Source organism: Collinsella aerofaciens (assembly GCF_015555045.1).
Classification (GTDB): Bacteria; Actinomycetota; Coriobacteriia; order Coriobacteriales; family Coriobacteriaceae; genus Collinsella; species Collinsella aerofaciens_W.
On record NZ_JADNJQ010000004.1, the window covers coordinates 1 to 57,671 of the forward strand.

Here is a 57,671-nt window from a genome sequence, read left to right on the forward strand (position 1 = left end):
GCGGTGTCCCCTCCCTTTCAAGAAAGGGAAGAGGCGGGGCATGCCCCGCCTCTTACACCACATCTCTGCGCGCTACCGACGAAATGGCGATGAATACACGATTTTAATCCAACTGTTAGTCCTTATAATGGACACATGTTGCGTAACTTAAGCAAATGCTATCTTTTTATATGTTGCAAGCAAAGTAACAGTACTCATTTTTGCCATTTTTTGACCACGGACCTTGAAATAAGGGGTCCTTAGAGCTCGAATCCCATGCACTGGGCCCAAACAAAAACGGTCCCCCTTCGAGGACCGTTTCCAATTCAGTGGTGGGCGATGAGGGATGTCCGCGTGCGGCTGGCGCCGCCCGCGCCCCGCTTCGTCGCTCCGCTCCTCGCGTGCTGCGCTGGAAAACGCTTCGCGTTTCCTCAGCTCCGCACCCTGGCGGGTTCGAATCCCATGCGCCGGGCCCAAACAAAAACGGTCCCCTTTCGAGGACCGTTTCCAATTCAATGGTGGGCGATGAGGGATTCGAACCCCCAGCCTTGTGCGTGTAAAGCACCTGCGCTAACCGTTGCGCCAATCGCCCGTGCGGAGAGAGTATAGCAAAACAATCGCCTCATTCACCTCATATCCATTAAAGGTAACTGGCACGTGTCGCAGCGGAGCTGATTCAGTTGAGATTGCCTGAACATTCCGCCCCTCTTTACGCCCTCGGGTATACTCAAAAGCTACTGATTCGATTTGATGCCCAGCAACAGCAGAGGGGATAGCATATGTGCGGTTTTGTCGGTTTTGTCGGTGGGACGGATAACCAATCCGAGGTGCTCACCAAGATGATGGACCGCATCGTCCATCGCGGTCCCGACATGGGCGGTCAGTTTATCGACGGCCGCGTTGCCCTCGGCTTCCGCCGCCTGTCGATCCTCGACCTGACCGAGGCTGGCGCCCAACCCATGGCTAACGAGGACGGTAGCGTCGTTATCGTCTTTAACGGCGAGATCTACAACTTCCAAGAACTCCGTTCCGAGCTCGAAGCCAAGGGCTACAAGTTCCATTGCGGCGCCGACACCGAGAGCCTCCTGCACGGCTACGAGGAGTGGGGCGAGGCCGTCCTCGATCGCCTGCGCGGTATGTACGCCTTCGTCATCTGGGACAAAAAGAAGAACAAGCTTTTTGGCGCCCGCGACATCTTTGGCATCAAGCCGCTTTACTACTATCCCATGGCCGATGCGGGCGACGGCGCTCCGGGCGTGCTCTTTGGTTCCGAGATCAAGAGCTTCCTGGACTACCCGCACTTCCACAAGGCGGTCAACAAAAAGGCCCTGCGTCCGTACATGACGCTGCAGTATTCGGCAACCGAGGAGACCTTCTTCGAGGGTGTCTACAAGCTGCCGCCGGCGCACTACTTTACCGTCGATATCCCGACCGGCAAGATGAACATCGAGCGTTACTGGGATTGCGATTACTCTGCCGTCGAGAAGCCGTTCGAAGAGTATGTCGATGAGCTGGACGAGGTCGTGCACGAGAGCGTCGAGGCCCATCGCATCGCCGACGTCAAGGTCGCGTCGTTCCTCTCCGGTGGCGTCGACTCCAGCTACATCGCCGCTTGCCTCATGCCCGACAAGACCTTCTCGGTGGGCTTTGACTACAAGAACTTCAACGAGACCAACTACGCCAAGGAGCTTTCCGATAAGCTCGGCGTCGAGAACGTTCGCAAGATGATTACCGCCGACGAGTTCTTCGGTGCACTCGAGGACATCCAGTATCACATGGACGAGCCGCAGTCCAACCTGTCTTCCGTGCCGCTGTGGTTCTTGGCCGAGATGGCCCGCAAGGATGTTACCGTCGTGCTTTCGGGCGAAGGCGCCGACGAACTCTTTGGCGGCTACGCCTACTACGAGGATACGGTCCCGGTGCGCAAGTACAAAAAGATGGTGCCGCTGCCCATCCGTCGCGCGCTCGGTAACCTGGCGCTGCATATGCCGTACTTCAAGGGACATAACTTCCTGGTCAAGGGTGCCGAGATCCCCGAGAAGTCGTTCCTGGGACAGGCTCTGGTATGGCCGGAGCGCGAGGTCGACGGCGTGCTCAAGCCCGAGTACAACACCGGCGACGGCGCCTTCGAGCTTGCCGCTCCCATCTATGCGCGCGTGAAGGGTCAGCCCGAGCTGGTCAAGAAACAGTACCTGGACATGAACATGTGGCTCCCGGGCGACATTCTGCTCAAGGCCGACAAGATGTGCATGGCGCACTCGCTGGAGCTGCGCGTGCCCTTCCTGGACCGCAAAGTCATGGAGTTCGCCGAGCACATTCCCGATCGCTACCGCATCAATGAGAACGGCAACAAACAGGTACTCCGCCACGCTGCCAACAAGTCGCTGCCCGATGAGTGGGCCACCCGTCCCAAGGTGGGCTTTCCGGTGCCGATTGTCTACTGGCTGCGCGAGCAAAAGTGGTACGACTATGTCAAGGAGTACTTCACCGCGCCGTGGGCAAGCGAGTTCTTCGATACCGACGAGCTCATGCATCTGCTCGACCTGCACTTTGCGGGCAAGGGCGATTTCCAGCGCAAGATCTATACGCCGCTCGTGTTCCTGGTGTGGTACAAGCGCTTCTTTATCGACGAGGGCCAGCCTTCTGTTCAGGCTGCCTAGTCTCGGCTTACGAACGCCTGCGCGTAACGGCTCCTCCGGGAGCCGTTTTTGCGTGGGTGCGTTTCAGTTACTATAAAAACCGTCCCTGCCAAATGGCTGAGAAAGGTGAAAGATGCACCATTCGGATTCCGCGACCGTAACCACGGTCGATACGCTTGCCAAGCTGCTCGATGTGTGCGGCGAGCTGCGCGCATCAGAGCAGGTTGACGAGCGTGCCGTGACCGGCTGCTCGTTTGATTCGCGCGCGGTCTCGGCAGGTGACGTGTTCTTTTGCAAAGGTGCTGCCTTTAAGCCCGCGTTTTTGCGCATGGCGCTCGATGCGGGCGCCGTCGCATTTGTGTGCGAGGAGTCGCTGGTCGAGTCTCTGGAGCCGCTGGCGCAGGAGAGCGGTGCTGCGATGCTGGTTGTTGATAGTGTTCGCACGGCCATGGCCCTGTTGCCGCCAGAGGTCTACGACCGTCCCGACCACGACGTCAAGATCGTGGGCATCACCGGCACCAAGGGAAAAACCACGGCCGCTTTTATGCTCCAGTCCATCATCAAGGCGGCGGGCGAGTCCTGCGGCATGATCGGCTCGGTGAACACCGACGATGGTATCGAGTGCTATGAGAGCACCAATACTACGCCCGAGGCCCCCGAGGTCTGGCGCCATATCGCCAACTGCCGCACGTCCGGTCGCCAGTCCATGGTCATGGAGGTCTCGAGCCAGGCGCTCAAGTACCAACGCGTCGAGAATCTGCCGTTTGACGTGGCGTGCTTCCTCAACATCGGCCGCGACCACATCTCGCCGATTGAACACCCCACGTTTGAGGATTATTTTGAGAGCAAACTCAGGATCTTTGACCAGGCAAAGACCGCCGTGGTGAATTTGGGCACCGAAGAGGTCGACCGCGTGCTGGAGGCAGCGTCGACGGCCGAGCGCTTGGTGACCGTTGGCGTCGAGCATCCCGAGGCAAGCCTGTGGGCGAGCGACGTACGCATGGTCGGCTTTAGCATCGAGTTCAACTTGCATGGCCTGTGTGCCGACGAGTCCGAGGCGGGGGAGAAGATCCTGCTGGGTATCGCGGGAGACTTCAACGTGGAGAACGCGCTGGTCGCTATCGCCGCCGCGCGCGAGATCGGCATCGGTATCGAGGCTATCAAGAAGGGCCTCTCCAAACTGCGTGTGCCGGGCCGTATGGAAGTCGTGGAGTCGAAGGACGGCCGCGTGATTTGCGTCGTCGACTACGCGCACAACCAGCTTTCGTTCCGCTCGCTTTTCTCGTCGGTCAAGCGCGCGTTTCCCGCCAGCCCGGTCATCGCAGTGTTTGGCGCTGCCGGCGGCAAGGCGCAGGAGCGCCGCGAGCAGCTTCCGCGCGAGGCCGCACCATATTCCGACCTGATGATTTTTGCCAATGAGGACCCGGCTCACGAGGACCCGATGAAGGTCTGTCGCGAGCTTGCCGAACATGTTCCCGACGATACGCCGAACAAGATCATCCTCGATCGCGAAGCCGCTGTGCATGCGGCGTTCAAGGCGGCGCGCGAGGAGTACGTCAACCCCGATGCCCCCACCATTGTTTTGCTGCTGGCAAAGGGTGACGAGGAGCTCATGCACGTGGGCGACGAATTCGTGCCCATCGAGAGCGACCTTTCGCTGGCCAATCGCCTGATCGATGTTACCCAGTTTGACTAATGAACCATGATGGCGGCGGCGCCCTGAGTACGCTGTCGCCATAAGCGTGTTCCCTCAATCAAAACATGCCGTCCAAGTCCAAACCCTTCTACGTAAACGGAGTAACCATGTCCCACAATACCCTGCCGACCGTCGCCGAGCTTTCGGGCGAGATGCGCGAGCGTCTCGCAAAGGTCAACTATGTCTTTACCGACCTGGACGCCACCATGCTTGCGCCCGGCTCGTGCGTGCTGCGCGACAACGACGGCAACCCCTCGACCAAGCTCGTCGAGGCTGTCGTGGCACTTGCCCGTGCCGGCATCCAGGTGGTCCCCACCTCGGGTCGCAACCGCACTATGATCCACGAGGATGCGCGCGTGCTCGGCCTCAACTCCTACATCGGCGAGATGGGCGGCCTGGTCATGTACAATCTCAAGGCCAACGATTGGGAGTATCTGACCGGCGATATGCCCTACGACCCCGCCTGCGGCCTCACGCCGCATCAGGTGATCGAGCAGACCGGCGTGTGCGAGAAGATTCTCGCCCGCTGGCCGCATAAGATCGAGTACCACAACGACATGTCGACTGGCTACAAGTACCGCGAGGTCACCGTCGGCATGCGCGGCGATGTGCCCGACGACGAGGTCCAGGCCATTCTTGACGAGGCCGGCTGCGGCCTGGTCTGGGCCTGCAACGGCCATCTGACCCATCTGTCCAAACCGACGACGCTCGAGCTCGAACGCGTCGAGGATGGCCGCGCGTTTAACATCAATCCCGCCGGTCTCAACAAGGGCGTTGCCATCGCACGTTTCTGCGAGCACCTGGGTATCGAGCGCGAGGAGACGCTGGCGCTCGGCGATTCCGAGTCCGACTTCTACATGGCTGACCACGTGGGCACGTTCTGCCTGGTCGAGAACGGTTTGACCAGCGCCGGCGCGCCCGAGTTCCTGGATGTTTGCGATAACGCCTACGTCACGCGCGGCAAGATTGTCGATGGCTGGGCGGCAACGGCAGAGCTGCTCGTCGCGGCCCGTTCGTAGTGCGGTCCTATCGCGCTGAGCCATATCTTTTCGAGAGAGAATCTGGTGAGGTAATGTCCGATATCGAGAATCCGGCAGGCGACACGCGCCCGATTGGCGTGTTCGATTCTGGTCTGGGCGGTCTGACGGTTGCACGCGCCATCGCAACGGCGTTGCCGCACGAGTCCGTCTACTACTTTGGCGACACCAAGCGCTGCCCCTACGGCACCCGCACCGAGGACGAGGTGCGCACATTTGCACTGCAGGCGGGCCGTTGGCTGTCGAAGCACGACGTCAAGATCATGGTCATCGCCTGCAATACGGCGACCGCTGCGGCCTTGCGCTTGGCCCAGCAGGTGCTCGACGTCCCCGTCATCGGTGTGATCGCACCGGGCGCACGCGCGGCAATCAACAGCACCCGCACGCGCCGGGTGGGCGTGCTCGCCACCAACCTCACCATTCGCTCAGGCGCTTACACGCGTGCCATTCAGGACCTGGATGCCGGCGTCGACGTATACGGCTGCCCTGCCTCGAGCTTTGTCGAGGTCGTTGAGCACGAGCTCGCCTCGGGCGCACATCTGCAAGAGCAGTGGCTCGAGAACGAGGACATCTTTGATACGCCTGCCGTACGCGCGCTGGTCGGCGCCACGGTTGAGCCGCTGTGCGACCACGGCATCGATACCGTGGTACTCGGCTGCACGCATTTTCCGCTGCTCGTGGGGCCTATTCGCCATGCGCTGGGTCCCGGAGTGCGCGTGGTGAGCTCCGCCGAGGAGACCACGCGCGAGCTGACCGATATTCTCACGCGCCGCGAGCAGCTGGCGGGCGACGCGGCCGAGCCGCAGCATCGTTTTGCAACGACGGCCGATAACATTGCTGAGTTTGCGGTGGCGGGCAGTTTTATCTTTGGCCAGCCGCTCAAAAGCATTGAGCATATCGATATCGACGAACTGAAATAGATATAAGGTCACCGACCAAAGGCTCACGTTCACCTTTTGCCGAAAGGATATTTCTATGGAGTACATGCAGGTCAATCGCGCCAACGACCGCGCCGCCGATGAGCTGCGCCCCATCAAGCTTACTCGCGGTGTCATGAAGCACGCCCACGGTTCGTGCCTGGCCGAGTTTGGCGATACGCGCGTGCTGTGCGCTGCCACCATCGAGGAGGGCGTGCCGGGCTGGCGCAAGGGCGCCAAGGCCGGTTGGGTAACGGCGGAGTATGCCATGCTGCCGGCATCGACCGGCAAGCGCTGCAAGCGCGAGCACGCCAACCGCAAGGGTCGCTCCATGGAGATTGAGCGTCTGATCGGCCGCAGCCTACGCACCGTCGTCAACATGAAGGCGCTCGGCGAGTACACCGTCACCGTCGACTGCGACGTGATTCAGGCAGACGGCGGCACGCGAACGGCGAGCATTACCGGCGCCTGGGTGGCGCTGCACGACGCCCTTGCCATGTGGGTCGAGGCGGGTAAGCTCGAGCGCATTCCGCTCACGGGCCAGGTCGCCGCGATTTCCATGGGCGTTGTCGACGGCAACACCCTGCTCGACCTGGATTATTCCGAGGACAGTCACGCCGAGGTCGACATGAACCTTGTCGCCACCGATACCGGTGAGATGATCGAGCTTCAGGGCACTGGCGAGCAGGCGCCCTTCGACCGCAAGCGCCTCAATTCCCTGCTCGATTTGGGCGACAAGGGCATTGCCGAGCTCATCGAGCTCCAGCGCCAAGTCCTCGCCTAACCTGCCAAAAAGGGACAGGTTTATTTTGGCAGGTTTTATCTGCGGAAACGCTGAACTGTAAGGCTGCTGCCGCGCGAGGGGAGGGGCTTGAGAGCCTAATTACCTTTTGTGTGGCGTTGTTATAAGAACAAGGAGGCCACTCATGGCACTTGAGAAGATCGACATCGACACCCTCGACCCGGCGGCGACCATCGTCGTGGCAACGGGCAACGCCCACAAGCTCACCGAGATCGAGGCCATTTTAGGCAAGGTTATGCCCGAGGTTCGCTTTGTGGCGCTCGGTCAGCTGGGCGATTTTGAGGACCCCGAGGAAAACGGCACGACGTTTTTGGAGAACGCCATCATCAAGGCGCAGGCTGCGGTAGAGGAGACGGGGCTCATGGCCATTGCCGACGATTCGGGTCTGGTCGTCGATGCGCTGGACGGTGAGCCCGGTGTGTATAGTGCGCGCTACGCGGGCGTTCACGGCGACGATGCCGCCAACAATGCCAAACTGCTCGTGAATCTGGAGGGCGTGGCCGACGAGGACCGCACTGCGCGCTTTATGAGTGTCGTCGCGCTCATCGACACGGACGGTTTGGTCACCTATGGTGAGGGCGCCTGCGAGGGCGTTATCGCACATGAGGGCCGCGGCGATCACGGCTTTGGCTACGACCCGCTGTTCCTGCCGGTCGACACGCCGGGCAAGACCATGGCCGAGCTGACGGCGGACGAGAAGAACGCCATCAGCCATCGATTCCATGCGCTCGAGCACCTATCCGCCAAACTGACGGGCGAGGAGTAGGCCGTGCGTGCGGTGGTGCAGCGCGTGCTCAACGCCGGCGTGACGGTCGACGGCGAGTGCGTGGGCAAAATTGGGCGCGGCTATCTGGTGCTGCTGGGCGTGGGCCACGGCGACACGCGCGCCGAGGCCGATAAGCTGTGGGGAAAGCTCCGGGGCTTGCGCATTAACGAGGACGAGAACGGCAAGACCAACCTGGCACTTGCCGATGTCGACGGCGAGGTTCTCGTGGTGTCGCAGTTCACGCTGTTTGCCGATTGCCGTCACGGCCGCCGCCCATCGTTTACGGATGCCGGCGCCCCCGATGTCGCCAACGAGCTCTACGAGTACTTCCTGACGCTCGTTCGCCAAGATGTCGAACACGTGGCGCACGGCATCTTTGGCGCCGATATGAAAGTCGATCTCGTCAACGACGGCCCATTCACCATCGTCTTGGATACCGATAGTCTGTAAGTAGTCAATTTGGGACCGGGCTTGTTTAACTACTTGCGTATGGTGGCAGCAGGGTGCTATAGTATTAGAGTTTTGTCTATCTTAGGGGTATTATCCCCTTTTTGAATTGCACCTTCTGGAGGCCCTGTTCATGGAAGAGATGGAAGTCAATCACGTCGACGACATCCACGAGAAGCTGACCGATATGGTGGGCGATCGCGTTAAGGTGAAGGCCAACATGGGCCGCACCCGCGTCGTCGAGCGCATGGGCACCATCAAGAGCGTCCATCCGGCAGTCTTTATCGTCGAGGTCGACGAGCGCCGTGGCCGCAAATCGCGTCAGTCCTACCAGTATATTGATGTTCTCACCGGCCAGGTCGAGCTGTTCGACCCCGAGAGCGGCGAGCACATTTTTACCCCGCTCGGCAATCAGCTCGAGGAGCACTAGCGGTGACCGATTGGTCCCTGACCCTTTCCGCGCCGGCAAAGATCAACCTCTATCTGGGGGTTCATACCGAGCGTGACGACCGCGGCTACCATAAGGTCGATTCCCTGATGGCAGCCGTCGGTCTTGTCGATACCGTGACGGTTACGCCGGCACAGGCGCTGACCGTTCAGACGATTCCGACGTCCGACTTTCCCATGCAAAAGAATACGGCGTATCGTGCTGCGCTCGCTATGTCCGAGCATTATGGTCGCGAAGCCAATGTCTGCATCACGATTGAGAAGCGCATCCCGCTGTGTGCCGGCCTGGGCGGTCCTTCGACGGATGCCGCGGCGGTCATTGTCGCCTTGGCAGAGAGTTGGGGTATCGACCGTGCCGATCCCGCGCTGGACAACATCGCGCGCGGCATTGGCGCCGACGTTCCCTTCTTTTTGCATGCCAGCCCTGCATTTTACGTGGGTGGGGGAGACGTGCTGGCAACCGAGTACCCCGCACTGCCCGCGACACCCGTCGTGCTGGTCAAGCCGCGCGAGGCAAGCGTTTCAACAATTGAAGCCTATCGACGTTTTGACGAGACCCCAGCGCCTGCGGACAAGCCCGGAGCGATCGCATCTGCCCTTCGCTCGGGAGACGCAGAGGCGGCCTACGCGCTCGTCCACAACAACCTGGGTGTCATTTCCGCGCAGATGGAGCCGCGGATTCAAACGGTGCTCGACTGGCTTCGTTCACAGGACGGTACCGTTGCCGTAAACGTGTGCGGTTCGGGTGCCTGCTCGTTTGCTCTCTGCGATACCGCCGCCACGGCAGTCAATCTTGCGGCAGACGCTCAACAAAACGGCTGGTGGGCTTATGCAACGGAGCTCGTTTCCGACACGGTTCGCATTGAAGCGCCAAAGAAGTAAAAATTTCTCTGGCACACGACGGAAATCTTTGTTACTATAGTCGAGCTAACGGGTTGTGGCTCAGTTTGGTAGAGCACTGCGTTCGGGACGCAGGGGTCGCTGGTTCAAATCCAGTCAACCCGACCAGAGCATGAGGAGGGACCGCTTCTTGCGGTCCCTTTTTTTAGCTATTGTTGTGATACCGCGATACCCGCGGTATACTCATTCGAGCTTGTCTCGCTGTATTGTGGAGGTCTACATGTTTGGACTGAGGGCTCCTGAGCTCATCATTATTCTCGTCGTTGTCCTGATTATCTTTGGGCCCAAGAACCTGCCGAAGCTCGGTAAGTCCCTCGGCTCTACCGTCAAGAATATCCGCGAGGGTATGGAGGGCGACGATAAGGGCGAAACCAAGCAGGCCGAGGAGGTTGTGGTCGAGGAGTCCAAGGAGGACAAGGAGATTGCAGAGCTCGAGGCTAAGCTCGCTGCTGCCAAGCAAAAGAAGGCAGAGGACAGCGACGCGGACGCAGAGTAGTCCCATCCCTTTGGGGTGAGCACCTGACCGGCTTGCCCGCAGGCTAGCCGGTCTTTTTCGTTTTTGTTGACAGTTGATCGTTACATCATAGTTGGGGAGATATCCGTATGGACGCAAGCCAGATCGTACTGACCGCTGAGGGCCGCCAGAAGCTCGTCGAGGAGCTCGCTTGGCGTGAGGGCGATTACGCCAAGGAGATCGTCGAGGACATCAAGGAAGCCCGCGCGTTCGGCGACCTTTCGGAGAACTCCGAGTACGATGCCGCCAAGGACAAGCAGGCACAGAACGCCGCTCGTATCGCCGAGATTCAGGCCATCCTCGCCAACGCTCAGATCGCTGCCAGCACGGGCGACCTAACCGTCTCCATTGGCTCGACTGTTACCCTGGTCGACCCCAACGGTGAGCTCATCGAGGTCACGCTTGTCGGTACCACCGAGACCAACTCGCTTGAGCACAAGATTTCCAACGAGTCTCCGGTCGGCCACGCCATCATCGGTCACGGCGAGGGCGACTCCGTCGAGGTCGTTACGCCTTCCGGCAAGACTCGCGTCTACACCATCGCCAAGATCGCACGCTAGACCACGGTCCCGCGTAAAGGTATGTTTTCGCTCCCTGGGACCGAATCCTGGGGAGCGTTTTAGTTTGAGGAGCTAACTTATGGCAGAGAACCAGAACGCCGCCGATCAGGCATCGACGCTCAACGACGAGCGCGCCACCCGCCTGGCCAAGCGCGCCGCCCTGTTCGAGGCGGGCCAGAACCCCTATCCCGAGCACTCTGAGCTTGAGGACTACGTCGCCGATATCGAGGCTAAGTACGCCGAGCTTGCCGATGGCGAGGACACCGAGGACGTCGTGAAGATCGCCGGCCGTGTGGTTGCCAAGCGCGGTCAGGGCAAGATTATGTTCATCGTCGTGCGCGACGCGACCGGCGAGATCCAGCTGTTCTGCCGCATCAACGATATGGACGAGGCCGCCTGGAACACGCTCAAGGCGCTCGACCTGGGCGATATCCTGGGCGTGGCCGGCGTAGTCGTGCGCACCAAGCGTGGCCAGCTTTCCGTTGCCCCCAAGAGCGCGACGCTGCTGTCCAAGGCCGTTCGCCCGCTGCCCGAGAAGTTCCACGGTCTCTCCGACAAGGAGACCCGCTATCGTCAGCGCTATGTCGACCTGATCGCCAACGACGACGTTCGCGAGACCTTCCGCAAACGCTCGCAGATCCTCTCCACGTTCCGCCGCTTTATGGAGTCCGATGGCTACATGGAGGTTGAGACTCCTATCCTGCAGACCATCCAGGGCGGAGCCACTGCCAAGCCGTTCATCACGCACTTCAACGCGCTCGATCAGGAGTGCTACCTGCGTATCGCCACCGAGCTGCACCTCAAGCGCTGCATCGTCGGCGGCTTTGAGCGCGTGTTCGAGATCGGTCGTATCTTCCGCAACGAGGGCATGGACCTTACCCACAACCCCGAGTTCACCACGATGGAGGCCTACCGTGCCTTCTCCGATCTCGAGGGCATGAAGGCACTCGCCCAGGGTGTCATTAAGGCCGCTAACAAGGCTATCGGCAACCCCGAGGTTATCGAGTACCAGGGCCAGACCATCGACCTCTCCGGCGAGTGGGCCAGCCGTCCCATGACCGACATTGTCTCCGACGTGCTCGGCAAGCCGGTCACCATCGACACGCCGGTCGAGGAGCTTGCTGCCGCCGCACGCGAGAAGGGCCTGGAGATCAAGCCCGAGTGGACCGCCGGCAAGATCATCGCCGAGATCTATGACGAGCTGGGCGAGGACACCATCGTCAACCCCACCTTCGTGTGCGATTACCCCATCGAGGTTAGCCCGCTTGCCAAGCGCTTTGAGGATGACCCGCGCCTGACCCATCGCTTTGAGCTGGTCATCGCCGGCCACGAGTACGCGAACGCGTTCTCCGAGCTCAACGACCCGGTCGACCAGGCCGAGCGCTTCGCTGCCCAGATGGCCGAGAAGGCCGGCGGCGACGACGAGGCCATGGAGTACGACGAGGATTACGTGCGCGCCCTCGAGTACGGTATGCCTCCTGCGGGCGGCATTGGCATCGGTATCGACCGCGTGGTCATGCTGCTCACCAACCAGGCTTCCATCCGCGACGTGCTGCTGTTCCCGCACATGAAGCCCGAGAAGGGTTTCCAGTCCGGTGCCGCTGCTGTCAAGGCTGCCGAGGCCGGCAACACCGCGAGCCCCTTCGTCAAGCCGCTCAAGCCCACGGTTGATTATTCCAAGATTGCCGTCGAGCCACTGTTTGAGGAGTTCGTCGACTTTGATACCTTCTCCAAGAGCGACTTCCGCGCCGTGAAGGTCAAGGCATGCGAGGCCGTCAAGAAGTCCAAGAAGCTGCTGAACTTTACGCTCGATGATGGCACCGGCACCGACCGCACCATCCTCTCCGGTATTCACGATTATTACGAGCCCGAGGACCTGGTCGGCAAGACCTTGCTTGCCATCACCAACCTGCCTCCGCGCAAGATGATGGGTATCCCCAGCTGCGGCATGCTCATCAGCGCTATCCACGAGGAGGAGGGCGAGGAGCGCCTCAACCTGATCCAGCTCGACGCTTCCATCCCTGCCGGCGCAAAGATGTACTAACTAGTTACGCGGTTCTACGAACCGCGTAACGGCTCGACGCTGCGCGGGCCGCATTTGGACAATCTGACGTTCAACTTCAAGGGCGCGACCAGAAGGTCAGCGCCCTTTCGTTTCACGTCACCTTGTCACAAATGCGACCCGCTCGCTGGCGTTGCCAATACATCGACGTTGTCGGAGTAGTCATTGGGGACGTTCTTAAACGACTAGTCGTTGGGGACGTTCTTAAACGACTACCCAATGGCTATTGCGAACATGGCTCGCATGACAGCCGTCTCTTTTATGTTTCCTTTAGCCGTCGCTGTCTAGGATGGGGGTTAGTCGATAGGAAGGGAGCACCGGGATGGACGATGCGAGCGAGCGCGCGATTGAAGAGGACATGCTCGATCAGTTCAATTACTTTGATGATGAGGACGAGGAGCTGATCGACCGTCGCGAGCCAGCGCCGCTTGATTCCTTTGATCTGGTCGATGAAGAGACTGATGAGGTTGAGGACGAATCAACGGAGTCCCCACAGTCTTCGCGCCTTAACTCGCTGCTTTCGAGAGCCCCCATGCACCACGGCGTTCGTGCCGGCGCGCTCCATATGAAAACTGACTGGCACCAGATCGTGACGGCAGGCGATGAACTTGCCGTCGATGCGCCGCTCACCGATAAATCATCCATCATCTGCCGCACCGGTATGCTTATGCTCGCGAGCGGAACGGGTGCCTGGCGCGTGCGCGATACCATGAATCGCGTCGCCGCCGTACTCGGTGTGACCATCCACGTTGACTTAAGTCTCCTATCGTTTGAGTGCACCTGCATCGAAGATGGCCACTGCTTTAACGAGGTCGTCAGCTTGCCCACAACCGGCGTCAATACCCATCGCATTTGGATGATGGAGAGCTTCTTAAAGGAAATCGAGACGTATGGGCGCCGGTTTACTGTGCACGAATACCACGAGATGCTCAAGACCGTTGAGAGTTCAAAGCCCGACTACTCTCCCTGGCAACAGGGTCTTGCGGCAGCTTGTGCTTGCGGCGCCTTCGTCTTTTTGCTCGGCGGCGGCCCTATCGAGATGGCCTGCGCATTCGTAGGCGCTGGTGTCGGTAACTTTGCTCGCTCCCATATTCTCAAGCAAGGCCTTGGTCAGTTCAGCGCGCTGACGACCGGCGTTGCGCTCGCTTGCGTTTCGTATCTGCTGGCATTGCTCGGCCTTGGCCAGGTCATACCGGGGGCAATGTCGCACCAAGAAGGCTATATCGGCGCCATGCTCTTTGTGATTCCCGGCTTTCCGCTCATTACGGCAGGCCTCGACATCGCTAAGCTCGACATGCGAAGCGGTATCGAGCGCCTTTCATATGCCGTATCGATTATTGTGATGGCGACCCTCGTAGGTTGGATGGTTGCCGAGTGTGTTGGCCTAGCGCCGGACGACTTTGCCCCACTGGGCCTTTCGCCGCTTGCCCTTACGCTCCTGCGCGTGGTGATGAGCTTCGTTGGCGTATTCGGCTTCTCGGTGATGTTCAACAGCCCGGTAAAGATGGCCGCGGCAGCTGGGCTGATCGGCGCCGTGTCCAATACCCTGCGTCTGACCCTTGTCGATGCGCCGACGATGATTCCCTTCCTGGGCCTCAGCACGGGAATGCCTCCCGAGGCAGCAGCGTTTATCGGCGCGCTGGTATCGGGGCTGCTCGCAAGCTTGGCTGAAGTCAAGCTCACCTACCCGCGCATCGCCCTCACGGTGCCTTCGATTGTCATTATGGTGCCGGGATTGTATCTCTATCGCTCTATGTATTACATGTGCACCTTCGACACGGTCAATATGCTCGGCTGGTTTGTGCGTGCAGTGCTCATCGTGGCGTTTCTGCCCGTTGGCTTGGGCGTGGCGAGAACCCTCACCGACCCCCGCTGGCGCCACACCAGCTAATTGGTGCAAGGGGGACATGTTACTTTGCACCAAATGAGTTGCGGTGAAATAGGGACTGAATTGTTGCTTAAAGGGTCAAAACAGTCCGTATTCCACCGCAACTTATGGGGTCGGGGGTTTGGTGCCCTGCATCTCCACAAACTCAACGCTTACGAAGCGCGCGCCGTTCGTGTTAGGGTAGTTCCACCACATAAGTAGTCGCAGACGCGCGTACCACGGGCGGGCGAGATGAAGTTCCAACAGCTCCATCTTGCCCGCCCGTTTTTGTTGCGTGGCGCCGCGGTACAACACAGAAAGGAATCTGCCCTTCATGCCTATCAACAAACGAGAGAGCCTGCTGTTCACCTTTATCATGTGCTTTTGCATGGTGCTCTGGATGAGCATCTACAACGTTGCCCTGCAGCACGGGGCCATCAACGGCGAGGTCGTTGCCGCTGCGTGGCTCGGCTTCCCCGTTGCCTACATTTTTGCCATGTGCTGCGACTGGTTCGTCGCCAGCCCGCTCGCCAAGGGTTTCGCCTTTAAGTACTTGGTCGCGCCGGGCAAGAGCTCGCCGCTCGCCATGACGCTCGCCGTTAGCTCCTGCATGGTCGTTCCCATGGTCATCATCATGTCGCTGTACGGTGCCTGCGAGGGTCTGACGCACATGCCCGGCGGCATCCTTGCGAACCTGTATTCCGTGCCCGCGATCTGGATGATCAACATCCCGCATAATTTTGTGATGGCGCTGCCGTGGAACCTTTTGGTAGCCGGTCCGATTTCCCACTTCGTCTTCCGTCGCGCCTTCCCTGTGGGGACGGTTTTCGAGGAGGAGTATGCCGAGCTCTTGGAGCAGGCTATGGCTCCTGAGTGCGAGTAGCTCGCTTAGGGATCTGCTGAGCGCGGGCGACTTGCTTGGTTGGAGCCCTAAGCGTGGATAGCTCTCTCGGCGACATCGCGGGCGTGAGCGGTGCGCATGACCGGAGGGCCCGTGCTGCTCCGTTGCCCGACGTGCTAGCGCGCAGAACAATCTGTTGGTGCATTCGGCGGCTGCTGAAGCGTTTCGGCAGCCGCTTTTTATACGGAGTTTAAATACAACAGTCTGTTGTATTACGTAGAGTGGTATATCTCTAGCAGGAAAAATGCGAGAGACGGAGCATTATGGCGTTGCTAGTAGGACTGGACGTAGGGTCGACGACGACCAAAGTTTACGCGATGCACGAGGATATGACCGAGGCGTGGTGGGGATATCGCCGCCACGGGGCGTGTCAGACAGCGAGCGTGCGCGCCATGCTCGGCGAGCTCGCCGAGCGCTTTCCCCATGAGTCGCTGCGCGTTGCGGTGACCGGCTCGGGTGCGCGCGATATCGCGACCGCGCTGGGCGCCTCGTACGTTCAGGAGGTGGTCGCCAACGCGCTCGCGATCAGCAGGTTCTATCCGCAGACGCGCTGCGCCATCGAGCTGGGCGGCCAAGACGCCAAGATGATCTTCTTCCGCACCAACGATAAGGGAGACATCGAGGTTGCCGACATGCGCATGAACGGCTCGTGCGCAGGCGGTACCGGTGCATTTATCGACGAGATGGCAAAGCTCATGGGGGTCGGCACCGAATCGGGCGAGTTCGAGCAGCTCGCAAGCCGGGGAACGACCGTCCACGAGGTCTCGGGCCGCTGCGGCGTGTACGCAAAGACCGATATCCAGCCGCTGCTCAACGAGGGCATTCCTACCACCGACCTGGCGCTTTCGGCGCTTCACGCGGTCGCCCGCCAAACGATCGGCGGTCTGGCCCAGGGTATCGACATCGAGCCGCCGGTAATCTTCGAGGGCGGTACGCTCGCCTACAACCCCACGCTGGTCCGCGTGTTCCGGGAGCAACTGAATCTATCGGACGATCAGGTTATCGTCCCGCGCGATCCGCAGATCATGGTCGCGCGCGGTGCCGCCCTGTCGCTGACCGACATGTTCGCATCGTCCCAACCGATCGACCTTCCCGACGCTTTTGTCCGGCTGGATAAGCTCGAGACGGTCGCGCCCGCAAGCGGGGAGGGACGTCTTGCCCAGCCCTTTTTTGCCACACCTGCCGAGCAGGCGGATTTTACGGCACGCCATGGCAAAGAGACGCCGGCAAAGGGTCCGGATGCGTATGCGCCCGGAGAGACGGTGCGTGTGGCGCTCGGTATCGATTCGGGGAGCACGACGACCAAGTTCGCCCTGGTCGATGAGGCGGGTGAGCTTGTCGATTCGTTCTACGCGTCTAATAACGGCAGACCGCTCGACGTCGCCCAACAGGGTCTTGTCAGCTTGAAGAACCGCTGGGAGACAGCGGGAGTCACGCTTGCGATCGATGCCGTGGGCACCACGGGATACGGCGAGGAGCTTTTCGCGCGCGCGTTCCACGCCGACTACCATACGGTCGAGACGGTCGCGCACGCCCGCGCCGCGTGCGCATGCGTTCCCGATGCGACCTTCGTGCTCGACATCGGCGGACAGGATATGAAGGCCATCTGGCTCAACCACGGCGTGCTGACCGATATCGTCGTCAACGAGGCGTGCTCTGCGGGCTGCGGCTCGTTCCTCGAGGGTTTTGCCAAAAACCTCGGAATAGCCGTTGAGGATATCGCGACCGAGGCATTTTCGTCCAAAGCCCCCGCCGTTCTCGGCAGCCGCTGCACGGTGTTCATGAACAGCAGCGTCGTTTCCGAGCAGCGGCGCGGTAAGGGTCCGGGCGACATCATGGCCGGTCTCTGCCGTTCGATTATCGAGAACGTGTTCACCAAGGTCATTCGCGTTTCAAATCTCAACCGTCTGGGCGACAAAGTCGTCGTCCAGGGCGGCACGTTCCGAAACGACGCGGTGCTGCGCGCATTCGAGCAGTATCTGGGCAAACCCGTCACGCGTGCGCCCCACCCGGGGCTGATGGGCGCTATCGGTATCGCCCTGCTCGCGCGCGAGGAATGCCGCAAGGGCGACGCCGGCACGTCGTTTATCGGGCTCGATGCCGTGGAGCGCTTCGAGCATCGCGAGTTCGGCGGCGTTACCTGCCGTCGGTGCAACAACCGCTGCCAGCGCGCGGTCGTGGCATTTGGCGACGGCTCGCTTTACGTCACGGGCAATCGCTGCCCGCGCGGCGGCGCCATCTCATGGGATGAGCTCGTGCGCGAGGTTCCCGCGGCGGAGGAGCTGCGTCCGCAGGGTGCTTGCGAGGCACAGGCACCCGGCACGGGGCGCGACCGGACCGCGGCTGCCCCCAATCTCTTTGTCGACCGCGAGAAGCTGCTGTTCGAGTCGTGCCCCACGGTTCCCGTCTGCGGGGGGCGCGATGTCACGATCGGCATTCCCCGTGTGCTCGAGTTCTGGGACACCATGCCGTTCTGGTCGACGTTCTTCAGCACGCTCGGCTTTAAGGTGCGCGTCTCGGGACGCAGCACCAAGGCGATGTACGAGCGCGGTCTGGCGCACGTCACATCCGACACCGTGTGCTTCCCGGCCAAGCTCGTCCACGGGCACATCCGCAATCTCGTCGACGCCGGCGTCGACCGCATCTTCATGCCCATCATCACGACGGTGCCCACCGAAAACACCGCCTCTACCAGCGAGTGGATGTGCGCCGTCGTAAAGGGATACCCCTACGTGATGCGCAATTCCGATAACCCGGAGGAGCGTTTCGGCGTTCCGTTCGATACGCCGCTGTTCCACTGGTACGACGAGGGCGACCGAAACCGCCAGCTCAAGGCGTGGTGCAAGGAGACCTTCGATATCGATGCCGACCTGGTTGCCAAGGCGACCGAGCAGGCGGACCGCGCGCAGCAGACGTTTGAGAACCAGCTGCAGCTGCGCGGCAGGCAGGTGCTCGAGAACGTGCGCGAGGACGGCGGCTACGCGGTGGTGATCGCTTCGCGCCCGTACCACAACGACCCGCTGGTCAACCACGGGCTGCCCAAGCTCTTCTCTGAGCGCGGCATCCCCGTGCTGACGCCCGATGCGGTGCCGGGGGTCTGCAACGTCGATCTTTCCAACAGCCGCATCGACATCGTGAACAACTACCATGCGCGCATGCTGTCGTGCGCGGTCATCGTCGCATCGACGCCCGAGCTCGAGCTCGTGCAGATGGGCAGCTTCGGCTGCGGCCACGATGCGTATCTCACCGACGAGATCGCGCGCATGATGGGCGAGATGGGCTCCAAGGTTCCGATGATGATCAAGCTCGATGAGAGCGACGTCGCCGGTCCCATGGGCATTCGCGTGCGTTCGTTTATCGAGTCGGTCAACCGTCGTCGCGCGGAGGAGCGTGCCGAGGGCGCCCGGGTGCACGCGGTCCATCCGCTCGACGACCCGTATAAGGTCAAGTACACCAAGCGCGACCGGCACGACAAGATCGCGCTGGTCCCCAACACCTCCCATGCGTTCTGCAGGCTCATGACCGCGGCGATGCGCAATCAGGGCGTGCGCGCCGAGGCCCTTGATATCGGGCGCGAGGATGCCATCCGCCTGGGCAAACGCTATGTGCACAACGACATCTGCTTCCCCGCGCAAATCGTGATCGGCGAGGCGCTCGCGGCACTCGAGAGCGGTAAGTACGACCCGCACGACGTCGCCGTGGTGACTGGCAAGTATATCGGCGACTGCCGCCTGACGCACTACATGCCCCTGCTGCGCCGCGCGCTCGACGACGCGGGATACGACTATGTCCCGGTGCTCACCAACGACGACGTCGATGCCCACAATGCGCATCCGGGCTTCAAGCTCGGCCTTGGCCCGAGCATCCAGATCGCCTACGGTCTTCCCATGATCGATACCCTCGAGGCCATGCTTAGGCGCATCCGTCCCTACGAGCTCGAGAAGGGCGCGGCGGACGCTGCGTTCGACCGCGCGCTCGATGAGGTTATCGAGGGCATGGAGCGCTCCGGGCTGAGAGGCCAGGCGACGGGCTTCAAACGCGCGCTTGCGATCATGGACGCCGTTCCGTACGACCGCTCGAACCCGCATCCGACCGTTCTCATCGTGGGCGAGTACCTGCTCAATTTCCATCTCGGCGCCAACCACGAGATCGAGCGCTACCTCGAGGACAACGGGCTCGAGGTCATCGAGGCGCGCATGACCGACGTGATCCGCAAGACCTATTTCTACAAGCATGCGCAGTCGCGCGAGTTCCACGTCGACCTGTCGCTGCCCGAAAAGGCCTGGTACGCCACGGCGGACAACCTGTTCGAGCTCGCGCACGACCGTTGCGACCGCCTGGGCGCGGCGAGCCCGCTCTACGAGCCGCCGACGCGCATGCCCGAGCTCGTGCGCGCGAGCGATAAGATCCTGCACCATACGTTCGATGCGGGCGAGGGCGTGCTGATTCCGGCGGAGATCCTCGAGCACGCCAAACGCGGCTGCCGCAACTTCGTGATCCTGCAGCCGTTCGGGTGTCTGCCCAACCATGTCGTGGGGCGCGGGCTCATCCATGCGCTCAAGGAGCAGTATCCCACGGCGCAGTTCCTGCCGCTCGACTACGATCCCGACGTGAGCTTCGCCAACGTGGAGAACCGTCTTCAGATGCTCATCATGAACGCCAAGGCGCAGGGGTGCGGTGAGGCGCATGGCGAGACCGCGTAAGGACGCCGATGCGCCCGATGCACGCACCCGTATCATCGAGGCGTTTTGGGAGCTCATCGAGAACAACAGCATCTTCGAGCTGTCGGTTGGCGAGGTGACCCGCGCCGCCCGGTGCAATCGCGGAACGTTTTACTACTATTTTCACGATTTCGATGAACTCGTCGCCATCGCCATAGCCCAGCTGCTGCAGGATAACGAGCTCATCACCGATGCCCTCTGGCATTTTTCGAGCGAGGGCGACCTTTCGGCGTTCGACCGGCGCGACGTCCGCTGCCTGCTGTGGCGCATCGTCATCACCATGAGGGCGGGTGCCGCCGAGCAGGTCGTGCAGGGCATCCATACGATCATCATCGACCGCGTGAGAGAGATCGTCCACCCCGACGGAGAAGAGCTCAAGGCGGATTCGAGCTTTGCGGTGGGCTTTCTGGTCTCGGGCATCATGGACTTTGTGATGGCGGTCGGCTTTGCCCGGGAGGGCGGCGAGGAGATAGACCTCGAGCAGCTGGGGGACAGCGCGTGCGCGTACCTGAGGGCGGTCGCCATGCAGACGGTGGAAACGGTCGCGCAAGTCGAGGGCGTCGATACATCCGAGCTGCTCGAACGCGTCTCCAAGGAGGCCGATGCCTATCGCGCATCGCGTGCGACGAGTCCCGACGTGGTGAAAGACGCCTAGGGTTTCTCTTGCGGGGCGCCTGTCGCGCATCGCGCGGTGAGTCCCGCGATGCGGTTATAACCTGCATTCATGTGAGCCGGGTTTATAGATATTCCTCCAGCTGTTAACATAGACAACCTGTGGGTAAAGAGACAAAAGCGCCGCCGACGGGCGGGCGTTTTGATTTCGATGAACTCATGTAAGGAAACGAGCATGTTAGATAGATTTACCGATCGAGCGCGCAAGGTCATGTCGATGGCCAAACAGGAGGCGCTCGATCTTCATTCAAATAAGGTGGGCACCGAGCACCTGCTGCTCGCGCTTGCCAAGGAGGACGAGGGCATTGCCGCCGAGGCACTGCGCTCGCTTGATATCTCCTACGACGACATCATGGACACCCTCAAGGAGGTCCAGACCACGGTTCCCGAGCCCAGTGAGGAGACCGAGGCGGCTAAGCTCGCCTTTACGCCGCTCGTCATTAGCGTTATGGAGCGTTCATTCCGCGTGGCGCGTGAGAATAACCAGACCTACGTGTCGACCGAGCACTTGCTGATCGGCATCGTCGAAGAGGGCAACGGCATGGCCATGGACATCCTCATGCGCCTGGGTGTGTCGTCCGCCTCTATCAAAAAGGCTATCGAGAAACTCACTGCCAAGGACCAGGACAAGAAGCGTCCGCTCGCCGGCGCCGGTGCCGGGCGTCCCGGTGCGGGCCTGCCGTTCTTTAGCGGCTCGGATGCCTCTCAGCAAAAGGGGAGTGGCACCGATACGCTTAAGCAGTTCGCGACCAACCTCACGCAGAAGGCGCGCGATGGCGAGCTCGACCCTGTAATTGGTCGCGAAAAGGAAGTCCAGCGTATGATGGAAATTCTTTCGCGCCGCACCAAGAACAACCCGCTCATTCTGGGCGACCCCGGCGTGGGCAAGACGGCCATCGTCGAGGGCCTGGCTCAGCAGATTGCAGCCGGCAACGTGCCCGAGAACCTCATGAACCAGAATATCTGGACGCTCGACCTGCCGGGCCTCGTGGCGGGTGCCAAGTATCGCGGCGAGTTTGAGGAGCGCCTCAAGAACGTGATCCAGGAGGCCACCGAAGCCGACGACGTCATCCTGTTTATCGACGAGATGCACACCATCATCGGTGCCGGTTCTGCTGAGGGCTCCATCGACGCGAGCTCTATGCTCAAGCCCGTGCTCGCGCGCGGTGCCTTCCAGATTATCGGCGCCACCACGGCCGAGGAATTCCGCAAGTACCTCACCAAGGACCCGGCCTTCGAGCGTCGCTTCCAGACCATTGATGTCGAGGAGCCGAGCGTCGAGGACACGGTCAAGATCCTGACCGCGCTCAAGCCGCGCTACGAGGAGCACCACCATGTGCGCTATACGCAGGGTGCTATCGAGGCCGCCGCGAACCTTTCCAACCGCTACATCCAGGATCGCTTCCTGCCCGATAAGGCCATCGACCTCATTGACGAGGCCGGTGCCCGCGCTCGCATCGCCGCGAATCGCGCGCCCGAGCCGGTGCGCGAGGCCGAGCATCGCATAGAGGAGCTCAAGGCCGCCGCGCAGGAGGCCACCGAGAGCGACGACATGAACAAGGCCGCCGAGATTACCGAGCGGCAGAAGGCCGCCGAGATTGAGCTCGCCGAGGCCAAGGCCGCCTGGACCGCCGAGCTCGACGCCAGCCCGCTCACCATCGATGTGAGTCAGATCGCCGATATCGTGTCCGTGACTTCGGGCGTACCGGTGTCCTCGCTTACCGAGAGCGAGAGCCGTCGCCTGCTGCAGGCCGAAAGCGTGCTCAAGACGCGCATCATCGGTCAGGACGAGGCTGTCGAGGCAGTTGCCAAGGCCGTACGCCGCAGCCGCTCGCCGCTCAAGGATCCGCGTCGCCCCGGCGGCAGCTTTATCTTCCTGGGTCCCACCGGCACGGGCAAGACCGAGCTCGCCAAGACACTCGCCGAGTACCTCTTTGGCAGCAAGGATGCGCTCATCAGCTTCGACATGTCCGAGTTCGGTAGCGAGTTCGAGGTCTCCAAGCTCATCGGTAGCCCTCCGGGTTACGTCGGTCACGACGAGGGCGGCCAGCTCACCAAGGCCGTTCGTCGTCACCCGTACTCGGTCGTGCTGTTCGACGAGATCGAGAAGGCGCACCCCGATATCTTCAACATCTTGCTGCAGGTGCTGGAGGAGGGCCGCCTGACCGATAGCCAGGGCAAGACGGTCGACTTCCGCAACACCGTGATCATCATGACGTCCAACGTGGGCGCCCGCGAGATTGCGCAGGATGCGAGCGTAGGCTTTGGCACCACCGGCGAGCAGGGTCTCACCTCGAGCGAGATCCGCGGCCGCGCGATGGGCGAACTCAAGCGCCTGTTCCGCCCCGAGCTGCTCAACCGTATCGATGACATCGTGGTGTTCCAGAAGCTCTCGGGTGAGAATCTCACCAAGATCGCGCACCTGCTGGTGGACGACCTGCGTCAGCGTTTGATTGCCAACGGCATGAACATCAAGCTCACCGATGCGGCCTATGACAAGATCGTGGCCGAGGGCACCGACCTCACCAACGGTGCGCGTCCGCTGCGCCGTGCCATCCAAAAGCTCATCGAGGACCCGCTGTCCGAGGAGCTTCTGGCCGGCGAGTGGGGCGAGGGCGATACCGTCCTGTGCGACGTGGCCGATGGCAAGTTTGTCTTTAGCCACGGCACGGGCGAGATCCCGGCACCGCGTCCGGCGGGCACGCTCGGTGGCGATACCGCCCCGGCGGCACCGCACACCGGCAACGCCGCGCCCGTGAGCGGCGGCGTGACCTCGGGCCCCGGCGGCATGATGCAAGCCGGTTCCGGCGCGCTGTAGGGTGTGGCGACAATTTGATCTGTGCAATCGAGGCGCTCTGGCAAGGGCGCCTCGATTTGTAGAGCTGCGAAGTTGTGACCGTTACGCTATGCGGTCCACCGTTAGCCGATGATGCGAGAGCGCTCGGCGTTTTCGACTGGTTTATGCACGTAAAGTCTGGGAATATACAAGGCGCATGTCTTATTGTCTAACCAGTTGCGCCAAGGAGGCACCATGGACTACAAGATTACTGGCTACGAGCCCGCCCAGCTGTTCCATTTCTTTGAGGAGATCAGCGCGATCCCCCGTGGGTCTGGCAACGAGAAGGGCATCAGCGATTTCTTGGTTGCGTTTGCCAAGGAGCGCGGCCTCGACGTGTATCAGGACGAGGTCTACAACGTCATCATTCGTAAGCCCGCATCTGCCGGCGCCGAGAATGCCCCGACCGTGATGCTGCAGGGCCACATCGACATGGTGTGCGACAAGCTTGGCTCCGTTGAGCACGACTTTACGACCGATGGTATCGACCTGGTCGTCAAGGACGGCGTCCTCACCGCTAACGGCACCACCCTGGGCGCCGACAACGGCATTGCTGTCGCTCTGATGCTCACCGTGCTCAACGACGATTCGATTGCTCATCCGGCCCTCGAGTGCGTGTTAACCACCGACGAGGAGACTGGCCTGGTTGGCGCCGAGACGCTCGACAAGTCCCAGATTAGCGCCCGCACCATGATCAACCTCGATTCCGAGGAGGAGGGCGTGGCCACCGTCAGCTGCGCCGGCGGTGTCGTCGTTACCTACACCTGCCCGATCGTGCGCGAGCACAAGACCGGCAGCACCCTTACGCTCGAGATCTCCGGCCTGCTGGGTGGTCACTCCGGCGCCGACATCCACCTGGAGCGCGGCAACGGCAACCTCATCATGGCCCGCATCATCGACCGCCTGATGGTCGCCGGCGAGCCCGCCATCGTCAGCTTTAACGGCGGCACTAAGGACAACGCCATCAACCGTGAGTGCAAGGCCGAGCTGGTCTACACTGATCACGCTGCCGCCGAGGCCGCGGCCCAGATCGCAAAGGGCATCATTGCCGACGTCACTGCCGAGCTCGAGGTCTTTGACCCCGGCTTTACCTGCACCGTCGAGATTGCCGACGACGCCGAGGTCGAGGCCATGGATCAGAAGTCCGCGCTTGCCCTCATCCGCGCCCTGCGTCTTGCCCCTAACGGCGTGATTCGCCGCAACGTCGCCACCGACGGCTCCGTCGAGGTTTCCTCCAACATCGGTGTGGTTGCCACTTCTGACGACGAGGTCAAGATCATGCTGTCCCCGCGCTCCTCGATTACCTCGCTGCAGAACGAGTTCAAGGACCGCCTGCAGACGCTGGCCGATGTCCTGGGCTTCGACGCCAAGTTCGAGTTCGAGTATCCCGGCTGGAGCTATGCCGAGCATTCGCCGGTCCGCGACATCTTTGTCGAGAGCTATCGCGAGCTCTTTGGCTCCGAGCTGCGCATCGAGTCCATTCACGCCGGCCTTGAGTGCGGCCTGTTTGCCGAGGCCCTGCACGGCCTGGACGCCATCGCCGTGGGCCCGACGCTCTCCGATGTCCACACCCCGGACGAGAGCATGGAGCTCGCTTCTGCCGAGCGTTTCTACGAGCTGCTCATCGACGTCCTCAAGCGCCTCGCTGCGTAAAGGTTGCGCTAGCAGCAGTCCGAGCCACGTGCTAGCGGATTGCAAATGACATTATGAGAGGGGGCATCCGAGCTTTTGCGACGGGTGCCCCCTCTCTTCTTTTGGGAAATGGGAGATTATGGACACCTAGCCCATATCCGCCTTGATGAGGTCGAGGGTGCGCTGGCAGTTTTCACAGACGGGGCCGAGCATATGCTCGCGCAGGTCCGCCATGCCGGGCAGGTCGGCGTATTCGTCCATGACCTCTTCCATGCAAATGGGCACCTCGTAGGCGAGGTCCATCATGGTCGCAAAGCAAAACTTCTCGGATAGCCCGGCGTCGGTGAGCGCCGCTTCCAATGCGTGGTCGCCCATACCGTGGTATCGGCGGATAGCGCCTGGACCGATGCGCCCCACACGATTTTCGCCGCCAACGCTCATGGCAAGGCGCGCTTTTCGCCGCATACGTTCGTATGCCAGCCCCGATGCAACGTCATACATACGGGCCATCATAGCTGTGTCGCCGTTTCCAAGAAGCAGGGAATAGTTCTTCGCATGCGCGTCCGGTGCGCCGATGATGGCGTTAAAGAAGAGAATCTGCGTAAACAGATACAGGTTAAGTTGATGGTGGCTCGTATTGACGAGGAGTTCCTGAATATCGCGTGCGGTCGGGCCGCCGTCTGCCGTGTACTTTTGAGCGGGCATCACTCCAAGAGCCTGACAGAGGTCTTCTTGGTGTAGACGCATGATTGTTCCGTCTTTGACTTTCACACGGTCATAGCGCTCAACAATGAGGGCGGGTTCGTCCTCAAATAAGCGATACTCAACGTTCGCCGTTGCGATACCCGCGCGCTGGGCGCTTTTCATGCAGACAAACTCATTGAGAGCCTCGAGTTTAAATCCGATAACGCCATTTTTGAAAATATGCGTTGTGGGCGAGGAGCCCATGCATTCGCACCAGCGGCCGTTTATGAACGCGAGCGCGAACTTGCCCTGGTTGCCTCCAAGTGACCAACTTTCATCTAGACCCATCCACGATGCATCGCGGTCATCTCTGATCGACTTGAGACGGAGAGCAATTTCGTGGTCGTCTATAGGGCGGTAGTCGCCAGCGCGATGCAGGACGGCGTCGGAATCTTCTTCGGCACAAAACTGCACTCCGCCCGGACAGTCGAGTCCGATATGGCTGAGCAACGCAACGGGATTGTTGGGCCTAACGTTGAATTCGGCGGCAATCGCTTTTCGTTGGTCCTCGCTGTCGGGTAGAAGGCCAAACAAGTACGGATTCATGACCTGTTGGCCGTATGTGCGATTTGATACGGGTATGTTGGTCGATAGGGTTGGCCCGTCATAGTCATGATCGTAGGTAAAGCTGATAAGACCGTTCTCATCTTGCGTGAGCGTTCCCGCAGGTACGCCGCAAATAATGGTCCGAAGTGATGTTCTGGCCATTGGCTATTTCCCTTCGGGCTTGGTTTGGTTAGATGCGTTTGCGGCAATCGAGACTCCGAGATTGGACATGGCGAAATCGGCGAAGGCCCTGTCGTAGAGCTCGGACGTAAAGGGGACATCTGCGAGAGCCGGAACGGCTGCGCTGCGACGGTTGCGATGGTGAAAACGTTGAGCGTGATGGCGCCTGGGGGTACTACGAGGTTGCAAATCAGCATGCGGGGCGTCGACTGGTTGCTCGTTTTTCGATTCGTCGATATCCCCTTGAGCGGCGAGTGCCAGTCCAAGAGCACCGAAAACTGCCAGCAGCTTGTCGAGCCGAATGCCCGTGGCATCTCCCAGCTCGAGCGATGCGAGCAGGCGCTCCGAAACACCGGCTTTTTTAGCGAGGACGGCACGGGTGATCCCTTGCGCCTCGCGTGCCTGACGCACGTAGATGCCAGCTTGGCGCGGTGTGGTGATGGGAAGGATATCCACGGCGATCTCCTAACGTGCAGACTTTTGCATATCAGTATGACATGCAAAAGTCTGCATGAAAAGGCCTCATGCAAAACTCTGCATGAGGCCTCATCCGGACGTTTAGTTTTGAAGGGTGTTTTACAGCGCCAAAATCCCCAGATGCTCCAGCAAAATCTTGAGGCCGATGAGGACGAGCACGACGCCACCCACGATGGTGGCGGGCTTTTCGTAGCGCGCGCCAAAGGTGTGGCCGATCGCTACGCCGGCAACGGAGAAGACAAAGGTCGTGATGCCAATGAGCGACACGGCGGGAACGATATCGACCGAGAGCGCGGCAAACGAGATGCCCACGGCAAGCGCGTCAATCGAGGTGGCGATGGCAAGGATTAGATATTCGCCCAGGTCGATCTTTTCGGCATCCTTGCCGTCGCCTTCGTTTTCGTCCTCAGTAAAGGCTTCCCACAGCATCTTGCCGCCGATAAAGGCGAGCAGGATAAAGGCGATCCAGTGGTCGATGGGGCTGATGATGCCCATGAACTGGCTACCAAGAGCCCACCCAATTACGGGCATGCCGGCCTGGAAACCGCCAAAGAACAGGCCGAGTATCACGGCGACCTTAAGGTTGATCCTTTTCATGCCAAGGCCCTTGCAGATGGATACGGCAAAAGCGTCCATAGAAAGGCCGATAGCGAGCAACACAAGCTCTGCGAGTCCCATAGTCTGGCTCCCTCTCTGCGGGCGGGCCCGCGTGTACCTCTTGGGGGAGTAACAAAAAAGACCCGTGGCGTACGCGTTGCGCGCACAGCCACGAGTCTCGTTCATTAAGGCAAGCCAGGCCGCATCGGCCAGTGTGTTGACTTGCCGCGCCACCGGAGGCGAACCCGATCACGCGACTACTCCCTCATTTATACGAATCCCGATGCTACCACATGAACAGCTGATTTGGGTTGGGCTCTCAGCTGTGTTCGCTCATTCTGTAAGCATCGGATTTCGCAAGCGCCGCAGGGACAAACCGTGAGAAACTATTTAGCGTTTATGGAGCGTATACGATGGGAGCGATGCCTTGGATAAGAACGAGCTGCAAAAGCGTATGGAACAGGCCATTCGTCTGACGGCACCTGGCCAGCCGATCCGCACCGCCCTCGACATGATCATTGCCGGTCACCTGGGCGCCCTTATCTGCGTCGGCGACACCGAAAACGTGCTCGCTGCCGGTAACGACGGCTTCCCGCTCAACATTTCGTTTACCTCGAACCGCCTGTTCGAGCTTTCCAAGATGGACGGCGCCATCGTTATCGACGGCGACCTCACCCAGATCCTGCGCGCCAACTTCCACCTCAATCCCGACCCCTCGCTCGCCACGAGTGAGACGGGCATGCGTCACCGTACTGCCGCTCGCATGTCGGTGCTCACCGATGCCATCGTGATCTCGGTTTCGGCTCGTCGTGCCGTCGTCAACGTGTACGTCCACGGTAAGAGCTACGAGATCCAGCCTGTCACCACCATCATGAGCTCGGTCAATCAGCTCGTCGCCACGCTCCAGACCACCCGTCAGTCGCTCGATCGCTCCCTGCTGCGCCTGACGGCACTCGAGCTGGACGACTACGTCACGCTCGCCGACATCACCGGCATCTTCTCGAGCTTCGAGATCATGCAGCAGGCAAAGACCGAGCTTAAGGATTGCATTGTCAAGCTGGGTAACCAGGGCAAGCTCGTGCAGATGCAGCTCGAGCAGCTCGCGGGCTCCAGCATGGATACCGAATACGACCTGATGATCCGCGACTACGCAAGCGATTCCTCTGAGGCCAACGCCGAGAAGATTCGCGCCGAGCTCGCTCGCATGACGCCCAAGGACCTGTCCGACCCGCAGCATGTGGCGGCGGTTCTGGGTTACGACGACCTGGACGAGGACTCCGTCATGACACCGCTGGGCCTGCGCACGCTTTCGCGCGTGTCCGTCGTGCGCGACGGCGTGGCCGAGAAGATCGTCGACGAGTACGGCTCGCTGCAGGAGCTCATGGATGACATTAGCGAGGATCCGGAGCGCCTGGGCGACTTTGGCGTCAACAACCCTGCCATTCTTGCGGACTCGCTATACCGCATGAAGGGCACCAAACAGGGGAACGCATAATGGCGCCCGTATGCGCCGTGGTCGTTGCCGGTGGCAGCGGCCAGCGCTTTGGTAACCCCGGCGGCAAGCAGCTCGTTAACGTGGCGGGCCGTCCGCTCATGAGCTGGTCCATCCGCGCGTTCGATCGTAGCGACAAGGTCGGCCACATCGTCGTGGTTTGCCCTGCCGAGCGCCGTGCCGAGATGCGCCGCCTGGCCATCGACCCGTTTGACTATGACACGCCCATCAGCTTTGCCGATGCCGGCGATACCCGTCAGGATTCCACCCGTGCCGGCGTGCATGCGGTTCCGGCGGGCTTTGAATACGTCGCCATTCACGATGGCGCTCGTCCGCTCATTACGACCGAGGCCATCGACCACGCTATCGACGTGCTCGTGAGCGACCGTGCTCTCGACGGTGTCGTGTGCGGCCAGCCCGCGATCGACACGCTCAAGATCGTCGATGGCGACAATATCGTCGAGACGCCGCCGCGTGAGCTCTATTGGGCCGCGCAGACGCCGCAGATCTTTAGCGTCGATGCTATGAAGCGCGCCCACGCTGCAGCCATTGCCGAGGGCTTTACCGGCACCGATGATTCGTCGCTGGTCGAGCGCATGGGTGGGCGCGTCCGCTGCGTCCAGAGCCCGCGCGATAACCTTAAGGTTACGGTGCCCGAGGACCTGCGTCCCGTAACCGCGATTCTGCTTGGCCGTATGGCCGAGGGAGAGGATCTTCCCCATGTTCAGTAACCTGCGCATTGGCCACGGCTACGACGTCCACCGTTTGGTGGAGGGGCGTCGATGTATCATCGGCGGGGTCGACATTCCCTACGAGCGCGGCCTGCTGGGCCACTCGGATGCCGATGTGCTCGCGCACGCCTTGGCCGACGCCATTCTGGGTGCCTGCCGCGGGGGAGACATCGGCAAGCTATTCCCCGACACCGATCCTGCCTATGAGGGCGCCGACTCGATGGTGCTGCTTGCCCGCGTGATGGACTATGCACGCGAGCTGGGCTTTGAGTTTGTCGATGCCGATTGCACCATTGCCTGTCAGCAGCCTAAGATCACCCCGCACCGCGATGCCATGCGCGCTAACCTTGCCCATGCCCTGGGCGTTGACGTCGAAAACGTGGGCGTCGCCGCTACCACGACCGAAAAGCTCGGTTGGGAAGGCCAGGGCGAGGGAATCGGCGCCTGGGCCGTCTGCCTGCTACAGAAAACCGTTAAGGAGTAACGAATGCGTATCTACAACAGCGCTACCCATAAAAAGGAAGAGTTCCAGCCCATCGAGTCCGGCAAGGTCCGCATGTACGTGTGCGGCCCCACGGTCTACGACAACATCCACATCGGCAACGCCCGTACGTTCATCAACTTTGACGTGATTCGCCGCTGGCTCATCGCGAGCGGTTACGAGGTCACGTTCGCCCAGAACCTCACCGATGTCGACGACAAGATCATCAAGCGCGCCAACGAGCAGGGCCGCACTGCCGCCGAGGTCGCGACGGAGTTCTCCGACAAGTTCATCGGCGTCATGCGCGCCGCCAACGTGCTCGATCCCGATGTGCGTCCTCGCGCCACCAAGGAGATCGGCCCCATGATCGCCATGATCAAGACGCTCATCGAGCAGGGCCACGCCTACGCCGCCGATAACGGCGATGTGTACTTTGCCGTGCGCAGCGATCCCAACTATGGTCAGGTCTCGGGCCGCAACATCGACGACCTTATGGTTGGCGCGCGCATCGAGGAGAACGAGGACAAGAACGACCCGCTCGACTTTGCCCTGTGGAAGGCCGCCAAGCCCGGCGAGCCCAGCTGGCCGAGCCCCTGGGGCGAGGGGCGTCCCGGTTGGCACACCGAGTGCGCCGCCATGGTGCACCGCTACCTGGGCACCCCGATCGACATCCACGGCGGCGGCTCCGACCTTGCCTTCCCGCATCACGAGAACGAGTGCGCCCAGGCCACCTGCGCTTGGCACCAGGGCTTCTCCAACACCTGGATGCACACGGGAATGCTGCTGGTTGACGGCGAGAAGATGTCCAAGTCGCTCGGAAACTTCTTTACGCTGGCCGAGGTGCTTGAGCAGCACTCTGCCGCAGCCCTGCGCCTGCTGATGCTGCAGACGAGCTATCGCTCGCCGCTCGACTTTTCTTGGGAGCGCCTGGAGGGTGCCGAGAACTCGCTCACGCGTATTGCCGGTACGGTCGAGAATCTGCGCTGGGCCGCGAACCATGCGACGGCCGATGCCGATGAGGCAGCATCCGAGGCGTTTGCCGCCAAGGCCGCCGAGACCCGTGCCACCTTTAAGGAGTGCATGGACGACGACTTTAACACCGCTGGTGCCATGGGTGCCGTCTTTGGCTTTGTGACCGAGTGCAACCAGTACCTGGAGCAGGCGGGCGACGCTGCCGACAAGGCCGCTGCGCTTGCCGCCGCCGACACGCTGGCCGAGCTGCTCGATACGTTTGGTGTTGAGCTTCCCGAGCCCAAGGTCGAGCTGCCGCTGGGTCTGCTGGGTGTTGCCGCCGGTCTGGTTGCCTATACGGGCGACGACGTGGACGAGGCTGCTGCCAAGATTCTCGAGGCCCGCGCCGAGGCCCGTGCCGCCAAGAACTGGGATCTGGCCGACGCCATCCGCGACCAGCTCAAGGACCTGGGCCTCACCATTGAGGATACGGCCGCCGGCACCCGTATCAAATCTCTCTAATCCCCGCGGGTTTCCCAAGCACCCGACCTTGCCGTTCAAACCGTCGCTCGCGTACTCAAGTACGCGTCGCTCCTCTTTCACGGCAATCTCGGGCACTTGGAAAACCCGTACCGACCGCTTGAGCTATTCGTCTTAAGCGGTCGCTTCTTTTGTCCTGTTTGAAAATTATTTAAAGGAGGCCGTTTTATGGCCGACAATCGCAAGCGTGTACCGCGTGGAGGCAAGCAGGCTGCTTCTGGCTCGCGTCCGATTCGCCGCAACGACCGCGCTGCCGCTCCCAAGGGCCAGCGCGAGCGCTCACAGGCTGCTCGCCCGCAGCGCGAGCGTAGCCGCGATAACGTCCAGGTTCCCAAGGGCGAGTTTATCGAAGGTCGCCGTGCTGCCGCCGAGGCGCTGCGTACCGGCTTTCCCGTCAAGTGCGCGCTCATTGCCGAGGGCGGGGAGCGCGATGCCGCCTTGTCGCGCCTGGTCGACGACCTCAACGCTGCAGGCGTCCGCATTAAGTATGTGCCGCGCGCGCAGCTCGATGCGCTGTCGAGCCATGGCGCTCACCAGGGCATTGCGCTCGAGGTGGGCAATTTCCCCTATGCCGATGTTGCCGATATCCTCGACCGTGCGGGCGACGGTCCGGCGCTCGTCGTCGTGCTCGACCATGTGACCGACGACGGCAACTTTGGCGCCATCGTGCGCTCCGCCGAGGTCGTGGGCGCGGCGGGCGTCGTCATTGCCAACAAGCGCGCCGCCGGTGTGACCGTCGGCAGCTACAAGACTTCTGCCGGCGCCGTCATGCACCTGCCCATCGCGCAGGTTCCCAATATCGCCCGTGCGCTCGATGACCTCAAGGCCGCCGGCTTTTGGGTGGGCGGCGCCTCCGAGCACGCCGAAGGCAGTTGCTGGGATGCTCCCTTCGAGGGTCGCGTGGCGCTCGTCATGGGTTCCGAGGGCGACGGCATCTCGCGTCTGGTGCTCGAGAAATGCGACTTTTTGACCAAGCTTCCCCAGCGCGGCATGACCGAGAGTCTCAACGTGGCCCAGGCGACCACCGCTCTGTGCTTTGAGTGGCTGCGCCGCAATGCCGGCGAGCTCATGGGGGAGGAGTAGCGCATGTCCAAGAAGAACCGCGCCAAGTCCAAGGCCAAGCGCTTTGGCGAGGGCTCGGCCAAGCCTATTGTTTCGGCCGCGACCTACGGCGTGGGCGGCAATGCGTTTGCGCAGGCTATCGCCGACCCAGTCTCGACGGTACACTCCAACAAGCCTGAGTTGCTGGTGGTCGACGGTTACAACGTGATCCACTGCACGCCGCGCTACGAAAAGCTCGTGTACGACCATTCCGACGATCCGTATTCCAGCGACGTCCACGATATGGCGCGAACTGCACTCATCAACGACGTCGCCGCGTTTGCCCAAGGTCGGTACGAGGCCGTAATCGTGTTTGACGGCGCGGGCAATATCTCCAGCGAGCGCCCCAACCTGCCTGCTCGCGGCGTGCGTATCGAGTTTTCGCCGACGGGCGTATCGGCTGATACCGTGGTGCAAAAGCTCTGCATCGAGGCACGCGAGGAAGGCCGTGCGTGCTCCGTGGTATCGAGCGACGGCACGATCCAGGCTGTCGTCATGGGCAAGGGCGTCACGCGCATCTCGAGCCGTATGCTGGTGGACGAGATCAAACAGATCGATAACGACGTTCACGAGGCAGAGGAAGCTCCGCAGATCAAGATGACTCTGGGCAGTCGTTTGAGCCCCGATGCACTGGCCAAGCTCAAGGCCCTGCGCGGGAGGTAGGGGAGTTGGCGGGGCAATGCTGCCTCGCTAACTCCATTCAGCGATGTCGATCATTCTTTCGAGGCGCCACGTTAGCGCCTCTTTTAGATAAGGCAGTCTCGCTGCTAGGGCATCGTTTTTAGACAGAATCTCGATTGCCTCGTCGACTAAACCTTCGAGTTTGTCCCCGTCAAACCAGTTCATATCCTCAACAAGCAACATTTGTTTCGCGGGACTTGAATGGAACTGCGCGCTGGCAAAACTGTGCTCTCCTGCCCTAAGCTCATCTAGAGATATGTTGCACCAGAGCGATGAGCCCGAATCGAAGATGGGGGCTGGTCTGCAGACTAGTGAGTTGACGTTTCGCACGAGGCCGAAGTTGCGCCAATGACGATCGTAGTTGGCAATAATGTCGTCACATACGATCATGCGGTCAAGGGCATCCTTGACGCCTGTCACCCCGAGCTCCTCGCAGTTTGCTACATATCGCTCGTAGTCGGTTAGCCGTTCATCTGCGTTTGCGTGCTGGTTTACATAGAACGCAGGGACATACTCTTCTTCATCAGTTAAGAAGACATCGCATGTGCTCAGGGCGGAAGTGCCCGTGCCCTCGAGCGAGTAAGGCACATAATCGCAGGCGTTTAGGATGCGACGGTGGAGCGCGGTCGCCACCAGCTCGTTATAAGGTTCCTGGTCCAGGTGCGCTCCTGCCTTATGCAGAATTCGACGTTCGCCCTCGCACGTCCAGTACTTTTGAAGATTGCCGTCCGAGGTGTTGTCGGGCTTTGCGGCAGCCGCTTTTCCCTCTGGGGCAAAGGGTGTAATGGACAGCGAGACGTCATCAAAGGCGTTATTGAAGAAGTTGATATCCTTCCAGGTGAGACCGGAACCTTGGGGCCTAATCCAATACTGGTCGGATAAGGAGAGGCCGAGATTTCGCTGGACGAGTTCATCGGGAACATCGACTGCGGCTTCTGCAAGCAGGGAGGCTAGCCCAATGCGTGCGAGCGGGATACCGCGGCCGCGCCACCAGATGCGGAAGGAGTCTAGCGATATGGGGCTATTAGGGCCAAATACTCCAATAGGGGCGTGGGCGTAATCGATGTCGGCACCGATGTGGGTAAAGTCTTTTCGCGATGTACTGTAGACCAGCTGAGCGACTTCGTACGTGCGGTTCATGAGGGTGAACGCGATCTCGCTCTTACCGTGGCCGCGGCGGGGACGTCCTCCCGTTTTGGTCACGGAGCGGAGTCGCGTATCGACGCTGTCTTTGTCGATGAGCCATACACCAGAAGCCTTGCGGGCCTCAAGTGCTCCGTTTTTTATGAGCTCCTGCACCCTGCGCGGAGTGATGCCGAGCAGTTCGGCTGCTTCCTTGGTAGTAAGCATCGCGAAACCCTTCGTTAGAACGAATAGTTTTATATAAAGCAATTGTAATTAAAACTATTCGTTTTGACGAATGGTTTTGAGATTGGGGGCGAACCGACAGAAATGAACGGGCCTGGTACCTGTTGTTGCTGGATTTTGCATATTTGTATAACGCCGTGTGGCCTGTTGCGCCCCGTCCGTAATTCCTTTATTCTTAACAGGCTTCGCGCGAAAGCGCCAAGTGTGCCAGTGTGGCGCAACGGTAGCGCAACTGATTTGTAATCAGTGGGTTGCAGGTTCGATTCCTGTCACTGGCTCCATGAGAGTTTCGGGCTCTGTCTCTATATGGGATAGAGCCCGTTTCTATTTAGGTGGTGCGCCATCGGGTTAGCGCCCATCCCGTTTTTGGTTTGTCTCGTCCTCCAGTTTGTCTAAATCTGTAACACCAAGACCGATATTTGGCATCTAACTGTTACAGATTGAGATGAAACTTAGGGTGTTTTAGGAATATCTTGATCTGTAACATGTAGAAGCGGAATAGGCCTCTTGCTGTTACAGATCGAGACAAGGGCGGGTGCGGACCTGGATGTTCTGCTCGGGCGTGGATTTCTGGACACGCGAGAGAAGAAAATCTTCCGACCGGAGAACGAGCGTGGATAATTAACTTGGATAGGGAGCTAAGGTAAACACCGATTGTCTATCGAAGGCTTTAGAAACAACGACCCCGATTTCATTGTGGAATCGGGGTCGTTTGTGCCTGAGGAATCCGAATGGATTAATCGAGCTCCTAAGGGACTTCTTGGGTTCTTGCTAATGGTCTGCCGAGGATGTCCCCAATGCAAGCAGCGGGCATCTACTCAATATAGTTGGGATTCTTCTTGATGATCACGCGTGCAGCGATGAACGAGACAACGATGGCGATGACGGCGACAACGCACGCCAGTACGAAGTTGCCCATGGATCCATCGGGAGCGATAAAGATCAGCGCAGAAAGAAGACCGGGGCATGCTCCCGCAACATACTCCTTCAGGACGAAGATGCCTGCAGGGAGTCCCGCGCAGAGGGCGCCGATTGCTGTGCCGACAAGCAGGCGGGGACGCTCGATGAGGCAGCCGTAAAATGCGGGCTCAGTTACGCCACAGAGTGCGGTGACGGCAACCGTGGTGACCATACCTCTCTTCTCCTTGTTGCCTTTCATTGCAGTTGCCAAGGCGAGACTCGTGCCGCCAATGCAGAGGTTTGAGATGAAGCCAAAGATGATGGGCGCCCAGCCGAGCTGCGCCAAGCTCGTAACTTCGATCGCGATGTAGGCCTTATCAAGACCGAGCATGACAAAATAGGGGTTAAGGGCTGCAAGGATTGGAGTAGCGATAAATGCCACGTTATCCATGAGCCACGTGGCGGCATCACTCAGCGCGTAGCCCATCATGCTGCCGGCGGGGCCGAGGATAATCAGCTCAACAGGCACGACGATGAACATGGTGAGCAGCGGCTTCAAGAACAGTTTGGTAATGTCGGGGATGATTTTCTGAAGACCGCGATCAACAAAGTACATGAACACAACGCCCAGTACGATTGGCACCACCGTGCTCGAGTAGTCATTCGTCGGGATGGGGATGCCAAGAAAGTCGAGACCCTCAGCACCGCTAATAGACGAGCTAATCATGATTGCGCCCAGCAGTGCGCCCATGATAGGCTGCATCTTCATGACGGCGGCGAGCTGATAGCCGAGGTAAACGGGCAGGAAGCTAAATGAGGCGCTGAAGATCGCCAGCAGAACCTGGGCGGTTCCGCTATCGGTGCTCAATCCACAATAATTGACCAGGAGATTCTTGATCGAAAGAATGAGTCCGCCAACGATGAGCGCCGGGACGATGGGCATGAATACCTGTGCAGAGACGTTCCCGAATTTCTCAATCAAGCCCATGGCGGTGTTACCGCTTTTAATGCCTTCTGCAAGGTCTTTGGCGGTTTGGGCATCGTCGGCAACCGTGCCACCGCCGACTTCGATTCCCGCGAAGTCGAGGAAGTCGTTGTAGGCCTCGGTGACGTTGGGGCCGATGATTACCTGAAGCTGGCCACCGCTGACTACTGCCCCGAGCGCCTGGTCAGCCGATTTGGCGAGCTGGAGATCGATGATCGAGGTGTCTCGTGCGTCGATGCGAAGGCGCGTCGCACAATGAGTTACCGATGTAATGTTCTCTTTGCCGCCAACAGCCTTTAGGACTGTTTCGGACATTGCCTGATATTTCATCTCTTTCTCCTAACCTTCCTGCTCCTGATACTTCGAGATAAGGTCTCGGTACCAATACCAGCTCTTTTTGGGGGTGCGCTCCAGATTGTTCTCGAAGTCGATATGGACAAGTCCGTATCGTTTTTCGTAGCCGTTGATCCAGCTATACAGATCCATCGTCGACCAGAGGTAGTAGCCCTCAACGCGCGCGCCGTCGCGCTTAGCCCTCATCATGTGCTCGATGAACTGGCCCAGAAGCTCGATGCGGTCATCATCGTGGATTATTCCGTCTGCGTCTGGTTGCTCATAGGCGCCATGTCCGTTTTCCGTAATAAAGATGCGGGGCGCGTCATAGCGCTCGTGGACATCCATGATGGTTGAATACATGCAACTTGGGAGTATTTCGCGGCCCCATTTATTGCGGGGAACATTGCTGTCGCGGGCGCTTTCAAACAAGGGCGCAATGCATTTTCCTTCGACCTTTTTGCTCGAACCGCCCTTATTGTTCGCCGAAACGGCAAGCTCTCCACCGTGCCAGTCGGTTACATACTCTCGGCAATACACGTTGAGTCCAATAAAATCGACTTTACCGTCTCTGAATTCTTCTACGTCATTTGGGGATCGATAGAGCGAGACGCCAAGTTTTTCAAGGATTTCGTCCATTTCTGGCGGCAGTTGACCCTGAAGTGCTGGTGCCAGAATCATGCGATTGGCGAAAAAGTCTGCGTATCGAAATACGTCATCGGGGTGCTCGGTTGCCGGGTCGAGTTCGACAACGCCGCCATCGTGGACGGCGCCGATGATGCCGTCGTAGCCCATTTGACGATATGCTCGGACTGCGAGTGCGCTTGCGCGCATCAGGTTGTACTGAAACTGCATGTACGACTGAACGTCGAGCGATCGATTGGGGGGATAGTTGCCCAACATGTTTACGCAGTAGCTGTAGAAATGCGGCTCGTTAACGGTAGCCCAGATTTTGACGCGGTCTCCAAAGCGCTCAAAGCAAATCTTGGCGTATTTGCAGAACCACTCTGCCATATCGTTGTTCAGCCATCCGCCTTTGCAAGCAAGCGTGAATGGCAGATCGTAATGGAACAGCGTAACGTTGGGCTCTATGCCATTTTCGAGGCAGCAATCAATGACCCGATTATAAAAATCGATACCCTTTTCATTCACTTCACCGATACCCGTGGGGATGATTCGACTCCATGAAAGAGAGAAGCGATAGGTGTTTTGTCCGCCTTCTTTCATCATGCGGATATCTTCTTCATAGCGATGGTAGAAGTCGCAAGATACATCACCGTCAACATGGTTGATGTTCTTATTGCTTGTGTGGTTAAAGAAATCCCACTCGCCAAGGCCTTTGCCGTCTTCGTTCCAGGCACCCTCGCACTGATAAGACGCCGTGGCGGAACCCCAGAGAAACGGGATGTTGTTCACGTTGCCCATGAATCCCCTTTCCATCATTCAACACGGTGGATACGTGTGGCGGAATTACGATTAAGATGACGTCAACTGATTTGAATCATAGGAGAACGACCAAAGCTGTTTGATTCAATAAATGAACTATGATTTCGAGGAGAGCGGAAAGAGGGATCACGTGAATATCAATGACTTCGATGTGCTCAATCGCATTAGCTCCATCATCAACAGCGAGTTTGGGTCAAACGATGCCGCCATCGCTCGATATCTCATCGCTCACATTAGGCGTTCGAGCGAAATCAATGTTGCCACAATAACCCGCGATGCATTCGTGACCCGTTCCGCTGTTCGTCGTTTCTGCAATCGATTGGGCTACCAGTCTCTTAGCGATTTGAAAGAATCATTTACTCAATCAGTCTTTCCAAGCGACTTAAGCCATCGAGAGGAGGAATTTGGCTACGAGGAGTACAGGGCAGAGCTCGACGTTCGCATGATCGAGATGTTCGCTGAGGTTGAAAGCGGCGTGTCCGATATCGCTATTAAGCACCTTGCCGACGAAATTGATGGCCATAAAAACGTTGAAATCTGGTGCACCAATAATGTGAGCGCCAATCTCGTACGATTTCAGCAGGAAATGTTTTATGCGGGCAAGATAGTTCGCATAGTTGCTGGGGCTAACGTCGCGGAATTGAAAAACATGGGAGACGCTTCGCAGTCATTGATAATTCTCGTATCGGTCTCCGGGCTATTTGCGTCCCAGGCGCGTGAGTATCTTGATTGCCGTTCGGGCAGGAAGATTCTAATTACTGCGTTTAGCAACGATGACAAATCGAGGTCTTTTGACCGTGTATATCGTCTTGGTAATGCGGGAAACGGAATTGACCGACTCGGCGTTTATTCGAAATACGCCATGACCTATTTCTTCGACTTGCTATCGTCGTGTTACTTGAGTCGCTACCCCTGCACCAAGGGGGAGCCGCTCTATGGGTCTACTTTGGTCTGGCCCGAGCAGTAGCGGCTCTATAGTTCTCCCGTCTGGAGAATGAGCGTGGATAATCTCCGCTTTGGGCTTAGAGCCGCGCTAAAAGCGGGAGATTATCCACGCTTGAACGTGCCGTGGAAGCACGATCGTGACCTATGTAATAGTGCAAGAGGGTCGGTATCGAAGGTCGATGCTGCAGATGTACTCCACCGTGACAAAGTGTTCCCTCGTGAAATGTCACAAGCGTAGCCAAATCCACCGTCCTTCATATCCAAACTCAACAAAACCGCAGGTCACAGCTATATAGATACGCCCGGCACCGTGTATCTAGAGGTTTTCGTTGACAGCTCCCAAGGTTGCATCGTATTATCTTTTTCGTTCGCGGGGGCGGCGGTCCAAAAGACCAAAGGACCTGCGGATACTTGAACGATTGGGAGTTTGCCCGAGTGGTTAATGGGGACGGGCTGTAAACCCGTTGGCTCTGCCTACATAGGTTCGAATCCTATAGCTCCCACCCGTCAAGTGCCTGTATAGCTCAGTCGGTAGAGCACTTCGTTGGTAACGAAGAGGTCACCAGTTCAAGTCTGGTTGCAGGCTCCATCCGGCGGTGTAGCTCAGTTGGTTAGAGCACACGGTTCATACCCGTGGCGTCACTGGTTCGAATCCAGTCACCGCTACCATAGGTAACACGGTGGCTTCTCAATAGTATGTTGAGAGGCCACTATGGTATAAAGGCAAAGTCCCGTCCGGGGACGACCTGTTTAGAGGAGGGCTTTATGGCCAAAGAGAAGTTTGAGCGCACTAAGCCGCATGTTAACATCGGCACCATTGGTCACGTCGACCACGGCAAGACCACGCTGACCGCTGCCATCACCAAGGTTCTCTCCGAGACCGAGGGCTGCAAGGCTGACTTCACTGCGTTCGAGAACATCGACAAGGCTCCCGAGGAGCGCGAGCGCGGCATTACGATCTCCGTCTCCCACGTCGAGTACGAGACTGCTGCCCGTCACTACGCTCACGTTGACTGCCCGGGCCACGCTGACTACGTCAAGAACATGATCTCCGGTGCTGCTCAGATGGACGGCGCTATCCTGGTCATCGCCGCTACCGACGGCCCCATGGCTCAGACCCGCGAGCACATCCTGCTCGCCCGTCAGGTCGGCGTTCCCTACATCGTCGTCTTCCTGAACAAGTGCGACATGGTCGACGATGACGAGCTCATCGACCTCGTCGAGATGGAGACCCGTGAGCTCCTCTCCGAGTACGATTTCCCCGGCGACGACATTCCCGTCATCCGTGGTTCCGCTCTGGGCGCTCTCGAGGGCGACGCCAAGTGGATGGACGCTATCCGCGAGCTCATGAAGGCCGTCGACGAGTACATCCCGACGCCTGCTCGTAACAACGACCTCCCCTTCCTGATGGCCGTTGAGGACGTTATGACCATCTCCGGCCGTGGTACCGTTGCTACCGGCCGTGTCGAGCGCGGTGAGCTCAAGCTCAACGAGCCCGTCGAGATCGTCGGCATCAAGGATACCCAGAACACCGTCGTTACCGGTATCGAGATGTTCCGTAAGTCCATGGACTTCTGCGAGGCTGGCGACAACGTCGGTCTGCTGCTCCGCGGCATCAAGCGCGAGGACATCGAGCGCGGCCAGGTTCTCTGCAAGCCCGGTTCGGTTACCCCGCACACCAAGTTCACCGGTGAGATCTACGTTCTGACCAAGGAGGAGGGCGGCCGTCACACCCCGTTCTTCGATGGTTATCGTCCTCAGTTCTACTTCCGTACCACCGACGTTACCGGTACGGTCAAGCTCCCCGAGGGCACCGAGATGGCTATGCCTGGTGACCACATCACCATCGAGGGCGACCTCATCCACCCGATCGCCATGGAGGAGGGCCTGCGCTTCGCTATCCGCGAGGGTGGCCACACCGTCGGTTCGGGCATCGTCTCCACGATCATTGAGTAAATTAGCTCTTTGATATAGCTGACTTAGAGAACCCGGCACTTATATGGGTGCCGGGTTCTTTTCTGCAATGGATATTGAGCCGTTGCTGGTGTCGAGAGGATCGACAATGGTCCTGGATGCACCGTCGATTAGATCTCGATGGCTTCATTGATGTGTTCCAAATATGAATGGATCCACCGAGAACCAATTGACTCGAGGTTTTCATTGACAGCACTTACGTGGAGCTGATAAAGTAACAACTCGTGCCCGTACGGGGCGGAAATGAAAGGTTCAGGATACATGCGTACTCTAGTTACTCTTGCGTGCACTGAGTGCAAGCGCCGCAACTATACGACCACCAAGAACAAGTCGACCATGCCTGATCGTATGGAGATCAAGAAGTATTGCCCCTGGTGCCGTCACCACACGCTGCACAAAGAGACTCGCTAGTCTCTAGTCACATACGCCAGTAGTTCAATTGGTAGAGCATCGGTCTCCAAAACCGAGTGTTGAGGGTTCGAGTCCTTCCTGGCGTGCCAGTCATTATTCCGTAAGCTCCCAATTGGGGGCTTACGGTTTACTCATGTATAAGCGCATTGCGCGGAGGTAACCCAAATGGCCAACAAGAAGAACAAGAAGAAGGCTCAGCAGCAGGCGCCTGCCAACAACGCTGCCGCCAACTCCAAGGTTGAGGCCAAGAAGGCCGTTGCCAAGAAGAACGAGAAGGCTGCGAAGTCCAAGAAGAACGAGAAGCCTGGTTTCTTCGCCCGCACCAAGAAGTATTTCGCTTCGGTCAAGTCCGAGATGAAGCGTGTCACGTGGCCCGATAAGAAGGAGCTCGTGAACTACTCGGTCGTCGTTTGCGCTTCTCTGATCGTCGTCGGCGTCGTCATCGCTCTGCTCGATGCTGGCTTTGGCGAGGCTCTTGCTCTGTTCTCTGGATTGAGGGGCTAAACCATGTCTAAGCGTTGGTACGTCGTTCACACTTACTCTGGATACGAGAACCGTGTTAAGTCCGATCTCGAGCATCGAATCGAGACTATGGGCATGCAGGACCGTATCTTTGATATCGAGATTCCTATGGAGCGTGTCACCGAGATTAAAGAGGGTGGCAAGCGTGAGACCAAGGATTCCAAGATTTTCCCGGGTTATGTCCTTGTCCGCATGGAGATGGATGATGATGCTTGGACGTGCGTTCGTAACACGCCTGGCGTCACCGGTTTCCTGGGCGGCAACGGCAAGCCCGCTCCGCTTTCCCGCGACGAGTACAACAAGATGACTCGTCGTCCCGGTAAGGTCGATTCGCCCAAGCGCACTTCGGTTGATATTGAGGTCGGCACGTCCGTCCGCGTCACCGATGGCCCGCTTACCGACTTTGATGGCAAGGTCTCCGAGGTTAACACCGAGGCTGGCAAGCTCAAGGTCACGCTGATGATCTTTGGCCGCGAGACGCCGGTCGAGCTCGACTTTAACCAGGTCGCTGTCATCGCTTAAGTTTTCGTCCGTTCGCGCGAGCGTGCTTCTTCTGTGACTGCTCATCTCAGGAGTGCTTCTAACACGTGCGTGCTTACGATATAGCAAGTACTTCACACTCGTGATTCGAAAGGAATGACCATGGCTGAGAAGAAGGTTGCCAACGTCATTAAGCTCCAGATTCCTGCTGGTGCAGCTAACCCCGCTCCTCCCGTCGGCCCCGCCCTGGGCGCTGCTGGCGTGAACATCATGCAGTTCTGCCAGGCCTTTAACGCCGAGACGCAGGACAAGAAGGGCGACATCATCCCCGTTGAGATCTCTGTCTACGAGGATAAGTCCTTCTCCTTCATCACCAAGACCCCGCCGGCGGCTCACCTCATCAAGAAGGAGCTGAACCTCAAGTCTGGTTCCGCTAAGCCCCAGGCCGACAAGGTTGGTCAGCTCTCCCAGGAGCAGCTCACCAAGATCGCCGAGATCAAGATGCCGGACCTCAATGCCAACGACATTGACGCCGCCAAGAAGATCATCGCCGGTACCGCCCGTTCCATGGGCGTCACCATCGCTGAGTAGCGATTTCTTATGGTAACGACGGGTGCTCCGACCGGGGCGCCCGTTAAATGTGTGCAATAGGGCACACGATACGATGTGGGAGGGCTCACGCCCGTTTAACCACAGGAGGTAATGCACATGGCTAAGCATGGTAAGAGCTATAACGCCGCTGCCGAGAAGATCGACCGCGCCACGCTCTACACCCCCCTTCAGGCTGCCAAGCTCATCAAGGAGCTCGACACCGCCAAGTTCGACGAGACCGTCGAGGCTCACTTCCGTCTGGGCATCGATACTCGTAAGGCTGACCAGAACATCCGTGGTTCCATCTCCCTGCCCCACGGCACCGGCAAGACTGTTCGTGTTGCCGTCTTCGCCGAGGGCGAGAAGGCCCGTGAGGCTGAGGCTGCCGGCGCCGACATCATCGGTTCCGACGAGCTCGTCGCCCAGATTCAGAAGGGCGAGATCAACTTCGACGCCGCTATCGCTACGCCGAACATGATGGCCAAGGTTGGCCGCATCGGTAAGGTCCTTGGTCCCCGTGGCCTCATGCCGAACCCCAAGCTCGGCACCGTGACCATGGACGTCGCCAAGATGGTCTCCGAGCTCAAGGCTGGCCGCGTTGAGTACCGCGCCGACCGCTACGGCATCTGCCACGTGCCCCTGGGCAAGAAGTCCTTCTCTGAGCAGCAGCTCGTCGAGAACTACGCTGCCCTGTACACCGAGATTCTGCGCGTCAAGCCCTCTTCTGCTAAGGGTAAGTACGTCAAGTCCATCTCCGTGTCTTCCACCATGGGCCCTGGCGTCAAGGTCGATCCCGCTGTCCAGCGTGACTTCCTGGCTGAGTAACTGCTAGTTACTGCCTGAGTACAGCAAGCATTGCTAAAGAAACCCGGTTCTGCCTTGTGCAGGACCGGGTTTCTTGCTATCGCGTCAAAAGCACCATAAAGGGGACAGTGTCCCCTTTATGGTGGTTACCAGGGTGTTCTGGCTGTTGAAGACTCGATGGCTTCGTGGCGTTTGAGCTCGCGGCGCATGGTTTGTGAGTTGAGCCAAGCTGCTTGCCAGCCGCGGATGGGGTAGTGCGTCTGGTCGAGCTCAAACTGCGTATAGCCGCAGGCGTTGATGATCGTCGTTCCACACACATGTTGACGCTCGCGCTGAAAATCGCAACCGTAGCTTTGGTGCACATGCCCGTGCACCATGTAGTCGGGATTCCAGGATTCGAGTGCTGTGTTAAAACACTCGAATCCTCGATGCGGCAGATCGTCCAGATCACCCATACCGGCGGCGGGTGCATGGGTAAGCAGAATGTCGCACCCGCCGACCATCCTAACCTTACGCGACAGCTTACGCATGCGCTTGGACATCTCGCGTTCGGTGTACATGTTGGCGCCGTCGCGATAACGCATGGACCCGCCAAGGCCCGCAATGCGAATCCCTCGGTACGTGTACACGCTGTCCTCTACGCAGATACATCCACCCGGTGCATGACGTGCGTAGCGGTCATCGTGATTGCCGCGCACGTAGATGAGCGGTTTGTTGATGACCGTAACCAAAAACTCAAGATAGTCCGGGTCCAGATCGCCGGCGGACAAAATCAGGTCGACGCCCTCAAAGCGTTCCTTGCGAAAGCACTCCCAAAGGCATCGTTCTTCGGTATCGGCTATGGCAAGGATTTTCATAGGGCAGGGACTTCCGGCTCATCGTCGAGCTGCGGAATGGTGCCTACCACGTTGTCCGCCAGCCAATTCATCTCGACAATCTGCGTGCTCGGCAGCGGAGGGAAGCCTTCGATCTGTACCACGCCGTTCTGGCTGTGGAGCTCGCCGCCAAAGGGGTTGATGGATCCCACAACAATGCCGTTGCGGAGCAACTGCACGAGTTTGCGCGTTTGGTAGGGTAGGCCCGGAGCGTAACGGATGTCGATAACGCCGGAGCTCATGCCATACCAGTAGTTGACAGCGCGCACTTGGTTGTCGTCGCTGGTCTCGTCCCACGTGCCGTGAAGAAGGCTGCGAACGATGAGCTCGTAGTAACGGCCCCAGTTCCATACGGGCATGGCGATGCCGGTGACTTTGCCGTCGACCAAGCGGTGAAGCCCGTAGGCCGTTGGGTCTTCGAGCGACTTTGACATGTCAGCGCCGGTCATGACGCTTACGCCTTCGCGGCACATGGCTTCGGCAAGACCACCGGCGGGAACATCGCCCCAGGTGAGGATGACCTGCGCGCGCGGGTCGAGCAGCGAGGCGCCAATCGCAAAGGCGTTGATCTCGCTGAGTGCGCCCGAGGCGAAGACCGACGCGTGGTAACCGATGCGGTGGTTGTCCGCCATGCTGGCCGCAAGGGCGCCCAGCAGAAACTTGGCCTCGTACATCTTGCCAAAGTACGAACGGACGCTTTGATGGGGAAGGCCGATAGAGCAGTTGAGGAACCGAACCCGGGGATACTCAACGGCAGCCCTGAGCGTGTATTCCATCAGGCGGTGCGAGGTCGAGAAGATGACGTTTGCTCCATGTTTGACAGCCGTTTCCACGGCGGCGTAGAACACATCCGGATCGTGACAGTCCTCGAACGCCTCGGTGCGCACGATACCGCCAAAGTGCTCATCGAGATACTGACGCCCTTGGTCGTGCAGGCTGTCCCAGCTCGACGTCGCACAGGGGAACTCATGGATAAAGGCGATGCTCAGGGGGTTGGCCGTCGAGTAGACGGTCTTGCCCATAAAGAAGTTGAGCACGCCGGAGGTGGACTTGGCGGGCGTCTCCTCCTCGTCGACGCTCGGTGCTTCGACAAGATCGACCTTGTCCTCGTCATTTTTGCCGGCAATGACCAGCTCGCGCCAGATCTTGCACAGGCGGTTTACGACGATATCCGTTGGCGTATCCAGCAGGCGGTCCTGGTTGTACACATTGAGGTAGACGAGCATGGCGTCGGCGGGCGTAATGTCCAGGTGGTCGCCGCCTGCGCGAAGGTAGGCACGCTTAAAGAGCAGGAAGGTGTGGCGCAGGTAGTCGACCTTTTTCTGCGGCCATTTTTCGATAAGGTTCTGACCGAGCATCTTCGCGAGCGTTTCGTAGCTTCCCTCACGCGAGAACTCGATCTCGTATAGGGGGCAGACGCGCCAAAACGCGCAGAACTCGCCGTACAGGCGGCTTTCGACGGAATCCCATGTGCCGGGGTAGAGACGGGTGACCTTGGCCGAAACCGTCGGGGCGTCTAGGAATTTGAGGACACTGACGCGTTTGTTGCCTTCTTGGACATAGAACCGATGCATGAACTCGGTGACGATGACGGGGTCGCGATAGCCCTCGGTCACCTGGATGTCGTAGAGGTTGGACCACTTGCGGGCGAACTCGGTGCTAAACGGAAGCAGGGGCATAAAGTTACACGAAAAGGCGGACTGACGGCCCTTGGTGACCGTGCCGACGACCATTTCGAGCGGAATATCCCGCAGGCCGACATTCTCTCGCTGACCTAAGGGGAGCTGGGCAACCAAGCTATCGAGGTCCGTAAGGTATGGATGCTCGCTTTGGCTAATGGCGCGTCGACGTCCTTGCTCGCCGCGCTTGCGTGCTTGACGATAGGCCTCTTCCATGATGTTGCTCCCTTAGTCGTTTAAACAACTATATGAACCATGGTACCACGAATGAAAACCACTACAAAGATGCCTGACCCCTTTGCGGTGGTTTAGGCGATGATGGGGGCGATGGCGCGGATGCAGGCGTCGGCAGCGGTGAAAGTGGTGCTGTCGTCGCTGACGATAAAGATGATCTTTCCTTTGATGCCAAAGTCGCCGATTTCGCTAAAGAGCACGTAGGGCTCTTTGTCAAAGCCCGAGATGGGCGAGACGGCCGTTTTGGTTGCGCTCGTGAGCTCGTCTGCCAGCACGTCAAGGGAAGCCCACTTGGACGTGTCCTTTACGGCAACGGGCACGGCCACGCGTCCAAAGGGCATCAAATGCACGAGCGTGTTCTTGGAGATGTTGGAGTTGGGCACAATGATGGTCTGTCCACAGGCATCCTCAATCGTTGTATGGCGCCAAGTGATGTCTTGGACCACGCCGGATACGCCGCCGACCTCGATATTGTCGCCGGGTTTGATGATGCCCATAAAGGTCACTTGCATGCCGCCGATAAGGTTTGACAGCGTGTCCTGAAAGCCGAGCGAGATGGCGATGCCGCCGACGCCAAGAGCGGCGACGAGCGCGTTTGCGTTAATGCCAAAGCAGTTATCGAGGATAAAGCTGCCGCCGATCATCCAGATGACGGCGCGCGCGATGTTGATGAAGATACTCGATGCCGGAAGCGGGTTATCGTCTCGGTTAAGCAGATGGTTCAGGGTCTTGGATACGACCTTGGCGGCGACGGCGGTGCCTATCGCCAAGATGACGGCCCAGATGATGTTGTGGACCCACCGTTGCTCAAAGAAATGAAGAATCGGCTCAAACAATTCCATGTAGGGAAAACCTCCTAATGATCGTTCAACCATGATACCCACCAAGAAGCCCGTCCGATCACATCGGACGGGCCGATAACTTGAGATGGGGTGGCCGCGGTGGCGTAAGCTGGGGCGCCGGCGAGCACGCCGGCAAGGAGTGCGGCGGTCAAGGCGAGACGGGGAAGAGAGCTTCTCGTGGCAGTTTCCTTAGTCCTTAACCAGTAGTTCCTGCTGACGCTGGATTATCGACATAATATGCGAAAACCGCCGCAAGGGCGTCTGTCCCTTTGCGGCGGTTTTGACGTTTGCGCAGATAAAACCCACCAAAATAAACCTGTCCCTTTTTGGCAGGTTTTAGCTCAGCAGCATGCGGTCGTTGGCGAGCTCGCCTCCCGAGACCTCCTCGAACTTCTGCAGCAGGTTGGCTACGGTGAGCGACTTCTTCTCATCGCCCGCCACGTCGTAGATCACGTGGCCTTCGTGCATCATGATCAGACGGTTGCCCAGACGGATGGCGTCGTTCATGTTGTGCGTGACCATGAGCGTGGTCAGGTGGTTCTCGTCGACGATCTCCTCGGTCAGGTTAAGCACCTTAGAGGCCGTCTTGGGGTCGAGGGCCGCGGTGTGCTCGTCGAGCAGCAGCAGGCGCGGCCTGGTGAGCGTGGCCATCAGCAGGGTGAGTGCCTGGCGCTGGCCACCCGAGAGCAGGCCGACCTTGGCGTTGAGACGCGTGTCCAGACCAAGGTCCAGGCGCTTGAGCAGCTCGATGTACTCATCTTTCTCGGCCTTGGTGACGCCCCACGAAAGGCCGCGACGCTGGCCGCGACGCTTGGCGAGGGCCAGGCTCTCGGCGATCTGCATGTCGGCAGCGGTACCGCGCATGGGGTCCTGAAACACGCGGCCCAGGTACTTGGCGCGCTGCGACTCGCTCAGGCGCGAGATGTCGGTGCCGTCGAGCTCAATAACGCCCGAATCGAGCGGGTACACGCCGGCGATCATGTTGAGCAGCGTGGACTTGCCGGCGCCGTTGCCGCCGATCACGGTTACAAAGTCGCCGTCATTCAGGGTGAGGTCGACGCCGGTGAGCGCGCGCTTCTCGGTGACGGTGCCCTTGTTAAAGGTCTTCTTGACGTGCGAGAGCTTAAGCATCTGCCTCATCCCCCTTCGTGTAGGAGCTGCGGAGCTTATAGCGCTCCCAAACCACGGGCACGCACAGGGCCACAGCGACAATCACGGCGGAGAGCAGCTTCATGTCGTTGGCGTCCATGCCCAACTGCAGCACGATGGCGCGGATAAGGAAGTACACCACGGAGCCAAAGACGGCGGAGGCAAGACGGACGCTAAACTGCGTGAGGCCGCCGGGCAGCAGACGGCCGAGCACCTCGCCGATAACAATGGCGGCAAGACCGATAACGATGGCACCGGTGCCCATACCAATGTCGGCATACTTTTGGCTCTGGCAGATGAGCGCGCCCGAAAGGCCGATGAGGGCGTTGGAGAGCACGAGGGCGATCATCTTGGTGGAGTTGGTGTTGACGCCCAGGGCGCGGATCATGTACTCGTTGTTGCCGGTGGCGCGCAGCGCCGAGCCGATCTCGGTGCCAAAGAACCAATACAGGATGGCAACGATAGCCACGGCGAGCAGGATGCCCAAGATGATGGCAACGGTGGACTGCGGCAGACCGGTCATATTGCTGACGGCCGAGAACACGGTGCCCTTGGCAAGAATGGGCGTATTGGACTTGCCCATGATGCGCAGGTTGATGGACCACAGGCTGATCTGGGTGAGGATTCCGGCGAGGATCGCGGGAATCTCGAAGACGGTGGTCAAAATGCCCGTGACGGCACCCGCGATGGCGCCGGCGCACATACCGGCCAGCACGGCGAGCAGCGGGTCGACGTTGTTATAGACGATGAGCACAGCGCAGACGCAGCCGCCGAGGGCAAAGCTGCCGTCGCAGGTCATATCGGGAATGTCGAGCAGGCGGAACGTGATAAACACGCCAAGCACCATAATGCCCCAGAGGACGCCCTGCGAAACGGCGCCCTGCAATGCAATGAGCATGCTTCATACCTCCTAGGATAGGGTGGACACGTGATTCACCATAATAGCGGTAACAATGCATAGAAGAGCTGCGGACAGACGTTTTGTTTTACCTGAAACAAGCAGGGCGGACGCCGGTCTACAGCGCCCGCCCCTGTGGCTCAGATATTGAATAACGCAGCTAAAGCGCGAGCACGGGCTCTAGACGCATGCCGCGTATAGCATTACGCGTCCAGAGCGGAAAGGTCGATGCCCAGGGCCTCGGCCATCTCGTCGTTCTTGACGACGACCAGGTCCTTGCTCGAGAGGTGCTTGATGGGCATGTCTTCGGGCTTGGCCTCGCCCTTCAGAATCTTGACGGCCATCTCGCCCGCGGCGTAGCCCAGATCCTCGTAATTGATGGAGAGGGTGAACAGGCCGCCGGCCATGCACATGCCCTCCTCGCCAGTCACGAAGGGAAGCTTGTTCTCCTTGCAGATCTGGCCCACCTGCGAGGCGCCCGCGGCGATGGTGTTGTCGGTGGGGGAGTACAGCGCGTCGACCTTGCCCACGGCAGACTCGACGACGGACTGAATCTCGTTGGAGCTCGAGACGGTGAAATCGGTGTACTCGAGGCCCAGCTTGTCGAGCTCCTTCTTGGCGGCCTTGATCTGGACGTCGGAGTTGGACTCGGCGGTGCAGTAGAGCAGGCCGACCTTTTTAACGTCGGGCAGGACCTTCTGCATCATCTCGAGCTGCTCGGCGACCGGGGTGAGGTCGGAAGCGCCCGTGACGTTGGTGCCGGGCTTGTCGTTGTCCTGGACCAGGCCGGAGGCGGCGTAGTCGGTGATGGCGCAGCCCACGATGGGGATATCGGCCGTGGCGCCGGCGGCAGCCTGCGCGGCGGGCGTGGCGATGGCATAAATCAGGTTGACGTTGTCGCCCACAAACTTGTCAGCAATGGACTTACACGTGGACTGGTCGTTCTGGGCGTTCTTCTGGTCGATCTTGACCTTAAGGCCGCTCTCCTTGATGGCCTTGACAAAGCCGTCGTTGGCGGCATCGAGTGCGGAGTGCTCGGTGAGCTGCAGAACGCCGATAGTGTAGTCGGAACCGGCGGCAGCAGAGCCGGAACCAGAGTTGCCGCCGCATCCGGCGAGCGGGGCGAGCGCGAGCAGGCCAGCGGAGACCAGAAGGCTCCTGCGGCTGATGGTGATGTCCTTCATATCATTACCCCCAGTATAAAAATGGCTGGAAACACTGCACTGGGACAAAGTGCAAGTGGAACTATAGTAGCGCTGATGTCCATTTTTACAACAGCCTGGCGGGTTTTTTAATACAGAATCGGATGGGCGGTACGGGTAGTCGAATGGGCGGCGGAGGGTCTTATGCGGCGGAGGAGGCGTCGTCCTCGTCTAGGGCGGCGAAGAGCTTCTTGCCGTCGAGGAGACGTGTGGTGACGTTTCTCATACGGGCGATCTCGACGGTGCGCAGCGTATCGTCGGTGCCTCGGGCGTCGTAGACCGTTCCCAGCAGATACGAGATGCCATCGCGCTGCCTGATGGCAAAGGGACGGAGTGTCATCCGTGCTGCTTCGGTTTCGCCGCGTGTCGTGACGCTCGAAATATCAAAACTCACCGTGGTTCCGTGGTCGATGGCCTGCTCGACGAGCTCGCACGTGTCGATGCGCTTGATGGGCGTGCGTGTTGCCTTGGTAGCCTTGCTGCCTGCGCTTGGAGCGGGTTCGGGTGTATCGAGGTAGCCGCGAACGTCGGCGCTCGCCATGGCAACTAAGTGCTGCGCCATGCTCTTGCGGATAGCGATAGGCGTGGAGCGGTTGCGCATGACCATACCGTGGAGCCGGATGATCTCTTCATCGGTGAGCGGGCGGGTAAGAAGTTTGTAGCCCACGCCGCGTTTGTACTCAATTTCGTATCCGGCATGGCGAAGCGCGGAGATGGCGGTGTAGATGCTGCGCCGCGCCGCCGAGATGGGCATGCGGGCGGGGTCGTCGGGATGGGCGAGGCGCCGGATCAACTCATCGGAAAGCATGGCCTTGTCCTCGCCGGTGTTTTCGCTTAATAGTTGCAGGATGCGAACGGCGCGATAGGCTGCCATCGAGGCGGCGCCTCTAGTCGTGGTGTCGTAGGTTTCAACAGCGGCTTCGGTCATGGTGCCCACGTCCTTTCCGTTTTGGGTGGCGACGGTATGGAGCCTAGGACGTGGGGCTTTCCCAGGGGCGCAGGGCGCTCTGGGCGGTCGGTAGTCGTCGGCAAACGGCGGGTCGAGTTTTCAACAGCCCTGCTCAACTGACCAAAAACTTGCCAAAAGCTTGACGGATGCTGTTGAAAAAAAGCGTCTCTCGACCGATGTCGAGAGGCGCTTGTGCGATGAGCGTTGGCGTGTGGCGACGCGAGCTAGCGTCCGACGATTAGAAGTCGGCGTTGCCCACGGTGCGCGGGTGCGGCAGGACGTCGCGGATGTTGCCCACGCCGGTCAGATACATGACCAAGCGCTCGAAGCCCAGACCGTAGCCGGCGTGCTTGCAGGAACCGTAGCGGCGCAGGTCAAGGTAGTACTTGTACTGCTCGGGATTCATGCCCAGGTCCTTGATGCGGGCCTCGAGCAGATCCAGGCGCTCCTCGCGCTGGGAGCCACCGATGATCTCGCCGATACCGGGAACCAGGCAGTCGGCGGCGGCGACGGTCTTGCCGTCCTCGTTCATGCGCATGTAGAAGGCCTTGATCTCGGCCGGGTAGTCGGTTACGAAGGTCGGGCGCTTAAAGTGCTCCTCGGTCAGGAAGCGCTCGTGCTCGGTCTGCAGGTCGATGCCCCAGCTCACGGGGTAGTCAAACTTGTGACCGGCGGCGACGGCCTGCTCCAGGATCTCGACGGCCTCGGTGTAGGTAACGCGGGCGAAGTCGGAGTTGGCGACATGGTCTAGGCGTTCGAGCAGACCCTTGTCCACAAACTTGTTGAGCATATTGAGCTCGTCGGGGCAGGTGGCCATGACGTCCTTGAGGACATACTTGAGCATGGCCTCAGCGTTATCCATGTAGTCGTTAAGGTCGGCAAAGGCCATCTCGGGCTCGATCATCCAAAACTCGGCGGCGTGGCGCGTGGTGTTGGAGTTTTCGGCGCGGAAGGTGGGGCCAAAGGTGTACACGTCGCCAAAGGCCATGGCAAAGTTCTCGGCATTGAGCTGGCCGGACACGGTGAGGCTTGCATGCTTGCCAAAGAAGTCCTGGCTCCAGTCGACCTCGCCGGACTCGGTGAGGGGCGGATTTTTGGGGTCGAGCGTGGTCACGCGGAACATCTCGCCGGCGCCCTCGCAGTCACTCGTGGTGATGATGGGGGTGTTGACGTAGACAAAGCCCTGCTCCTGGAAGAAGCGGTGGATGGCGGCAGCCGCGACAGAGCGGATGCGGAACACGGCGCGGAACAGGTTGGTGCGCGGGCGCAGGTGCTGCTGGGTGCGCAGGAACTCGACGGTTGCGCGCTTCTTCTGCAGCGGGTAATCCGGGGCGCTCGTGCCCTCGACCTCGATGGAGGTGGCAGAAAGCTCGAAAGGCTGGGGCGCATCGGGGGTCAGCTTGACGGTGCCGGTGCAAATGAGTGCGGCCGAGACGTTTTGATGGGCGATCTCGTCGTAGTTGTCGAGTGCCTCGCGGTTCATGACGACCTGCAGGTCGCGGAAGCAGCTGCCGTCGTTGAGCGTAACAAAGCCAAAGTTCTTCATGTCGCGGACGGACTTGACCCAGCCGGCGACGGTGACGGTTTGGCCGCCGAGCGACTCGGCATCGGCATAGAGCTGCGCGATTTTGGTGCGGTTCACGTATCCTCCCATAACGGTTGAATGATAGTTATCCATACAGTTCGTTATTCTAGCAGCTCGTCTCATTTGGGCTATACAGATAAGGCATTGGCGGGATGGTTTTTCAAACGAAAAGCGCCCGCGGCCAAATGGTCGCGGGCGCTTGACGAGGTGCCTTTTGGCTGTGTGGCGCGGGGCCTGGCTACTTGGTCTTGGCTACCAGCAGCGGGTCGCCAAGCTTGACGAGCGGGTTGCCGCCGATAAGCGTTCCAGACTCGCCGACATGGTCGATGCTCTTAAGACGATCGAGCTCGGAGACGATGACGGTCACGATGTCCTCATGACCAGCGGCCTTAATGGCCTCGCGGTCGAAGCTGATGAGCGGCTGGCCTGCCTTGACCACATCGCCCATCTCGACAAAGCGGGCAAAACCCTTGCCGTTCATTTCCACGGTGCCCAGGCCGACATGGATGAACACGCGCAGGCCGTCCTCGGTAATCATGCCGATGGAGTGGTTGGTGACAGTGGTGGCACCGATGCGGCCGTTGGCGGGCGCATAGATGGTGCCGGTAATGGGCTCGATGCCATAGCCCTGGCCAAGCATGCCCGAGGCGATCGTCTCGTCGGGAACCTCGTCCAGGTTGACGAGCACGCCGTTGACGGGGGCATAGATGACGCCTTCGCGGGTAGCGAAGCTTGCTGCGGGCGGAACGGACGCCTCGCCGGTCGAGGTGAAGGTGGACTTAAGCGAATCGAGCAGACCCATAGTTGCCTCCAACTTAAATAGGCGCATATCGCGCGTTTGGTTTGCCGGAAACGTTTCACATGTGTTTCGCGGCTTGGTCAACGCCCCTATTCTACGCTGCTCAACGATACCTCTGAACTGGGATTATGTGATATATCAGTTGAAGGGAAACTTATTGCCGGAGTGTTTCTGCGCCACGGGTTCAAGTGGGGTACGCTTGAAGGCGAAAAACAAGGGCGCATAATTTGCGCGAAGGGAGCACATATGATTGTCGAGAACCATGCGCTGTGGGGCGAGGAGCCGACCGAGGATTATCCGGCGACGTTTACGTATTTGGGTGCCGAGCCGTTGCCCGATAAACCGAATGGCCGCCGCCCCGCGGTGATTATCTGTGGCGGAGGTGCGTTTACGCATATCGCTCCGCATGAGCAGGATCCTGTGGCGTTTGCGTTTTTGGATCACGGTTACCAGGCCTTTGTGCTCAACTATGTCACGAGTTCTACGGGTGACGTGAGCTTTCCGCACCCCCAGGCAGATCTTGCCAAGATGGTCGCCACGGTGCGCGCCAACGCCGACGAGTGGCATGTCGATCCTAAGCGCGTGTGCGTCGTGGGCTTTTCTGCTGGCGGCATGATTTGCGCCTCGCTGGCAACACAGTGGAAGACCGGCCCCTTTGCGGCACTTGCCGGGGCGCGTCCGGACGACATTCGTCCCGATGCCGTGGTGCTGGGCTATCCATTGCTCGACTTTGCCTATGTGCGCGACATGCAGACGCGCGATCCGCGCATTGACTTGCGCGTGCCCAAGACGGGCGGCAAGACGGGACGCGATTTGCTCAACGACTACCTGTCGATGGTGACGGGCGGCGAGGCAACTGACGAGCATCTGGCCGACATCTGCCCCACCACGCATGTTTCGCGTCAGATGCCACCGACCTTTGTGTGGGGCGTGTCCGACGACAAGACGGCGCCGATCGCGCAGGTATACCCGTTTGCGCAGCGCATGGCCGAGGAGGGCGTTGCATGCGAGATGCACGTCTTCGACCAGGGTGGTCACGGCCTTTCGCTCGGCAACGCCAACACCGCGGTCGACAACGAGGACAAGCAGGTGGCGGTCCGTCCCTGGATTCGCCTAGCCTTCCGCTTCCTGGAGCGCCATCTGTAAGAGGACGGGCATCCCAGCCCTTCAATAACTTGCGGTGAAATAGCTCCGATCTGGGGCATCAACCAGCCCATCCAGGAACTATTCCACCGCAACTTCGTTTTTGATGCCCCGCCCGGAAACTGCGTCCCAGTTTTGCCTTTCAAGGTGGGACGCAGTTTCCCATAGGGCCTCGACTGGGAAAGCGCGTCCCGTTTCGAGCGGGGATTCTGGGATGCATTTTCCGTAAGAGGCCTGTTAGGGAAACCATATCCCGTTTCGAGCCAGAATTCTGGGATGTAGTTTCCCCGAGAGGCCTCATCGGGAAACTATGGCCCTGAACTCTCCTGCCTGTCCCCATCGCACCGATCTGTCGATTGAACGTCGTTGTGTGTTCGCGCTATCATGCATGGTTACAATTGGTTAGCCATGGCAAACGGTTAGCCATGGTGAACATAAATACAACGCCCTGTGGGCGCCGGGGGAGGAACACGGACGTGAAGCTCGATACACTCGAGATTGGAAAGGACGCCGTTGTCGCATCGGTGGCATCGGACGATCAGGCACTCCGACAGCATATTTTGGACATGGGTCTAACGCCGGGCACCGAAGTCACCATGATGAAGTACGCCCCCATGGGCGATCCGCTCGAGATCCGCCTGCGTGGCTACGAGTTGACACTGCGCAAGGACGATGCCGCTCGCATCGAGCTCGTGGGTATTCACGACACCGATACGGGTCCGCGCGCTAACGCCGCAATCGGAACGACGGAGCATCCGGCACTCGGCGAGGGGATGTATTCGCCCCGTGCGGCAAAAACGGCCGTGCCCGAGGGCGCACCGCTGCATTTTGCCCTCGCCGGCAACCAAAACTGCGGTAAGACCACGCTGTTCAACCAGCTTACGGGCTCCAACCAGCACGTCGGTAACTTTCCTGGCGTGACGGTCGACCGCAAGGACGGCACCATCCGTAACCATCCCGAGGCAAGCGTTACCGATCTGCCCGGCATTTACTCCCTGTCGCCGTACACGGGCGAAGAGATCGTCAGCCGCCAATTCATCTTGGACGAAAACCCCGACGCCATCATCGACATCATCGACGCCACCAACATCGAACGTAACCTGTACCTGACGCTGCAGCTTATGGAGCTCGACTGCCCCATGGTCATCGCGCTCAACATGATGGACGAGGTGACGGCCAACGGCGGCGCCGTGGACGTCAACCTGCTTGAGAGCCTGTTGGGCGTGCCCGTTGTCCCCATTAGCGCTGCCCGCAACGAGGGTATCGGCGAGCTGGTGGATCATGCCCTGCACGTGGCACGGTTCCGCGAACGCCCCGGTCGCCTGGACTTCTGTGCGCCCGATGGTCCAGACGGCGGCGCGCTGCATCGCTGCATTCACGGCATCGCCAACCTTATCGAGGACCATGCCGCGACGGCGCACATTCCCGTGCGTTTTGCGGCGACCAAGCTGGTTGAGGGCGACGAGCTGGTGACCGAGGCGCTTCACCTGGATCGCAACGAGCTCGACGCTATCGAGCACATCATTACCCAGATGGAGGGCGAGGCCGGCACCGACCGCCTGTCCGCGCTGGCCGATATGCGCTTTAGCTTTATCGGCGACGTGTGTGGGCGCTGCGTCGTCAAACCGCACGAGAGCCGCG

The 57,671-nt window shown here is 59.6% G+C and carries 48 protein-coding genes and 7 tRNA genes (1 of these 55 running past the window's edge); 39 read left to right on the forward strand and 16 right to left on the reverse strand.

The genetic code is table 11. The features are described 5' to 3' along the window. Positions 1-495: 495 nt before the first annotated feature. A tRNA-Val gene (locus tag I2E45_RS02330) sits at positions 496-571 on the reverse strand. Positions 572-758: 187 nt separating this feature from the next. Here I2E45_RS02330 and asnB point away from each other — a divergent pair. From asnB to I2E45_RS02425, 19 genes are all read left to right on the forward strand, one after another. Beyond that, entirely contained in the window at positions 759-2,639 is a 1,881-nt protein-coding gene (gene asnB / locus I2E45_RS02335; RefSeq protein ID WP_089572538.1) for an asparagine synthase (glutamine-hydrolyzing), read from the forward strand. Between the two features lie 112 nt (positions 2,640-2,751). Then, complete coding sequence (locus I2E45_RS02340; RefSeq protein ID WP_195444089.1) at positions 2,752-4,314, forward strand: Mur ligase family protein; 1,563 nt, start codon at positions 2,752-2,754, stop codon at positions 4,312-4,314. A gap of 107 nt (positions 4,315-4,421) precedes the next feature. Next, positions 4,422-5,333: an HAD family hydrolase gene (locus I2E45_RS02345; RefSeq protein ID WP_195444091.1), complete on the forward strand. Its 912-nt coding sequence runs from the start codon at positions 4,422-4,424 to the stop codon at positions 5,331-5,333. A gap of 53 nt (positions 5,334-5,386) precedes the next feature. Then, positions 5,387-6,271: a glutamate racemase gene (gene murI, locus I2E45_RS02350; protein WP_195444093.1), complete on the forward strand. Its 885-nt coding sequence runs from the start codon at positions 5,387-5,389 to the stop codon at positions 6,269-6,271. A gap of 55 nt (positions 6,272-6,326) precedes the next feature. Next, a complete protein-coding gene (gene rph, locus I2E45_RS02355; RefSeq protein WP_195444095.1) occupies positions 6,327-7,052 on the forward strand; it encodes a ribonuclease PH in 726 nt (241 codons plus the stop codon). 142 nt (positions 7,053-7,194) lie between these two features. Beyond that, entirely contained in the window at positions 7,195-7,836 is a 642-nt protein-coding gene (gene rdgB / locus I2E45_RS02360; RefSeq protein ID WP_022094898.1) for an RdgB/HAM1 family non-canonical purine NTP pyrophosphatase, read from the forward strand. A 3-nt stretch (positions 7,837-7,839) separates the two neighbouring features. Continuing rightward, positions 7,840-8,286, forward strand: coding sequence for a D-aminoacyl-tRNA deacylase (gene dtd / locus I2E45_RS02365; protein ID WP_040358996.1), 447 nt, complete (start codon positions 7,840-7,842; stop codon positions 8,284-8,286). A 130-nt stretch (positions 8,287-8,416) separates the two neighbouring features. After that, a complete protein-coding gene (locus I2E45_RS02370; protein ID WP_006234957.1) occupies positions 8,417-8,713 on the forward strand; it encodes a Veg family protein in 297 nt (98 codons plus the stop codon). 2 nt (positions 8,714-8,715) lie between these two features. Continuing rightward, entirely contained in the window at positions 8,716-9,612 is an 897-nt protein-coding gene (gene ispE / locus I2E45_RS02375) for a 4-(cytidine 5'-diphospho)-2-C-methyl-D-erythritol kinase (protein ID WP_271742105.1), read from the forward strand. Positions 9,613-9,661: 49 nt separating this feature from the next. Continuing rightward, a tRNA-Pro gene (locus I2E45_RS02380) sits at positions 9,662-9,738 on the forward strand. A gap of 112 nt (positions 9,739-9,850) precedes the next feature. Further along, on the forward strand, positions 9,851-10,126 hold the full coding sequence (gene tatA / locus I2E45_RS02385; RefSeq protein ID WP_195444097.1) for a twin-arginine translocase TatA/TatE family subunit: 276 nt from the start codon (positions 9,851-9,853) through the stop codon (positions 10,124-10,126). Between the two features lie 107 nt (positions 10,127-10,233). After that, entirely contained in the window at positions 10,234-10,704 is a 471-nt protein-coding gene (gene greA / locus I2E45_RS02390; RefSeq protein ID WP_117820769.1) for a transcription elongation factor GreA, read from the forward strand. Positions 10,705-10,783: 79 nt separating this feature from the next. Continuing rightward, entirely contained in the window at positions 10,784-12,748 is a 1,965-nt protein-coding gene (gene lysS / locus I2E45_RS02395) for a lysine--tRNA ligase (protein ID WP_195444099.1), read from the forward strand. Between the two features lie 340 nt (positions 12,749-13,088). Continuing rightward, positions 13,089-14,657: a threonine/serine exporter family protein gene (locus I2E45_RS02400; RefSeq protein ID WP_229058789.1), complete on the forward strand. Its 1,569-nt coding sequence runs from the start codon at positions 13,089-13,091 to the stop codon at positions 14,655-14,657. A 310-nt stretch (positions 14,658-14,967) separates the two neighbouring features. Then, positions 14,968-15,516 carry a DUF2798 domain-containing protein gene (locus I2E45_RS02405; RefSeq protein ID WP_195444101.1) on the forward strand — a complete coding sequence of 183 codons (549 nt, stop codon included), beginning with the start codon at positions 14,968-14,970 and terminating at the stop codon, positions 15,514-15,516. 281 nt (positions 15,517-15,797) lie between these two features. Further along, positions 15,798-20,237, forward strand: coding sequence for an acyl-CoA dehydratase activase (locus I2E45_RS02410; protein ID WP_195444102.1), 4,440 nt, complete (start codon positions 15,798-15,800; stop codon positions 20,235-20,237). Further along, complete coding sequence (locus I2E45_RS02415) at positions 20,221-20,910, forward strand: TetR/AcrR family transcriptional regulator (RefSeq protein WP_195444104.1); 690 nt, start codon at positions 20,221-20,223, stop codon at positions 20,908-20,910. Before I2E45_RS02410 ends, I2E45_RS02415 begins: the two co-directional genes overlap by 17 nt. A 192-nt stretch (positions 20,911-21,102) precedes the next feature. Then, the gene (locus I2E45_RS02420; RefSeq protein WP_118081023.1) at positions 21,103-23,745 is read left to right on the forward strand and encodes an ATP-dependent Clp protease ATP-binding subunit; all 2,643 of its coding nucleotides are present in this window, start codon (positions 21,103-21,105) and stop codon (positions 23,743-23,745) included. 213 nt (positions 23,746-23,958) lie between these two features. Further along, the gene (locus I2E45_RS02425) at positions 23,959-25,416 is read left to right on the forward strand and encodes an aminoacyl-histidine dipeptidase (protein WP_195444106.1); all 1,458 of its coding nucleotides are present in this window, start codon (positions 23,959-23,961) and stop codon (positions 25,414-25,416) included. 126 nt (positions 25,417-25,542) lie between these two features. On the opposite strand, the gene I2E45_RS02430 is transcribed toward I2E45_RS02425, so the two are convergent. The 3 genes from I2E45_RS02430 to I2E45_RS02440 all read right to left on the reverse strand — a co-directional run bounded on the left by I2E45_RS02430 (position 25,543) and on the right by I2E45_RS02440 (position 28,020). After that, complete coding sequence (locus tag I2E45_RS02430; RefSeq protein ID WP_195444108.1) at positions 25,543-26,847, reverse strand: type II toxin-antitoxin system HipA family toxin; 1,305 nt, start codon at positions 26,845-26,847, stop codon at positions 25,543-25,545. Positions 26,848-26,850: 3 nt separating this feature from the next. Next, complete coding sequence (locus tag I2E45_RS02435) at positions 26,851-27,321, reverse strand: helix-turn-helix domain-containing protein (protein WP_271742097.1); 471 nt, start codon at positions 27,319-27,321, stop codon at positions 26,851-26,853. A 120-nt stretch (positions 27,322-27,441) separates the two neighbouring features. After that, positions 27,442-28,020 (reverse strand): manganese efflux pump MntP, encoded by a 579-nt coding sequence (locus tag I2E45_RS02440; RefSeq protein WP_117745788.1) that lies wholly within the window; start codon positions 28,018-28,020, stop codon positions 27,442-27,444. Positions 28,021-28,393: 373 nt separating this feature from the next. Between I2E45_RS02440 and disA the strand changes: the two genes are divergently transcribed. From disA to I2E45_RS02470, 6 genes are all read left to right on the forward strand, one after another. Further along, a complete protein-coding gene (gene disA / locus I2E45_RS02445) occupies positions 28,394-29,434 on the forward strand; it encodes a DNA integrity scanning diadenylate cyclase DisA (RefSeq protein WP_006234973.1) in 1,041 nt (346 codons plus the stop codon). Continuing rightward, a complete protein-coding gene (ispD, locus tag I2E45_RS02450; RefSeq protein ID WP_195444110.1) occupies positions 29,434-30,162 on the forward strand; it encodes a 2-C-methyl-D-erythritol 4-phosphate cytidylyltransferase in 729 nt (242 codons plus the stop codon). The genes disA and ispD overlap by 1 nt, the downstream gene beginning before the upstream one ends. Further along, on the forward strand, positions 30,152-30,646 hold the full coding sequence (gene ispF, locus I2E45_RS02455; protein WP_006234975.1) for a 2-C-methyl-D-erythritol 2,4-cyclodiphosphate synthase: 495 nt from the start codon (positions 30,152-30,154) through the stop codon (positions 30,644-30,646). Before ispD ends, ispF begins: the two co-directional genes overlap by 11 nt. A gap of 3 nt (positions 30,647-30,649) precedes the next feature. Then, entirely contained in the window at positions 30,650-32,116 is a 1,467-nt protein-coding gene (cysS, locus tag I2E45_RS02460) for a cysteine--tRNA ligase (RefSeq protein ID WP_195444111.1), read from the forward strand. Between the two features lie 186 nt (positions 32,117-32,302). After that, complete coding sequence (gene rlmB, locus I2E45_RS02465) at positions 32,303-33,217, forward strand: 23S rRNA (guanosine(2251)-2'-O)-methyltransferase RlmB (protein WP_195444112.1); 915 nt, start codon at positions 32,303-32,305, stop codon at positions 33,215-33,217. Positions 33,218-33,220: 3 nt separating this feature from the next. Further along, the gene (locus tag I2E45_RS02470; protein ID WP_006234978.1) at positions 33,221-33,898 is read left to right on the forward strand and encodes an NYN domain-containing protein; all 678 of its coding nucleotides are present in this window, start codon (positions 33,221-33,223) and stop codon (positions 33,896-33,898) included. Positions 33,899-33,925: 27 nt separating this feature from the next. On the opposite strand, the gene I2E45_RS02475 is transcribed toward I2E45_RS02470, so the two are convergent. Beyond that, on the reverse strand, positions 33,926-35,266 hold the full coding sequence (locus I2E45_RS02475; RefSeq protein ID WP_195444113.1) for a DNA-binding protein: 1,341 nt from the start codon (positions 35,264-35,266) through the stop codon (positions 33,926-33,928). A 224-nt stretch (positions 35,267-35,490) separates the two neighbouring features. Between I2E45_RS02475 and I2E45_RS02480 the strand changes: the two genes are divergently transcribed. Continuing rightward, positions 35,491-35,565: transfer RNA gene (locus I2E45_RS02480), tRNA-Thr, on the forward strand. A gap of 533 nt (positions 35,566-36,098) precedes the next feature. On the opposite strand, the gene I2E45_RS02485 is transcribed toward I2E45_RS02480, so the two are convergent. Continuing rightward, a complete protein-coding gene (locus tag I2E45_RS02485; protein WP_138339596.1) occupies positions 36,099-37,499 on the reverse strand; it encodes a PTS transporter subunit EIIC in 1,401 nt (466 codons plus the stop codon). 9 nt (positions 37,500-37,508) lie between these two features. Continuing rightward, a complete protein-coding gene (locus I2E45_RS02490) occupies positions 37,509-38,927 on the reverse strand; it encodes a glycoside hydrolase family 1 protein (protein WP_195444114.1) in 1,419 nt (472 codons plus the stop codon). A gap of 151 nt (positions 38,928-39,078) precedes the next feature. On the opposite strand from I2E45_RS02490, the gene I2E45_RS02495 reads away from it, so the two are divergent. The 11 genes from I2E45_RS02495 to rplA all read left to right on the forward strand — a co-directional run bounded on the left by I2E45_RS02495 (position 39,079) and on the right by rplA (position 44,696). Continuing rightward, entirely contained in the window at positions 39,079-39,915 is an 837-nt protein-coding gene (locus I2E45_RS02495) for a MurR/RpiR family transcriptional regulator (RefSeq protein ID WP_195232391.1), read from the forward strand. A gap of 399 nt (positions 39,916-40,314) precedes the next feature. Next, positions 40,315-40,396: transfer RNA gene (locus I2E45_RS02500), tRNA-Tyr, on the forward strand. Positions 40,397-40,406: 10 nt separating this feature from the next. Further along, positions 40,407-40,482, forward strand: a tRNA-Thr gene (locus tag I2E45_RS02505). A 3-nt stretch (positions 40,483-40,485) separates the two neighbouring features. Continuing rightward, positions 40,486-40,562: transfer RNA gene (locus I2E45_RS02510), tRNA-Met, on the forward strand. 96 nt (positions 40,563-40,658) lie between these two features. Beyond that, entirely contained in the window at positions 40,659-41,849 is a 1,191-nt protein-coding gene (gene tuf, locus I2E45_RS02515) for an elongation factor Tu (protein WP_035137538.1), read from the forward strand. Positions 41,850-42,128: 279 nt separating this feature from the next. Next, positions 42,129-42,278, forward strand: coding sequence for a 50S ribosomal protein L33 (rpmG, locus tag I2E45_RS02520; protein WP_022093895.1), 150 nt, complete (start codon positions 42,129-42,131; stop codon positions 42,276-42,278). Positions 42,279-42,291: 13 nt separating this feature from the next. Further along, positions 42,292-42,367, forward strand: a tRNA-Trp gene (locus I2E45_RS02525). A 76-nt stretch (positions 42,368-42,443) separates the two neighbouring features. Then, positions 42,444-42,782, forward strand: a complete 339-nt coding sequence (gene secE / locus I2E45_RS02530) for a preprotein translocase subunit SecE (protein WP_006234983.1) — start codon at positions 42,444-42,446, stop codon at positions 42,780-42,782. 3 nt (positions 42,783-42,785) lie between these two features. Further along, entirely contained in the window at positions 42,786-43,322 is a 537-nt protein-coding gene (nusG, locus tag I2E45_RS02535) for a transcription termination/antitermination protein NusG (protein ID WP_195444115.1), read from the forward strand. Between the two features lie 120 nt (positions 43,323-43,442). Then, on the forward strand, positions 43,443-43,871 hold the full coding sequence (rplK, locus tag I2E45_RS02540) for a 50S ribosomal protein L11 (protein ID WP_022093893.1): 429 nt from the start codon (positions 43,443-43,445) through the stop codon (positions 43,869-43,871). Between the two features lie 117 nt (positions 43,872-43,988). Continuing rightward, a complete protein-coding gene (gene rplA, locus I2E45_RS02545) occupies positions 43,989-44,696 on the forward strand; it encodes a 50S ribosomal protein L1 (protein WP_195444116.1) in 708 nt (235 codons plus the stop codon). Between the two features lie 125 nt (positions 44,697-44,821). On the opposite strand, the gene I2E45_RS02550 is transcribed toward rplA, so the two are convergent. The 9 genes from I2E45_RS02550 to I2E45_RS02590 form a co-directional block, all read right to left on the reverse strand. After that, positions 44,822-45,532 carry a metallophosphoesterase family protein gene (locus I2E45_RS02550; protein ID WP_117799696.1) on the reverse strand — a complete coding sequence of 237 codons (711 nt, stop codon included), beginning with the start codon at positions 45,530-45,532 and terminating at the stop codon, positions 44,822-44,824. Continuing rightward, on the reverse strand, positions 45,529-47,445 hold the full coding sequence (locus I2E45_RS02555; RefSeq protein WP_195444117.1) for a BMP family ABC transporter substrate-binding protein: 1,917 nt from the start codon (positions 47,443-47,445) through the stop codon (positions 45,529-45,531). The genes I2E45_RS02550 and I2E45_RS02555 overlap by 4 nt, the downstream gene beginning before the upstream one ends. 92 nt (positions 47,446-47,537) lie before the next feature. Continuing rightward, the gene (locus I2E45_RS02560) at positions 47,538-48,305 is read right to left on the reverse strand and encodes a mechanosensitive ion channel family protein (protein WP_195239368.1); all 768 of its coding nucleotides are present in this window, start codon (positions 48,303-48,305) and stop codon (positions 47,538-47,540) included. 336 nt (positions 48,306-48,641) lie between these two features. After that, positions 48,642-49,436, reverse strand: a complete 795-nt coding sequence (locus tag I2E45_RS02565; protein ID WP_195444118.1) for an ABC transporter ATP-binding protein — start codon at positions 49,434-49,436, stop codon at positions 48,642-48,644. After that, positions 49,429-50,352 (reverse strand): ABC transporter permease, encoded by a 924-nt coding sequence (locus I2E45_RS02570; protein ID WP_195444120.1) that lies wholly within the window; start codon positions 50,350-50,352, stop codon positions 49,429-49,431. Before I2E45_RS02570 ends, I2E45_RS02565 begins: the two co-directional genes overlap by 8 nt. Before the next feature lie 203 nt (positions 50,353-50,555). Continuing rightward, positions 50,556-51,536, reverse strand: coding sequence for an ABC transporter substrate-binding protein (locus I2E45_RS02575; protein ID WP_022093885.1), 981 nt, complete (start codon positions 51,534-51,536; stop codon positions 50,556-50,558). Between the two features lie 160 nt (positions 51,537-51,696). Then, on the reverse strand, positions 51,697-52,482 hold the full coding sequence (locus tag I2E45_RS02580) for a hypothetical protein (protein WP_195444122.1): 786 nt from the start codon (positions 52,480-52,482) through the stop codon (positions 51,697-51,699). Positions 52,483-52,741: 259 nt separating this feature from the next. Continuing rightward, positions 52,742-54,145 (reverse strand): asparagine--tRNA ligase, encoded by a 1,404-nt coding sequence (asnS, locus tag I2E45_RS02585; protein ID WP_055285210.1) that lies wholly within the window; start codon positions 54,143-54,145, stop codon positions 52,742-52,744. A gap of 181 nt (positions 54,146-54,326) precedes the next feature. Continuing rightward, positions 54,327-54,890, reverse strand: a complete 564-nt coding sequence (locus tag I2E45_RS02590) for a PTS sugar transporter subunit IIA (RefSeq protein ID WP_022093882.1) — start codon at positions 54,888-54,890, stop codon at positions 54,327-54,329. 243 nt (positions 54,891-55,133) lie between these two features. On the opposite strand from I2E45_RS02590, the gene I2E45_RS02595 reads away from it, so the two are divergent. Together I2E45_RS02595 and feoB are read left to right on the forward strand one after the other, a co-directional pair. Further along, positions 55,134-56,033 (forward strand): alpha/beta hydrolase, encoded by a 900-nt coding sequence (locus I2E45_RS02595; RefSeq protein ID WP_195232357.1) that lies wholly within the window; start codon positions 55,134-55,136, stop codon positions 56,031-56,033. A gap of 422 nt (positions 56,034-56,455) precedes the next feature. After that, on the forward strand, positions 56,456-57,671 hold the 5' portion of the coding sequence (feoB, locus tag I2E45_RS02600; protein WP_195444124.1) for a ferrous iron transport protein B. Its footprint extends 1,196 nt past the window's final position; only the first 1,216 of its 2,412 coding nucleotides appear in the window; it begins with the start codon at positions 56,456-56,458; the stop codon falls past the right edge of the window.

Bases quoted from the DNA above. Each gene is read 5' to 3' on its own strand.
- asnB (WP_089572538.1), top strand. From the start codon at position 759: ATGTGCGGTTTTGTCGGTTTTGTCGGTGGGACGGATAACCAATCCGAG.
- I2E45_RS02340 (WP_195444089.1), top strand. From the start codon at position 2,752: ATGCACCATTCGGATTCCGCGACCGTAACCACGGTCGATACGCTTGCC.
- I2E45_RS02345 (WP_195444091.1), top strand. From the start codon at position 4,422: ATGTCCCACAATACCCTGCCGACCGTCGCCGAGCTTTCGGGCGAGATG.
- murI (WP_195444093.1), top strand. From the start codon at position 5,387: ATGTCCGATATCGAGAATCCGGCAGGCGACACGCGCCCGATTGGCGTG.
- rph (WP_195444095.1), top strand. From the start codon at position 6,327: ATGGAGTACATGCAGGTCAATCGCGCCAACGACCGCGCCGCCGATGAG.
- rdgB (WP_022094898.1), top strand. From the start codon at position 7,195: ATGGCACTTGAGAAGATCGACATCGACACCCTCGACCCGGCGGCGACC.
- I2E45_RS02370 (WP_006234957.1), top strand. From the start codon at position 8,417: ATGGAAGAGATGGAAGTCAATCACGTCGACGACATCCACGAGAAGCTG.
- tatA (WP_195444097.1), top strand. From the start codon at position 9,851: ATGTTTGGACTGAGGGCTCCTGAGCTCATCATTATTCTCGTCGTTGTC.
- greA (WP_117820769.1), top strand. From the start codon at position 10,234: ATGGACGCAAGCCAGATCGTACTGACCGCTGAGGGCCGCCAGAAGCTC.
- lysS (WP_195444099.1), top strand. From the start codon at position 10,784: ATGGCAGAGAACCAGAACGCCGCCGATCAGGCATCGACGCTCAACGAC.
- I2E45_RS02400 (WP_229058789.1), top strand. From the start codon at position 13,089: ATGGACGATGCGAGCGAGCGCGCGATTGAAGAGGACATGCTCGATCAG.
- I2E45_RS02405 (WP_195444101.1), top strand. From the start codon at position 14,968: ATGCCTATCAACAAACGAGAGAGCCTGCTGTTCACCTTTATCATGTGC.
- I2E45_RS02410 (WP_195444102.1), top strand. From the start codon at position 15,798: ATGGCGTTGCTAGTAGGACTGGACGTAGGGTCGACGACGACCAAAGTT.
- I2E45_RS02415 (WP_195444104.1), top strand. From the start codon at position 20,221: ATGGCGAGACCGCGTAAGGACGCCGATGCGCCCGATGCACGCACCCGT.
- I2E45_RS02420 (WP_118081023.1), top strand. From the start codon at position 21,103: ATGTTAGATAGATTTACCGATCGAGCGCGCAAGGTCATGTCGATGGCC.
- I2E45_RS02425 (WP_195444106.1), top strand. From the start codon at position 23,959: ATGGACTACAAGATTACTGGCTACGAGCCCGCCCAGCTGTTCCATTTC.
- I2E45_RS02430 (WP_195444108.1), bottom strand. From the start codon at position 26,847: ATGGCCAGAACATCACTTCGGACCATTATTTGCGGCGTACCTGCGGGA.
- I2E45_RS02440 (WP_117745788.1), bottom strand. From the start codon at position 28,020: ATGGGACTCGCAGAGCTTGTGTTGCTCGCTATCGGCCTTTCTATGGAC.
- disA (WP_006234973.1), top strand. From the start codon at position 28,394: ATGGAACAGGCCATTCGTCTGACGGCACCTGGCCAGCCGATCCGCACC.
- ispD (WP_195444110.1), top strand. From the start codon at position 29,434: ATGGCGCCCGTATGCGCCGTGGTCGTTGCCGGTGGCAGCGGCCAGCGC.
- ispF (WP_006234975.1), top strand. From the start codon at position 30,152: ATGTTCAGTAACCTGCGCATTGGCCACGGCTACGACGTCCACCGTTTG.
- cysS (WP_195444111.1), top strand. From the start codon at position 30,650: ATGCGTATCTACAACAGCGCTACCCATAAAAAGGAAGAGTTCCAGCCC.
- rlmB (WP_195444112.1), top strand. From the start codon at position 32,303: ATGGCCGACAATCGCAAGCGTGTACCGCGTGGAGGCAAGCAGGCTGCT.
- I2E45_RS02470 (WP_006234978.1), top strand. From the start codon at position 33,221: ATGTCCAAGAAGAACCGCGCCAAGTCCAAGGCCAAGCGCTTTGGCGAG.
- I2E45_RS02475 (WP_195444113.1), bottom strand. From the start codon at position 35,266: ATGCTTACTACCAAGGAAGCAGCCGAACTGCTCGGCATCACTCCGCGC.
- I2E45_RS02485 (WP_138339596.1), bottom strand. From the start codon at position 37,499: ATGAAATATCAGGCAATGTCCGAAACAGTCCTAAAGGCTGTTGGCGGC.
- I2E45_RS02490 (WP_195444114.1), bottom strand. From the start codon at position 38,927: ATGGGCAACGTGAACAACATCCCGTTTCTCTGGGGTTCCGCCACGGCG.
- tuf (WP_035137538.1), top strand. From the start codon at position 40,659: ATGGCCAAAGAGAAGTTTGAGCGCACTAAGCCGCATGTTAACATCGGC.
- rpmG (WP_022093895.1), top strand. From the start codon at position 42,129: ATGCGTACTCTAGTTACTCTTGCGTGCACTGAGTGCAAGCGCCGCAAC.
- secE (WP_006234983.1), top strand. From the start codon at position 42,444: ATGGCCAACAAGAAGAACAAGAAGAAGGCTCAGCAGCAGGCGCCTGCC.
- nusG (WP_195444115.1), top strand. From the start codon at position 42,786: ATGTCTAAGCGTTGGTACGTCGTTCACACTTACTCTGGATACGAGAAC.
- rplK (WP_022093893.1), top strand. From the start codon at position 43,443: ATGGCTGAGAAGAAGGTTGCCAACGTCATTAAGCTCCAGATTCCTGCT.
- rplA (WP_195444116.1), top strand. From the start codon at position 43,989: ATGGCTAAGCATGGTAAGAGCTATAACGCCGCTGCCGAGAAGATCGAC.
- I2E45_RS02550 (WP_117799696.1), bottom strand. From the start codon at position 45,532: ATGAAAATCCTTGCCATAGCCGATACCGAAGAACGATGCCTTTGGGAG.
- I2E45_RS02555 (WP_195444117.1), bottom strand. From the start codon at position 47,445: ATGGAAGAGGCCTATCGTCAAGCACGCAAGCGCGGCGAGCAAGGACGT.
- I2E45_RS02560 (WP_195239368.1), bottom strand. From the start codon at position 48,305: ATGGAATTGTTTGAGCCGATTCTTCATTTCTTTGAGCAACGGTGGGTC.
- I2E45_RS02565 (WP_195444118.1), bottom strand. From the start codon at position 49,436: ATGCTTAAGCTCTCGCACGTCAAGAAGACCTTTAACAAGGGCACCGTC.
- I2E45_RS02570 (WP_195444120.1), bottom strand. From the start codon at position 50,352: ATGCTCATTGCATTGCAGGGCGCCGTTTCGCAGGGCGTCCTCTGGGGC.
- I2E45_RS02575 (WP_022093885.1), bottom strand. From the start codon at position 51,536: ATGAAGGACATCACCATCAGCCGCAGGAGCCTTCTGGTCTCCGCTGGC.
- I2E45_RS02580 (WP_195444122.1), bottom strand. From the start codon at position 52,482: ATGACCGAAGCCGCTGTTGAAACCTACGACACCACGACTAGAGGCGCC.
- I2E45_RS02590 (WP_022093882.1), bottom strand. From the start codon at position 54,890: ATGGGTCTGCTCGATTCGCTTAAGTCCACCTTCACCTCGACCGGCGAG.
- I2E45_RS02595 (WP_195232357.1), top strand. From the start codon at position 55,134: ATGATTGTCGAGAACCATGCGCTGTGGGGCGAGGAGCCGACCGAGGAT.